Raw genomic sequence first — 57671 nt, 5'->3', positions numbered from 1 at the left:
GGGCATTGTTTAATAAAGCGCCTTTAAAAAACAAAAGCGCACAATATTCCTTGAACACATGTATCAATACGATGTTCTTTTCCTGAAAACTATAACAAGGACTGCCCCATTTCAATTCTTCGGTAAGTCCGCAATCAAGAACGATCATTCTCAGTTGTGCCAGCTCTTCCGACCAGTTTTTGGCCTCATTAAAATAAAAATCTACCTGAGGATTCATCATAAGTTTGAATCAAAAATGTTAAACCCTTAATGAACCTCGGAACGCCCTGGCGGCATAGTAAGATTGCGCACCATTGTGATACATAAAAACATGATCGTAACGACGATCTCCAAATATGGCACCACCAAGCGCTCTGATCTCTGCTGGTGTTTTTAGCCAGCTAGAGGTTTTCAAATCAAAGGCTCCAAGTTGCTGCAATTCCCGGTATTGCTCCTCTGTTAAAATCTCAATGCCCATGGCAGTGGCCATATCAATTGCATTATTCGCAGGTTTATGCTCTTTCCTGGATTCCAGGGCTTCATAATCGTAACAAGTACTCCTACGGCCTTTAGGGCTTTCGGCAGAACAATCATAGAAAATGTATTCCTCAGTCTTTTGGTCATAGCCAACTACATCAGGTTCGCCACCACTGATCTCCATCTCGTCTAGCGACCATAGTTTTTCAGGATGAGCATCCAGCTTTGCTTGTACTTTATCCCATTCCAAGCCTTTATGACGGTTCTTGTTTTTCTCAAAACGCACTTTCAATGTTTTTAGTAATTCTTCGCGTTGTTCGGTGGACAACAGCTTTTTATTGTGATCCATATTTTTATAATTTAACTGAAATGATCTTCCTGTCCGCCGGTCTGAAATACCAGGATATTACAGTCAGCAGGAGCAATAATAAGGAAGGGAATATTTTGTTCAAGGGATTACCCGACGCAAGCTGTGAAAATATTGCTCCCGACATGGCAAAGAAAAAACCGGCATAAGCCCATTCCTTTAGTAAAGTAAATTTAGGAATAAGTATGGTGACTACCCCTAAAATTTTCCAAATCCCTAGCAGCGTTAGAAAATACAGCGGATAGCCTAATTGTGTAATATTAGCGACTTCCTCTTTTACTTTTAGCAATTGTACTATTCCTGTGGAAGCCATTCCTAAGGCCAGCCATAATGTAGCAATCCAATAAATGATTTTATTTCTCTTTTCCATCTGAGATCGGTTATTTTAATTTGCTAACAATTTCCTGCAATCTATTATGAGCCATATTCAAGCCTGGAGCAAAACCGATTTTCATCATTTGGTTTCTGATTGCAACCGATTTATAAATGATATGGATGTCGAGTTTACTGGTGTCATTTGTAAGCTTTTCAAATGATAAGAATTCCAGCTGTACTTCAAACGGAGCGTTTTCCATCTCAAATGTCCGCGTGATCTTTTGGTTTGGAATACACTGATGAATCACTCCATTGGCCTGAAATACTACATTTCCTGTAGCATCGCTGGTTTCAAATTTATAGCTGCCATGATTCGTACTATCTAGTTTAACCACTTTGGTTCCCATCCATTGTGCCACAATTTCGGGATCTACATAGGCTCTGAAAAGTAAGTCCAAAGGAAGGTCAAATTCCCTGCTGATCACTAAATCCTGTTTGCCATCTTCGGCATTGATTTTCGTTTTCTGTTCCATCTTATTTGCTTTTATAAGTTTTCATAATGTTTTCTAATTTGTTGAATCGCTCTTCCCACATTTTGCGGAATGGTTCAATATAATCGGCAACCTCTTTCATTTTATCTGGATTGATATGGTAGTGAACTTCCCGGCCATTTTGCTCTTGTTTTAGCAATTCACATTCAGTGAGTATTTGCAGGTGTTTCGAAACTGTTGGCCTGGCAGTATCAAAATTGGCAGCAATGGCCCCGGCACTCATGGATTGCGAAGCCAGCAGGACGAGGATGGCTCTCCTAGTCGGGTCTGCTATGGCTTGAAACACGTCTCTTCTTAAATTCATTACGTAGTCATTTGACTACTAATTTAAGTGTAGTTATTCAACTACGCAAATATTTCTGAAACTTTTTATTTAGACCTGCTTGTGGTTATTTGCTTGTGAATCAGTTTGATGTTGTTTGTTTCTGTTTTGCTCATCACATCGTTAGCTGGATAAATGGATGCATTGTCAAAATCGAATCTTTGAGAAACTATTCCCTTAGGTGCTTGTTTTTAGGAATTAAGGTAACTGGAATAAAGGTGTTAACTCAATTCAATATTTATGCAAATTGAAGTAAAAGAACCTGGAACAGGGGTGTTGTTACACCTGGATGCTAAGCCTGAAAATTATCAGGGAAAGCATGGAATGCGGATTCGATATCCAAATGGTGCAAATTTTTTCATCATTGCCCAATCTGGTGCCTGGCGCTCAGCCGACCATCACCATGTGGCTCCAAGATTTCTTATCAACATTGGTATGGCTCTGGAGGGACGAAAACTGAGCGAGCAGGTAGTAGATCATTCTAATATTTAATAAGTCAAAGAAGAAAAGATGGGACTTAGGGAGTATAAGAAGAAGCGTTCTTTTAAAGATACACCTGAACCAACAGGGGGGAAGGGAACAGGGAAGGCTTTACATTTTGTAGTTCAGAAACACGATGCTTCCCATCTTCATTATGATTTCCGCTTAGAAATCGAAGGTGTCCTGAAAAGCTGGGCAGTACCTAAAGGCCCATCAACAGATCCCGAAATTAAGCGCCTGGCAATGATGGTGGAGGATCACCCTTACGATTACCGTAGTTTTGAAGGGATTATCCCTAAAGGACAATACGGTGGCGGCACAGTGATCGTATGGGATGAAGGCACATATGCTCCTTTTGATCTGGAATCCGAAGATTTGAAAAAACAGGAAAAGGAGCTTCTCGATCAATTACATGAGGGAAAGCTCAAGTTCATACTCCATGGAAAAAAACTAAAAGGTGCGTTTGCCCTGGTAAAAGCTTATGGCAAGGGGGATAATAGTTGGCTATTGATGAAGTTAGATGATCAATATGCGAAAACAACAGATGTCCTTTTAAAAGATAAGTCGGTGATCTCGGGGAAGAGCATTGCGCAAATGGAAAAACAGCCGGATCAGGTTTATGGAAAAACGATTCGGCCGAAGCAAAAATCAGCAGATCCCAAAGCTGAGAAAATAACCAAAGCATTGAAGGATGAAGCCTCTAGCATTGAACCTGCGGGACATCAATTGCAGAAACTGATGAAAAAGGGTGTTAAAACTCCTTTTTTTGATAAAGTTAAACCCATGCTAGCCACCTTACTGGATGAACCTTTTGACGAACCAGGCTGGCTTTATGAAGTCAAATGGGACGGTTATCGTGCCCTTGCTTTTCTCCAAAAAAGCAATGTAAAATTAAAATCTCGTAATGACCAATCTTACAAGGATAAATTTTATCCCATTTATCAGGCATTGAAGGAATGGGGGATTAAGGCGGTTGTTGATGGGGAGGTTGTGGTTTTAAATAAAAATGGTACTGCAAACTTTGGGGCTTTACAGAATTGGCGTAGCGAAGCTGATGGGGAATTGAGGTACTACGTATTTGATATCCTTTGGTATGATGGTTATGATTTAAGGGGGCTGCCTTTACTGGATCGGAAAGCAATACTTGCGGAAGTTGTCCCTTCCCAATCTCCAATTCTACTGAGTCAGGATTTTGAAACTTCAGGAATTGCTTTTCTTGATGCGGCGAAACGTGCTGGGTTGGAAGGTATCCTTGCAAAACGTATAGATAGCTTATACCAGAGCGGAAATCGAAATGCAGATTGGCTGAAAATCAAGAGCAATCAGCGGCAGGAGGTAATCATTGCTGGGTTCAGTAAAAATGAAGGAAGTCCAAAGCCATTTAGTTCCTTATTGGTAGGTGTTTTTGAGAAAGGTAAGCTACGTTATACCGGGAAGATCGGGACTGGCTTCAGTCTGAAAACCCAAAATGAACTCATGGAGCAGTTTCAGCCATTGATTGTGGAGGAATGTAGCTTCGCCACTGAACCAGATGTGAATAAGGCCAATCCATTCCGGTATCAAGCGCCTAAAGTAACTGCCACCTGGTTGAAACCTGAACTTATTTGTGAAGTCAGTTTTACAGAAATGACTACAGAAGGGTTAATGAGGCATCCTTCTTTTGAGGGAATGAGGGAGGACAAAGCCGCGGAAGAAGTGGTATTGGAAAAGGCAATAGCTAAGGACGAACGGATTTCTACAAAAAACAAGAAAGCAATGAAAGAAAAAACAGGCAGTAAAGCAGCAGGTAAGCACGCTGCTGAATTTTTACTAAATCCGGATGAGGACACGCAGCAGATAAAAATCAAAGGACATGCTTTAAAATTCACGAACCTGGATAAAATATACTGGCCAATAGAGAAGGTCACTAAACGTGATATGATCAATTATTACGACCAGATTGCTCCTTTTATATTGCCCTATCTGCTAGATCGGCCACAGTCATTAAACCGTTATCCTGATGGGATTACTGGAGGGAGTTTTTACCAGAAAGATGTCACGGGGAAAGTGCCTGAATGGGTGAAAACTTATTTATACCATACTGAAGGAGATGATAGCGATAAGCACTTCGTTGTAGGTGATGATGAGGCAACTTTGCTTTATATGGCAAATTTGGGCTGTATTGAATTACATCCATGGAGCAGTACGATTCAGAAGCCGGATTACCCAACCTGGTGTATCATAGATCTGGATCCTGATAAAAATTCTTTTGAGCAAGTCATTGAGGCTGCCCAGGTTACTAAGGCTGTTTTGGAGGAGATGGGGGTTGCATCGTATTGTAAAACCAGTGGATCTACAGGTTTGCACATTTACATCCCTATGGGAAATCAATATACCTATGAGCAGAGTAAGGAATTTGCCAGAATAATTGTCACACTCGTAAATCGGGAGCTGCCTAAGTTCACTAGTCTGGAGCGGGTAGTTGCGAAACGGAAAGGGAAAATGTATCTTGATTTCTTGCAAAACAGGTATCAGGCAACAATCGCCGCTCCTTATTCACTTCGTCCAAAACCCGGTGCTACGGTTTCCATGCCTTTACACTGGGAGGAACTGAAAAAAGGCTTGCAGATGAAGGATTTTACGATTTTCAATGCGGTTGCCAGAGCAAATGAAATGGGAGATATTTTTAAGCCGGTATTGGGAAAAGGAATTGACCTCAGGGCCATAATTAAAAACAATAAAAATGCAGGGCTGTTATTGGAATAGGATCAAAACTGAACAGCAATGGGAAAGATAGAGGAACCTTGGGAGCCATTTGATATTCAGGTGCTCATAGAAGGTCAATGGGAAAGGTTATTGGTGATTCCTGATCGGGAAGAGCCTAAGTATGAGTTGTTCGATCAGCAAACCTCAATTGGCCTGGTCTGGAGAGAGGAAATAGCAGAAGCTAAAGTCTGGTGTGCAGAAGGATTAATTGCCAAAGAATTACTGGATCAGATTGGCGAACAGATTGATCAGTATTATTTGAATAAACCCGAATAAGTATATATTTTAATCATTTGATGATGAGGTCTCTTTGGAAAGGCGCAATTGGATTTGGTTTGGTGAATATTCCTGTGAAACTATTCTCAGGAGTGCAGAGTAGTAGTCTGGATTTAGATATGCTGGATGAAAGAGACCATGCCAACATTAAATTTAAAAGAATAAACGAGAAAACACAGAAAGAAGTGCCTTTCGACCAAATCGTAAAAGGTTACTTTTTGAAAGATCGCTATATCGTATTGAATGAGCATGACTTTGAAGAGGTTAAGCCTGAGAAAACTAAGGTGATAGAGATTGAGAATTTCGTAGATCTGGGAGATATTAATCCGGTGTATTATGAAACTTCTTATTATACCCAGCCTGATGCCCAAGGCAAAAAAGCATATGCCTTGTTATTGCAATCTCTCATGAAATCTAAAAAAGCCGGCGTAGGTCGTTTTGTATTGCGTAACCATGAAAACCTCTGTGTACTCCATCCAATGGATGGAATTATTGTCGTAACGAAGATTCGTTTTCAGGAAGAAATACGCGCTACCAAAGACATTAAACTGAAAGAAGACGTCAGTATTAAGCCAAAGGAACTCGCTCTGGGGATGGCCTTGATCAAACAATATGCTGCTCCATTTAACATAGATAGCTTTAAAAATGACTATTCAAAAGAATTGTTAAAGATCATTAAAGCGAAAGCCCAGGGAAAACGGGCAACGGTTAAAAAGATCAAGCCTAAACCTGTAGGTACTGCAGATTTATATGATCAGCTACTGGAAAGCCTGAATAGGGCATGATATAGCTCAAAATTTATTCATCTATAGCTAAAAAAACACCTACTGTTTAAGTTAAACAGTATTCGGGTGCTTAACTTAATGTTAAAATTTATTTTTTTGTTTTTTAATGGATATTCATCGGAAATCCTGCTGATAAACTGTGCTTCAAATGGCCTTCTTGTTTTGCTCTTGTTTTGCTATTCTTTTGCTTTTGTTTTGCTGCTCTTTTGGCTGATCAAAAGAATAGCAACAGAATATCAGGGTAAAAGCAATTATATAATTAAATTATATATGGATCAGTAGTTAATTTTTATTAACTTCAAGTAGTTGTTAATCAAATAGATTTGTCATTATGGGAAGAGTAACAGGTGGTCCATTTGGAACCTTTATAGGAAAAGTTGGAAACGTGGTTGGTTATGTAAGGCTAGGTACGGATTGCGTTCGTAATTTGCCTATAAAATCAAATAAACCAAGAACGCAGGGACAGCGTGAAGTGAATCATAAATTTCAGATGGGTAGGGAGTTGATCTCTCAAATGCAGGAATTTATTAATGTAGGTTACCGGATTGCCGCAGAAGGAACGGGAAAAACAGCACAGAATTTGGCAACCTCCTGGATTATTAAAGAAGTCATCAGCGGTGAACACCCGAATTTCGAAATGGATTATAGTCAGCTGATGTTAAGTAAAGGAGATTTACCATTAGCAGAACAGCCAGTGGTTGAGTATGTATATCCAAATTTGAGATTTCAATGGACGGTACCTGCGGAACTGGACTTAAAATATGAAAGAGATCAGGTGATGATGCTTGCTTATCATCCCAACCTGAAACATACTTCTTTTACTTTAAGTGGAAACCGAAGAAAAGTAGGGGAAGATGAGTTGTTTGTAACGCCCATGGCAGATTATAAAGAGGTCAATCCTGAAGATGATTTTGTAGAAACGTATATCTCCTTTATTTCTGATGATAGAAGGAGGATATCCGATAGCATTTATACGGGTAGAGTTTACCTTTAAAAAACAAATTTGTCTTTCATCCCAAGGATGCCCATGAGGCCGCCGGTATGAAGGGCAATGATTTTAGCGTCTTTTTTAAAGTAATCCTTTTCGGCAAGGTCGTAGATGGCGTACATCATTTTTGCAGTGTATACCGGATCAATCAATATCCCCTGATTGCGTACAAAGGTTTTCATAAAATCAATTAGCTCAGGTTTGGTTTTCGCATATCCTCCAAAATGATAATCAGTGTGTAGAATCAATTGATCTGTATGACCCAGATAATTGAAAATCTCGGTTGCGATAAAATCACCGCCTTTTAGCGCTGGTACCACATGTAGAGTAGTTTTTAAGCCTTGTTGATGGATGCCATGTAATAATCCTGCTGCGGTAGTACCAGTGCCTGCAGCGCAAAAAATATGATCAATATCCTTTGGTAGTTCGTTAATGATCTCCGCACAGCCGGTTACAGCTTCCATGCTTGCACCTCCTTCATCGATAAAAAAGGCATCGGTATCCTGGCCAAAATATTGCTGAAATAATTCGGTTTTATGCTTGTAACTTTCCCTATCCACAAAAATCAGGGTCATCCCAAATAGTTGGCACAACATCAACATTTCATTTTTTACAGGTTCTCCCCTTACAAAAGCAGTAGCTTTTAACCCCGCCTTTGATGCAGCTGCGGCTGTGGCGAGTAGGTGATTGGAATAAGCACCACCAAAAGTTACCAGGTGCTGCTGATTTGCTGCATGGGCTTTTGAGAGTAAATACTTTAATTTACGCCATTTATTGCCTGAAATATAAGGGTCAATTAAATCATCTCTTTTGATCCAAAGTTCGGAAAGATGTGGATGTTTTAACGGCTCAACTGGGCTATAGATATCTGTAAACATGGTTACAAATATAAGGGCCTTTTTTTTAGCGATTGATTATGGCTTAAAATAGATGATCCTTAATAAGTAAGGGAAGAAGTTTAGAATGATCTTAACGTTTGCAGTAAAGTTTTTCATAATCCTGAAATTAAAGTTAAAAACCTGGGTTCGTAGCAAGTTTAACCACCGTTTTAAGCGTGTAAACACGGATATCACGTTAAAAAAATGCAGTTGGTAATTGCTAAGCCTGTTATCAAAAAGCAGACCAAATTATTTTTTTTCAATTATGTAATTGTTAAAGATTAGTTTTGCAGTAGGGAAAGTTGTCAAAGATGGCTTTACTAATCACAAACAGACATAGATTTCATGGAAAATAGCAACGAGGTGCAGGAATTAGAAGAGCAGGATTTATACGAACATTTTAATATTGTTGTTGATAAAGGACAGTCTTTATTAAGGGTAGATAAGTTTTTAATGGGGCGTATGGAAAATGCTTCCCGTAACCGTATTCAGAATGCTATAGAGGCTGGGAATGTGTTGGTTAACAAAGCTACAATTAAGGCGAGTTACAAGGTGAAACCGGAAGATGAAATCTCTATCGTGTTCCCACATCCGCCAAGAGATACGGAAGTTTATCCGGAAAATATCCCATTGGATATTGTTTATGAAGATGCTGATTTGTTAGTAGTTAATAAACCTGCGGGAATGGTAGTACATCCTGGATTTAACAATTACACCGGAACATTGGTGAATGCATTGGCTTACCATTTTGAAAATTTACCACAATTACCAGGGAATGACGGCAGACCAGGCTTGGTTCACCGCATCGATAAAGATACTTCTGGCTTGTTGTTGATCAGTAAAAACGAAATCACCATGACTAAATTGGCGAAACAGTTTTTCGACCATAGCATTACCCGTAAATACATCGCGATGGCATGGGGGGATATCGAAGAAAATGGTACCGTTTCAGGATATATTGGTCGCAGTCTGAAGAACAGAATTGTGATGGATGTATACGATGATGAAGAAAAAGGTAAGTGGTCGGTGACACATTATTCGGTTTTGGAGCGTTTAGGTTATGTAACCCTAATCAGTTGTCAGCTGGAAACGGGCCGTACACACCAAATCAGAGCGCATATGCAACACATCGGACATCCATTATTTAATGACACCAATTATGGAGGTGATAAAATCTTAAAAGGAACCACCTTTAATAAATATAAACAGTTTGTACAGAATTGCTTTAACATGATTCCTCGTCAGGCTTTACATGCACAGACTTTAGGTTTCATCCATCCTACGACTAAGGAATATATGGAATTTGAGGCACCTTTGCCAGCTGATTTTGATTCGGTATTGAACAAATGGAGAAACTATATCGTGGAGCCTTCGTAAATGCAGCAAGAATATATTTTACATAATGGCGAGTTCGTAGCGGCAAACCACCCTGTGATTGGGGTGGAAAACCGGGCGTTCAGATATGGTGATGGCTTATTTGAATCGATGCGTATGAACAATGGGAAGCTTAAATTTGCAGAGTTACATGCCGATCGCCTAAAGGCAGGGATGAAAGCTTTAAAGATGGATGGCGCTACCCTGATGGATGAATATTTCTTGAAGCAGAAAACAGCAGAACTCTGTAAAAGAAATAAACTGAAGGATAATGTACGTTTTCGATTGTCAGTTTACAGAGATGGTTCAGGTTTGTATACTCCGGATAGCAACAAGTCCGGCTATGTGCTGGAAGCTTCCGCGCTTCCTCAAAGTACCTATGAGCTAAATAAAAAAGGATTGATCGTTGATGTTTATGATGAAATCACCAAGCCGGTAAATAAGCTTTCTAATTATAAAACTACCAATTCTTTACTTTTTGTAATGGCTGGTTTGTATAAGAAACAATATAACCTGGATGAGGCTTTTATCTTAAATCAGCAGGGATTTCTATGCGAGAGCATCAGTTCCAATATTTTTGTGGTGTACGACAAGCAGATTTACACACCTGCATTGTCTGAAGGTTGTATTGCCGGCGTGATGCGTAGTGTGGTAATGGGAATGGCTAAAACTCATAATATCCCATTAACCGAAGCTCAGATTAACCCGGAAGTATTGAAGGAGGCCGAAGAGGTCTTCATCACCAATGCTACCGGAGGCATCAGATGGGTAATGGGATATGGCAGGAAACGTTATTTTAATGAAATTTCAAAATACCTGAGTGCCAGATTGAATGAAATGTAAAAGAAAAGAAGCGTAAGGGGTTACAAACGCATACCCCTTAAAAATTCTTCTACAGTCATCCGTTTTTTACCTTCATATTGAAGATCCGTCAACTTGATATAGCCGTCTTTGGCGGCGAATTTCAAATAGGTTTTTCCGTCCGACAGAAATTTACCTGTTGCAATGTCCGGCATTTCATTGTCCAGTTCTGCTTTAAATATTTTCAGGTTTTTATCACCCAGTTTAGTATAGGCAGTAGGATATGGACTCAATCCACGGATCAGATTGTAAACGGTTTTTGCTGGTTGATCCCAGTCAATCAGGCAATGTTCTTTAAATATCTTTGGCGCATGTTTTAACGAATCGCTTTGAACTTGTGCCTGTTCTTTATAATTTCCTTCTTCAATTGCTTTTACAGTCTTCACCAATAGGCCTGCGCCTACGTTCATGAGTTGATCATGTAATTCTCCAGCAGTTTCGTCTTCGCCAATGGCAACGCGCTCAGAGAAGATAATGTCGCCTGTATCGATTTCATGTTTCAGGAAAAAGGTAGTCACACCACTTTCTTTTTCTCCATTGATAATGGCATGATTGATTGGGGCAGCACCACGGTATTGTGGCAATAAAGAGGCATGAAGGTTAATGGTTCCTTTGGCAGGCATATCCCAAACCATCTCCGGCAACATACGGAAAGCAACCACCACTTGTAAATCTGCCTGTAAGTCTTTTAATTCCTGAATAAATTCTGGGTCCTTCAGCTTTAAAGGTTGCAGTACTTTTAATCCTTTGGCCACAGCGTATTGTTTTACGGCACTTTCCTGAAGCTTCTGACCTCTTCCGGCAGGCTTGTCGGCAGCAGTAACTACCCCCACTACATTAAATCCTGCTTCTACTAAAGCATTTAAAGAAGCTACGGCAAAATCGGGCGTACCCATAAAAACTAATCTCATTGTCCATTGTTTTAGAGGACAAAAATAACAAATAATCTCCCGCTTATTTTATTCAATTATATGGTAGAGACGCTAGAAGAACTGAAAACTATTGGTTTGGTGTACGTAACTGACGCTAAACCTGGGATATACAGAAAAGGGAAGCCCGGGAATTTTCATTATGAAGATAAAGCCGGGAACCGGATTACGGATTTATCGGATTTGGAAAGGATTCAGCATTTAGTGCTTCCCCCCGCCTGGACGGAGGTATGGATCTCGCCACGTAAAAATGGATATCTACAAGCCACAGGTATCGATCTGGCAGGAAGAAAACAATACCGATACCATGTAGAATGGACCTCGAGGCGTTCGGATCGCAAGTACTTCAGACTGTTGGATTTTGGAAAAGTATTGCCTACTGCCCGAAAAAAGATCGCCAGAGATCTGAAACGGAAGGATCTGGACGAGAGAAAAGTCCTTGCCATTTGTGTACAACTGATGCAAAAAACATTAATCCGAGTCGGAAATGCAGTTTACCAGCAGCTTTATGGCAGTTATGGACTCAGTACCCTTAAAAATAAACACGTAAAAATTAATGGGAATCATTTAATGTTGTGCTTTATCGGCAAAAAAGGTGTGCAGCAAGAACTGAGTTTAACAGATAAAACCCTGGCCAGAATGGTTCAAAAGTGTAAAGAAATTCCTGGCCAGGATTTGTTTCAATACTATACCGCAGGAAAAGAACGTCAGACTATCGACTCTGGAAAGCTAAACAATTATATTAAAGAGATCACTGGAGAGGATTTTACAGCTAAAGATTTTCGTACCTGGGGAGGAACGCTGGAAGCAATGCGCCAGCTGGCGGTTTGTTGTGCAGAAGATCCTGCTGCTGAAAAGCCTAAAAAGAAGGTGATTGTAGAGGTATTGGATGCTGTAGCCGCAAAATTGGGAAATACAAGGGCTGTTTGTAAAAGTGCCTATGTTTACCCGCTCCTGCTGGAAGCTTATGAAAATGATCAGCTCGGAAAATATCTGAAAAGGATAAATTTAGATCAGTTGAATACAATTGAAGGATTGAAATTACAGGAAAAGGTGCTAATGCAGTTCTTGAAAGCAATGAAAAAAAACAGGCCCTGAATTGTTCAGGGCCTGTTTTTATGTAGCTGATTTTATGATTCTTTTGGTGCTTTTTTAATCGGATGAACAGGTTGCTCACCTTCTTCTCTTTCTTTAGCCGGGTTTTTAAACTGAGCTTCTTCTTTTCGATAGTCTTGATCTTCCGGTTTCTTTACGACTTTATCACCTTCAGGGACTTTATCTTTTGGAATTTCCTCTTCATAATTGCTGCTCGGTTTATCGCTTTTCTTTTTGGCTTCGCTATTCATCATCAGGTATTTTAAGAAGGTTTAATTGTTAAGGATATAACAAGTACTTCTTGCGCATTGTTTTATAACGCGTTAAACCGGGTTCCCAGCTGGCACGGATTTCTTTTTCAGATTTCCCAGCAATGATTTGCAACCGCAGACTAGAATCACCAGCCAGTTTATCAAAATTATTCATTTGATTGCTGAGTTTGTAGTTAAAGAAGTCGGCTTTATTAGGGTAAGCCTGATACAATTCGATTAGCCAATTTAAGTTTAAGGCTTTTGCGCTGCGGATTTTCTCTGTATCATAGTTTCTCAGGTCTAGTCCATAGCAGATCTTATTCTGATGTAATGGCGTTTCTGCCATTCCTTTGATGCTTTTTGGTGTAAAGCTAAAGCTGTACTTCCCTTTTAATGCGGGAGCGCCAAGAATGATGAAAGGAAATAATGTCCCGCGACCGTGGTTTAAATAAGTGCCTTCAAATAGGCAGGTTGTTGGGTATAGCAATATAGATTGCGCTGTATTCAGATTAGGTGATGGTTTTACAGGGAGTTCATAAGGAAGGTCATGGTTGTAGTTGGCTACCTTAATGATTTTGATTTTGCATTTCAGCTTATTTTTTAACCAGCCTTCTCCATTCAGCATTTGGGCATATTCTCCAACGGTAAGTCCGTGGACAATTGGGATAGGTTGCAGGCCGATTCCTGAAACTAATTTCGGATCCAGAATAGGACCATCGATATAGAAACCGTTGGGATTTGGACGATCCAGAATCAGCACTTCTTTGTTTTGTGCGGCACATGCCTCCATTACATGTTGCAAGGTATTGATATAGGTGTAAAAACGAACGCCTACATCCTGGATGTCAAAAATCATGATGTCTACATCTGACAGTTCTTCTTTAGTCGGGGTTGAATGTTTCCCGTATAATGAAACTGCTTTGATCCCTGTTTTGGTATCTATCGCATCGTTTACATGGATGCCGGCACTGGCGTTCCCTCTGAATCCATGCTCCGGGCCAAATATTTTTACAATGTTAACTCCTAGTTTCAGCAGGCTGTCTACTGTGGTTTCTTTACCAATAATAGAGGTTGGGTTCACCACCATACCTACACGTTTGCCTTGCAGATAGGGTAGATATTTTTCCGTTTGCTCTGCTCCGGTACGGATCTCGTTTTCTTGAACTTTGGTCTTACTTAGCGGTTTTTCTTTCACCTTATTTTCTATTGCTTTCGTACTTGTTGAAGTTACAGGAGCAGTTGTTGTCCGATGGCCCGCTGCACAGGCGGCTAAGTTCAGGCTCAAACCTGCGATTAAAAGAAAGGAGGAGCGGGATGTTTTCATTGGGAAATTATTTAGTGATCGCTTTGTTATAGAAGGCTAAAGATAACAAAAATGAGGTATCTAAATTGGTTGGATGTAAAGATAGCTAGATGTTATGTAGCTAAAGGTATGTAGGTATCATGGTCATAAAGATGTATATGCATCATTATGATAAAGATTTAAATGTGTCTGGATATTTAGGTGTTTTGATATTTAGATATCTTGATATGTTGTCTGATATGTCAGCTGGTAATCAGGACTTAAGCGACCTGATATTTAAAGGCGAGAAATTCACATAAAAGTTGCAACTTTATCGCTGTAAAAATGCAGTAGGCGTATTTTTGCTAAGTCACTATTTATAGCAAAAGTTTGAACATAGAATATTTCATAGCGAGGCGTATAGCCATTAAATCTGAGCGTACTTTTTCTAAGCTGATCGTTCGCATTGCCATTGTAGGCGTAATGCTCAGTTTAGCGGTCATGATGCTTTCCATAGCCATCATTAAAGGATTTAAAACAGAGATTCAGGAAAAGGTAAGGGGCTACATCGGTGATGTAAGGATCTTCAAGTTTGACCTCAACAATTCTTTTGAGCAAACGCCTTTTGTTCCCGGACAGGAAACTATCGAGCATTTAAAGGCAAACCCTAATGTAGCATTTTTCCAACCGTATGCAACAAAGCCCGCCATCATCGCGGTGAATGATGAGGTAGAGGGAATCAATTTTAAAGGAGTAGATAAAACTTTCAATTGGGATTATATTAAAAGCCATTTGCAAAGTGGGGAGGTGATCAATTTTGCCGATAGCGCCAAGGCGATGAAAGAGATCATGATCTCTCAATTCACTGCGAACCGATTGAAGCTGAAAACCGGGGATGATTTTATCATGTACTTTGTTCAGGATCCGCCAAGAAATCGAAAATTTAAAATTGTAGGAATTTATGCGGTTGGTGTAGAAGAAATAGATAAAGGATTTGTATTGGGCGACCTAAATGTGATTCGTCGACTAAATAATTGGGAGCCTAATGAAATTGGTGGATTAGAAATCAGAATCAAGGATTTTTCCAAATTAAAGGAAGTCTCAACAGGGATCTATGATAACCTGGAGGTAAACCTCAGGTCGGAATCTGTATCTGAATTTTTTCCAGCCATCTTTACCTGGCTTTCCTTACTGGATGTCAATACCAGGGTATTACTTATTCTGATGATGATTGTAGGGGTGATCAATATGATTACTGCCTTGCTCATTATGATTCTGGAACGTACTAATATGATCGGTATGCTGAAAGCCTTTGGAATGACAGATCTTAGTGTCATCAAGATTTTTCTATACAATGCGGTATATCTGGTAGGTATTGGCCTGTTGTTAGGGAATATCCTCGGATTAGGGTTGGGCTTTATTCAAAAATACACCCACGTATTTAAATTAGATCAGGGTTCTTATTACTTGTCCTACGTGCCTGTGGAGCTTCATTTTGTGGATGTTTTGGTTCTGAACATAGGAATTGTAGTGATCTGTTTTGTGGTACTGATCATTCCTTCTTTATTGGTGAGCAAAATCTCTCCATTGAAAGCAATCAGGTTCAAGTAAGCTGTTTGAACAGATTTAGGTAACCTTCAGTACTTGTATTGAAAATATAGGATTTTGAGGTCTTTATGACCTTACAAATAGAGGAAATTGAAATATGAAAGCAACAGTAAAAGAGAAAAAATCTAGTGTTTTTAGTCTGCTGAAGCCTTATCGTGGAATGATATATTTGCTGATCTTCCTCGCATTGCTGAGTAATGGAGTCAACTTACTGTTGCCTAAATTGATTGCGAATGGGATAGATGCCTATACAGCAGGGACCTTTTTGATCAAGCCGGTGCTGATTGAGTTTTCAGGAGCGATCCTGTTGATTTTCATTTTCACGTATTTACAAAGTGTGGTGCAGACTTATGCTTCTGAAAGGGTGGCTAAAGATCTGAGAACGCAGCTTTCTGATCAGATTTCCCGCCAAAGTCATGCATATATAGAAAAAGCAAATCCTTCAAAACTACTGACCAACCTGACCACCGATGTGGATGCGATTAAGTCATTTGTGTCGCAAGCCATTGTTTCTATAGCTTCTTCAATCTTCCTGATTGTAGGTGCGAGTATCCTGTTGCTGGGTTTAAACTGGCGATTGGCTCTAGCAGTAATCGCCATTGTACCGATTATTGGAACGGCATTTTATCTGGTGTTGAATAAGGTAAAACCCTTGTTTAAAAAGAGCAGGGAGGTGATCGACTGGCTCAATAAAGTGATCAATGAAAGTATATTGGGCGCGGCATTGATTCGTGTGATCAATTCCCAGCAATTGGAATATAGCAAGTTTTTAGCTGCAAATTCACAGGCGAGAGATCTTGGTCTAGCAATTTTGAGCTTATTTGCAGGCTTAATTCCACTGATTATTTTTGTCGCCAACATGGCAGGATTAACAATTTTGGCATTAGGAGGGCATTTTGTGATCCAGGGAACAATGTCCTTAGGAGAGTTTGCTGCCTTTAACAGTTACCTGAGCTTACTGATTTTTCCGATTTTGGTGATCGGTTTCATGAGTAACGTGATTGCGCAGGCTACCACTTCTTATAAACGTATAGAAGGGGTATTGAATCTAGCCGAAAGTCCGGCAGAAGGTAAAATCAACGAGTTGTTAAAAGGAGCAATCGAAATGAAAGATGTTTCTGTGTCTTATGGACAGAAGCCCGCTTTAAAAAATATCTCTTTTGATTTAGCCGCAGGTTCTAAAACCGCGATCATTGGCCCAACAGCAGCAGGGAAATCACAATTGCTGTATATCCTTACTGGATTGATCCTTCCAGATAGTGGGGAGGTTCGTTTTGATGGACATGATATTAAGGATTATAACCCCGAAGCTTTTCATCAACAGGTCGGTTTTGTGTTCCAGGACAGCATTATCTTTAACATGAGCATTCGTGAGAATATTGCATTTAGTGATACCGTAACAGATCAGTCGCTGGAAAAAGCAATTGCAACTGCCGAATTGTATGATTTTATCAGTGCTTTACCGGATCAGCTGAATACTATTGTTTCCGAGCGGGGATCTAACCTTTCCGGTGGACAAAAACAGCGCATCATGCTCGCCAGGGCATTGGCTGTAAATCCTAAGGTTTTGCTATTGGATGATTTTACTTCCCGTGTGGATCACCATACCGAAAAGAGAATATTAGAAAATGTGCAGCAGAATTACCCAGGCATCACTTTATTGTCGGTAACGCAGAAGATTGCCGCAGTAGCACATTACGATAAGGTGATTGTGTTGATGCAGGGCGAAATCGTAGCGCAAGGGAAACATGAGGAACTGATGAAAACCAGTCCGGAGTATGTCCAAATTTTTAACTCACAACAGAGTACCAGCAATTATGAATTACAATCTTAATCAGCATACCGGCCAGGAAGAGAAGCAGTCGACTTTTCAGGCCTTAAAAAAACTGATTCAATTAATTTCTGAAGAAAAGAAAAGACTATGGATCGCTTCAGGGATTATTCTTTTGAATTCTTGCTTGCTGTTGTTAGGACCGCTAATGATTGGCCATACCATCGATGCCTATATACGAACCAAAAATTATCATGGTGTACTGGTCTTCACCGGAATCATACTGGGAATGTATTTGCTGGCTTTTATCACCGGATATTTGCAGACAAAATTGATGGGTGGTGTGGGACAACGGATGTTGTACACGCTGCGTAATGCAGTATTTAATAAACTTCAGGAACTTCCTGTTGCCTTTTTTAATGAGAATAAAGCAGGTGACCTGATCTCCAGAGTGAACAATGATACGGATAAGATCAATCAGTTTTTTTCTCAGTCGCTGATGCAGTTTATTGGTAGTATTGTGACGATGACCGGTGCCGGGATTTTTTTATTGATGATCAATTTTGAGCTTGGTGCTGCAGCCTTGGTTCCAGCATTACTGATCCTGATCTTTACCGCATTGGTATCCCCATGGGTAAAAAAAAGGAATGCTTCAAATCTGAAAAGCGTTGGCGGAATGAGTGCAGAGATTCAGGAAAGTCTGAATAATTTTAAGGTGATCATCGCCTTTAACAGAAGAGATTATTTCCGAAAAAGATTTGATGAAGCAAACCGTCAAAATTATAAGACGGCAATTGCTGCTGGTCTGGCTAATAATATTTTAATGCCGGTATATGGATTGCTGTCCAGCATGGCCCAATTGATCGTGTTGTTGTTTGGGATTTACCTGATTTCTATAGGTCAGTTTAGCATCGGACTATTGGTGAGTTATTTTTCTTATGCGACCAATTTCTACAATCCTTTAAGACAGTTGGCAGCTTTATGGGCCAATTTCCAGGTCGCTATGGCGGGTTGGGATAGGATTTCGCAGATTTTATCCATGAAAAACGATTTGCAACAGCTGCAAGGTAGTACGCAAACTTCTAATGCAATGCTCGAGTTTAGAAAAGTCCATTTCTCTTATACTGCCGGTAAGGAAATTTTACATGATATCAGCTTTAGTCTGGAGAAAGGAAAGACTTATGCACTGATTGGTCCTACCGGCGGTGGTAAAACAACTACGGCATCTTTAATTGCCCGTTTATATGATGCTACGGAAGGAACGGTTTTACTTAGCGGCAAGGACATCCGTTCGTATACTCATGAAGAACGTGCAGCTAAAATTGGTTTTATCCTGCAAGAACCATTCTTGTTTACAGGAACGGTGAGGGATAATATTCTCTATGGCAATAGTAAGTATAAAGATTATACGAATGAACAGTTGGAAGAAGTGATCAGAGCAGCTAATCTGGATGCTTTACTGGCCATTTTTGAAGATGGATTGGATACCGCTGTAACTTCGGGTTCTGATAACATTAGTTTAGGACAGAAGCAGCTAATCGCGTTCATGAGAGCAGTTTTACGCAATCCGGAGTTGTTGATTCTGGATGAGGCAACGGCTAATATTGATACGATTACAGAACAGTTACTCAGTGCCATTCTGAAAAAACTACCTAAAGAAACCACACTGGTGATCATTGCGCACCGTTTAAATACCATCGAGAATGCAGACGAGATTTTCTTTGTGAACTCGGGTGAAGTGACGCGTGCAGGAACGATGGATCATGCCATGGACTTATTACTGAAGGGTAAAAGAAAAAGCTAGACAAGGTTTCTCGTTTACAAGAAAGACGGACATTTCTGCCCGTCTTTCTTGTTGATATATAAATATTGATCCTCAAATCAATATTAGGTTATAGATTAATAGCCCTTTTCCTGTAGTTTTTTAACTAGCTCCTCACCTAACTTTTTTCCCCATTCCTGGCCAGCGGCCATCGAATCCTGTAAGATAAGAGGCGTTTTTTCTGCAAATTTCTTTCCTGTTGGTGTATGGTAGAATTTTGTGATGTCTTTTAATTCTGCCTCAGTGATGTGTTTTTGATAGACCGGAAGTAGCATATTAAACAAATCTTCCTGTGCAGATTTAATGAAAACTGTTTCTAATTCCTGCCAATAAGCTTCAGGAACATCGCTTTTCTGAGATTTTAGCATTTTTAAAGTTTGGACAATCGCTACTTTGTAGGCTTCCGAAGAACCTGCAGCATCCATCATTTCTTTTAAACTTGCCTTATAGGAATTGTTATCCTGTCCAAAGGAAAACATAGTACTGCTTAATAATAATGCAATGATCAGCAGCGGCTTTTTTATCGTTTTGAGTAGATTTTTCATCTTTCAAATTAAAGGCAATAATCTGATATTTTCACTATTATGTTTGCCGAATTATAAAAGGCTACAGACCTCAATTAAATATTACGTAAATTTGCAGAATAATAATATTAATAGAGAAACTGTGTCATTAGAGAAATTAAAACTAAGCAAGCAACTGGTAACAGCAATGACTGATGCCGGATATATATCTGCGAAAGAGATTCAGGCAAAAACAATGTCAAGAATTCTTGGCGGACAGGATATCATCGCTGTTGGTCCTGAAGGTTCAGGAAAAACGACGAACTATGTGCTTGGGGTTCTAATGCGCCTGAAATACAGCACAGATGAAGCGCCAAAAGTGCTGATCCTTGTTCCTTCAAAGGAAAAGGTATTAGAGGTGATAGAAGAATTTGAGAAGCTAAATAAAAATAAGAACCTCCGTATTATGGGATTATACGGAAACGGAGGAACAGAGCAGGATGTATTGGATCTGGTAGACGGGGTGGATATCGTGGTGGCTTTGCCAACAAGAGCAAGAGCCATTTACCTGAAACTAGGTTTAAACCTGAGCAAATTGCAAATGTTCATCGTTGATGATGCAGAAGTGATTGTGAAACAAGGAATGCAACTTCCGGTTTGTGAGTTGGCAAGGAGTGCTGGTAAATGTCAGCATTTGATCTTTACTACTGTTGTTCATGAAAAACTGAACAATATGATCGATCAGTTCCTACACTTCCCAACTACTTTAGAGGTAGAAGACCTAGGCGAAAAACAAGCTAATACCCACGATTTGATTTTATATCAAGTACCTAACCATAAAACCAAAGTGAATTTACTCAACCTATTGTTGAGAGATGATGAGGTTTTTGATAAGGTAGTAGTTTTTGTAAATACGCGTTTAACTGCGCAAAAGCTAGCTAAGAGTTTACATTCGGCTAGACCTGGTGCAATTTCTGTACTGAATCCTTTGTTCTTTGATGAAGATGGATTCGATCATATTGAAGATTTCAAGGAAATTCCTGAAGCAAGGGTGTTGATCGTTGCCAATGAGGGTAGCCACAACCTGGACCTTTCTGGTATCCCTTTTATCTTCCATTTTGAAGTGCCTGAGCAAAAGGAAACTTTCCTGAGCAGGATTGTGAAAACAGGAGAGGAAGAAGTTGTAGCCATTACTTTTTCAACTGATATGGAACTGGTTGAGGTGAAAAAGATTGAGCAATCTATCGGGAAGAAGCTAACAGTAATGGATTTACCAGAAGACCTGGTAATTGATAAAGTAGCAAAAACCGGTGGTTTTGACAAAAGCAGGATTGTTAAAGAGAAGAACATCATCCCTAACGGTGGTGGTGCTTTCCATGACAAGAAAGAAAGCAATACAAAAGATTATAACTATGGTATCGGCCAGAAGGCTAAGATGACCATGAAAAAGAAACACGGCTAGTTCAATAGCCTGTTAAATTGATAAAGCCCTTAGCTCAAATAAGATTTGAACTAAGGGCTTTTTTATGCCTTAAACTTTCTTGGCTTCATTCCAATAGACATCCATTTCTGCAAGGGTCATATCCTGTAAGGCTTTGCCATTTTCTTTGGCTTTACTTTCCAGGTACTGGAACCGCTTGATGAACTTCTTATTGGTTTTTTCCAGTGCATTTTCTGGATTGATATTGATGAAACGGGCGTAATTGATCAAAGAAAACAGGAGGTCACCAAATTCTTCCTCTGCTTTTTCTACGTCAATGGCCTCATTGTCTTTCGTATTATATTCGGCTTTAAACTCCTGAAGTTCTTCTTCTACTTTTTCCCAGACCTGAGTTTTATCATCCCAGTCAAAACCTACACCTCGAGCTTTCTCCTGAATGCGGCTGGCCTTAACCAGGGAAGGTAAGCCCGCAGGAACACCTGCTAACACAGATTTGTTGCCTTCTTTTAGCTTAATCTGTTCCCAGTTGCGCTTTACATCATGCTCATCTTTTACTTCTACATCACCATAAATGTGCGGGTGACGGTTGATGAGCTTATCGCAAACGCTGTTTAGTACATCAACAATGGTGAAGTCGTTGGTCTCAGAAGCGATTCTGGCATAAAATACCAGGTGCATCATCACATCTCCTAATTCTTTTTTTACTTCATCCAGATCACCTTCAAGGATGGCATCAGACAATTCGTAGGTTTCCTCAATTGTTAGGTGACGAAGGGTTTCCATGGTCTGTTTTTTATCCCATGGACAGTCGGTACGAAGGGTATCTAATACGGTAAGCAACCTTTGGAATGCGGTTGCCGGATCGGCAGCAGTGATTGGGGCGATATGATTGGGCATTGTATTGTGATTTATTTAATGACGTTAAAGGTAATCATCATTGTGGTTAAAAAAAGAACAACCAAGCCGGATAAGAAGATAATATCTGCGCTTTTTTCCAATCGCTCATTTTCTCCTTTTACTTTTCCCATAGAGATAAATGAAAGGATACAACTGGTCATAAATAGCAAAATAGCCAGGGCTGTGGTCTCGTCAATCAAGGTGACATCCTCCATTTTTGATACCTTTATAGAGGTCAAAACAATAAAGCAAAGCCCTAAAAGATTGGCAGAAGTATTTAGAATATGTCCTGAACGGTTTTCTTTCATGAGCTATGATCCTGAGGTAAATGTTATTCTTTTTCTTCTAATTTGATGTTCTTGCTAAGACGGTAAACTTTTCTTTTCTTATGTGGTTTATCTTCTCCACCAAGCAGGATTCCCCATGGTTTTAGCGTATCTATACGGTCGAAAATGATCTTCAGCATGGCGAGATAGGGGATGCATAAAAACATTCCGGAGATGCCCCAGACCATTTCACCCACCACAATTCCTATAAAAGCAAACAGGGCATTGATTTTTACTTTAGAGCCAACTACCAATGGCATTAAGATATTCCCATCCACCGCATGAACAGCGATGAAAGCAATAATCACCAATAATACTTTAGCGGCACCTGCAGTTGCGAAGGTGATCAGTACACTGATGACTAATGCACTAAATATTCCAATATAAGGGATGATGTTAAAAATCCCGGTGATTAAGCCTAGTAAAACAGCATATTTAACGCCTAAAATCCAAAGCACCAACATCATTAAGCTGGTTACAATGACCATTTGCAGGAATAAGCCGGTGATGTATTTCTTGATGATGTATTGAATCTGCCTTACGATATCACTTACCTTTTCAGTATGTTGTTCTTCAAATACGGAAGTTAAAAAGCTGAACAATACCCTTCTGTAGTTCAATAGAAAGAAGGTAAATAGCAATAGGAAAAAGAGAAACAACAGAGAGGTAGAGAGGGTAAGTAGGGTAGCACCAACAAACACAGCGCTGGTGGACAATGCCTTTGAAGCCCCTTCTTTAACATATTCAATTTGTTTTTGTGCATTTACGCCAAAGTTTGCTGAGATCCAATGTTGTAGCTCATGGAAAGAGGTTTCCCCTTGTTGCTTTAGTAAAGGCCAGTCTTGCCAAAGGTCTGTCAGTTGATTGATCAGGAAAAACAGGATGCTGCTGATCACGGCAATCATAAGGATAACAGATATGATGGAGGCCATACTTCTTTTAAGCTTGCATTTCTGTTCAAGAAAATTGGCCAATGGTAAGAGCAGAATGGCCAGTAAAAATGACGTGAGTAATGGAGCGAGGATCGTTTGCCCAAGTATGGCAAGGTATCCTAAAGAAATAATGGAGAACAGCACTATCGCTAGTTTTGTGTTAAATGGTTGAGTGAGGCTGTTCTTCATATAGGGATTTTGATCTTTATCGATTCGTAATTTAGTAATTTACACATAAAGACAAATGCCCTGCCAAGTTTTATTTGGCAAGGCATTTACAGTGATGTCTTATTATTTTTACAGGTAGGGGGAGTTATTTCCAATTACTTGCCTGGTCTAAAATCGCTATATCTTCAATATTGAGTTTCAACATGGCTGCTTTTTTAAGGTCTTCCAGTTGAGAAAGTGTGGTTACACTAGCAATTGGAGCAGTTATAGAGGGGCGGGCAATTAGCCAGGCCAGCGATACGCTTGCCGGTGTGGCATTATATTGCTCGGATACTTCATCTAATGCTTTCAATATTTTAAAGCCACGATCGTCCATATATTTCTGAACACCCGCACCACGCTGACTTTTATTTAAGTCGGCATCTGAGCGGTATTTTCCGGTTAAGAAACCGCTGGCTAAAGCATAGTAATTGATGACAGCCAGTTGGTGGTCTACGGCTACTTGCTCCAGGTCTTTTTCATATCCTTCGCGGGAGTATAAATTATATTCCGGTTGGAAAGTCTGATATTTTGGAAGACTTAATTTTTGAGCCGTTTCCAATGCCTCTTTTAATCGTGCTGCAGAATAGTTTGAAGCACCAACCCAACGGATCTTTCCTGCTCTGATCAACTCATCATAAGCTTCCAATGTTTCAGCAATCGGGGTATTTGGATCGTCATAATGACTCTGATAAAGGTCGATGTAATCGGTCTTTAATCTTTTTAGGGAAGCATCTACTCCTTCCAGAATGGTCTTTTTAGAAAGCGATTTCCCATTCCCCATATCTGCACCTACCTTAGTGGCAATGATGACCTCGTTGCGGTTTTTTCGCTGTTGCATCCAGTTACCGATGATGGTTTCAGATTCTCCACCAGTATTGCCGGGATTCCATCGGGAATACACATCCGCAGTATCGATGAAGTTGAAGCCGGCTTCGGTAAAGCCATCTAATATTTCAAAGGATTTGGCTTCGTCTATGGTCCAGCCAAAAACATTCCCACCAAAAGTGATCGGGTATACAAATAAATCGGAGTTGCCTAGTTTTCTTTTTTCCATTGCCAGCTATCTTGTTGTTCTAATTGTTCGTCTTTAATGATTTTAAGGGCGCATCTATTTAACAACAAAAAAGAATGAATTGTTGTACACTCGATTATTCAGTAAGGGAAAATGACATTAATTATAACTTTGTTCCCCTCAGCATTTCTCTTTTACCGGGTGCACCAGGTAGCTTTTCTATGGTAAATCCATTGCTTTTCAATGCGCGTTTTAATTTTCCGGTGATGGCATAAGTAACGAATGTTCCACCAAGTTTCAGGAAGCTACAGGTATGTGCAATAATTTCATCAGACCACATTTCCGGTTGGTGTTGTACCGAAAAGGCATCGTAATAAACCAGGTCAAATGTAGCAGGACTTTGAAATTGATCCAGTGTGATGTGCGGGATAGACAATTCCTGATTTGGTAAAATGTTTACCGGTGCTTTTAAAGCATTCAAATAATTGTTTTCTAAACTATTCCAGATGTTTTCAGGAACATATTGTTGGTATCCGGTAGATTTTAAGGCTTCTAATTCTAATGGAAAAGCTTCCAGTCCGGTATATTTAAGTTTAAGGTTTTGTGCTACTGTGTATTCCAGGGTCATCAGGAAATTGAGTCCGGTACCAAATCCGATTTCCAGAATGGAGATCTCTTCTTGATTTGCAGTTACATGCTTTAATCCAGCGTCAATAAATACATGTTTACTTTCTTGTAAAGCACCGTGTTTAGAATGGTAATGTTCGCCAATAGTTTCGTTAAATAGCGTATTGGAACCGTCGGCAGTTAGAGTTATGATATTCATTTTTACAGATGAGCCCTAAGTTTAATAGATGAGGCGCAAGATAATGTTTTTTAAACGGTGCTGTTGAAGCTTTTGCGATTCTTAAAAAGGTTTGTAGCTTTAAGGAGGAATTTATCATCATGAATATAGAAACGTTTAGAGCTTATAACCTTAGTTTAAAAGGGACCACAGAAGGTATGAAATGGGACCACCTTTGTTTTATGATTGCAGAAAAACTGTTTGTGATCATTGATCTGGAGTTGGGAAGTTTCTCCTTGAAATGCGATCCGGAGGATTTTGATGCATTGGTAGGAAGACCTGGGATTGAACAGGCACCGCATATGGCAAAAAGACAATGGATTAAAGTAAGTGGATTAGAAGTGATGCCGGATGAAGAGTTGAAAACCCGGATTACAACGTCCAGGGCATTGATCATGGCAAAGCTAAGTAAGAAGTTGCAGGCATTGTATGTCTAAAAAAAACGCGGCCTTCCATAAAGGAGGCCGCGCTGTATAGATACAGGAATTCAGATTACCACATTCTGATTCTGTCTTCTGGTTTTTTGTATAATTTATCACCTGGTTTCACATCAAAAGCTTTATACCAGGCATCCATATTTACCGGTGCACCAATCGTTCTGAAAGGACCAGGAGAGTGTGGATCTGTTTTGATCAGCTGTGCTGCGGTTTCATCCAAAACATTTCCTCTCCATACCTGTGCCCAGGATAAGAAGAAACGTTGATCAGGTGTAAAGCCATCAATTTTATCTTCCGACTGTCCTTGTTTGGTTAATTTAAAGGCTGTATAAGCGGCATTTAAACCACCAAGGTCGCCGATGTTTTCCCCCATAGTCAGTTTACCGATCACATGAACGGTATCCAGTACGGTATACGCATCAAACTGCTCTCCAAGGGCTTTAGTTTTTGCTTCAAATTTCACTTTATCTTCTGGTGTCCACCAGTTGCGTAAGTTTCCGTCTTTGTCATATTGACTTCCGGAATCATCAAATCCATGAGACATTTCATGACCGATAACGGCACCGATACCCCCATAATTTACGGCATCATCTGCATTAGGATCGAAGAAAGGGAATTGTAGAATCCCTGCCGGGAATACAATTTCATTCATCGTAGGACTGTAATACGCGTTCACTGTAGGAGGAGTCATCCCGAAACGGGTACGGTCTACTGGTTTGCCCAATTGCGTAACCATTTCATTATAGCCCCATGCACCGGCATTACGCAAGTTTTGCAGGTAGGTAGTACGGGTAATGGTTAAACCTTCATAATCTTTCCATTTATCAGGATAACCGATTTTAGGTACAAAAGCATTTAGTTTTTCCAGTGCTTTTCCTTTAGTCTCATCGCTCATCCAGTCCAGGTTATTGATTCTGATCTCAAATGCTTTTCTAAGGTTCGCAATTAATTCCGTCATGCGGACTTTTGCATCTGGTTTGAAGTATTGCGCCACATATAACTGTCCCAGTAATTCACCAACGGTGCCATCGGTTAGCTGCGACATCCTTTGCCATCTTGGTGTTTGTACTTTCTGACCGCTCATTGCTTGTGTAAAGGCAAAAGAAGCGTTCACAAATGGGCTACTCAGGTTAGATGCTGATGATTTTAATATATTCCATTCCAGGTATGTTTTCCAATCTGCCACAGGCACGGTTTTTAACAATCCATCCAGACTCACAAAGAATTTTGGAGCAGAAACCAGAATCGTATCTTGTCCTGTTACCTTAAATTTAGGAAGAATAGTTGCCCAGTTTAACTGTGGCGTTGTTTTACTGAAATCTGCTACAGTAAATTTATTATATGTTTTATGTGGATCACGCATTTCCACTCTTGCCATTTGTGCTTCTGCCAATTGTTTCTCAATTGCCATCACAGTTGCTGCTTTTTTCTTTGCTTCAGCAGGGCTATTACCGGTTAAGGTAAATAAGGTGGTCATATATTTATCGTATGCTTCTCTGATTTTTACACTTCGAGGGTCATCTTTCAGGTAATAATCACGGTCAGGTAAGGAAGTTCCTCCCTGTCCAAGTTGAGCCATATACTTGTTTACATTTTTTCTGTCCTGCCCTACGAAAAAGCTGAACATAGGCGAGGCCAGACCTGTGGTTCTCAGGTAAGCGCTATGATCAAGAATACCTTGAAGGTCTTTGATTTGCTTGATCTTTTCCAGATCTGCCTTGATAGGCGTGTAACCTAGTTTTTCAATGGTCACACTGTCCATTGCTGCGGCATAAAAATCACCAACACGTCTTTTTACAGAACCTGCAGGAGCTGATTTATCGGCAGCTGCATCTTCTACCAATCCTTTTACGGCATTGATGTTGAAGTCGCGAAGTGCGTTGAAGCTTCCCCAGCGCGTTTCTTTAGCAGGAACAGGATTGTTTTTAATCCAGGTGCCACTCGCATATTGATAAAAATCATCACCCGGTTTAATAGTCAGATCCATATTTGCAGGATCAATAAATTTCATTGGTGATTGGGCATTTGCAGTATAACTTGCAGCCAGAATCCCCAATGCAGCAAAATAGCTTTTCAGTTTAGTAGTCATAAGTATTTAGTTAGTAGTAGATAGATACGGCCGTAATTATCCCATAACAATTATTGGCTCTTCTATCGAAGGATCAATGTAGGAAATCGCTGGAAACAAACCATATATCTATTGAAAATATTACTTGTTAAACCAGTAATATAGCTTGGTTAAGCCTAGTTTTCTAATGATGACCCCTGTAAATAGAACTATTTTGATCGCTTTCATAACTTGGGTTTTTATATCTATTTAACATATTTTAACAAATTTTATTGTGTACAGTTAAAAAAATAGGATATAAAGTTCCAGAATAAAGCGTTGTTTAGCTCGCTTTTTTAATGCGTTGACGTTGACCGATGTATAAGCCTAAAACCACCAGGATAGTGCCGCAAACGGTATACCAGGTAATGGGTTCGTTCATCAGCCACCAGGCATAAAAGAATCCAAACAATGGGCATAAAAATAGCCATAAAGAGGCCTTTACAGTATCCAGTTTCAGGAGGAAAAACCAGCAGATGAGCCCGACGACTGAAACGGCAAGACTCAGCCATAATACCGAATACCAAAAGATAGGATCAGGTTGGAAAGATTGAAAGTCGCCAAATGCACCGGTTATAGGGAGTAGGAAAAGACCTCCGAGGGTGACCTGCCATCCATTGATCAGCAAGTTCGGTAAAGTCCAGGTTACCCTAGCGTAATAAACACTGGCAAAAGAAACGACCACCATACTCAGCATGAGTAGTCCAATGCCCATGAGGCTGGTACTTTGGTTGCCCAATAAAGGGTAAGTGGCGAAAGCAATTCCGGTCATCCCAAGTACAATACTCAGAATTTCTGCTCCCGAAGGCCTTCTGCCAATTAGCCAGGAGGAAAAAAGGACAATTAGCAGTGGATTAGTGGAAACGGCCAGACTGCCAATGCCTGCCGCAGTAAATTTCATGGCATAGACATACAATCCCAGGTATACAGCGGTATTCAGGAAGCCAAAAATGGCCAGTTGTCTCCATTCTATGGAGGTAGGTAGGCGGTAGATTTTATCTTTGCTGATCCCATAGCAATAACCCAGTAAGACCAGCCCTGCAAGGAAAAAACGAACATTGGCGAGAATCAATGGTGGTGCAGAACGAACCCCGAATTTAGTAGCTACTGAGGCAGATGCCCAAAGCATTGAAAATAATACCCCGATTCCGATCGTCTTTATTGTCCCTTTTGTCATTTCGTCTTAAACCTAAGAAATTTGCCGATTTTTTGGAAGCTTTAAATGCTAAGAAAGCGATAAAAAAAAGCCCGGAGTAGTTGAAATGAGTTTTACCTGTGCAAGAACTTAATAAAAACTTAACGGTGATGGTGCAAGCGGTCTTTTTCTATTCCTTTAAATTTGCAATTTAATTTATATATTGGATCACCAAATATAACCACACCTAAGACCCTTGTTTATTGAAACAGCTAACAGACCTGGCCTTGCTGGACTTATTGAGAGAAGACAATGATGACGCGTTTAATGAGATTTATTCACGCTATTGGGAGGTAGTCTATGCAATTGCCTGCAAGAAATTGAACAATAGGGAAGAAGCAAAAGATGTAGTTCATGATTTGTTTATGGTGATCTGGGTAAAGCGCCATTCTTTAAAAATTACTACCACCTTTATTGGTTTTATTTATACCATCTTAAAAAACAAGTTGACGGATCTTAACCGTCGGCAAACCTTACGCATCAAACACGATGTAGAATACTTAAATATCACAGAAGAAACCGACAATTCACTTTTCGAACAGTACAGTACCAAAGAGCTTGCTAATCATTTGACATTGGAAATCCAGAGCATGCCTGTGGGGATGCGTAAAGTTTTTCAAATGAGCAGAGAAGAAGACCTTTCTGTGAATGAAATTGCCGGCCGACTTTCCATTTCCTCTCAAACGGTAAAGAATCAAATTACCAGCGCACTTAAAAGACTTCGCGTTAAATGCCAATTGTATTAAAATTGGATAAAAAAGTATTTATTTTCATTACTCCTTTTGTTTAAGTTAGTTATGTACTAAGTATACGACAAGACAACAAATAAAGCGCTTTTAAGGAGAGCTGTTTTCGGGCGGTTCCCAATTGATGTCAAATTAATTATTTAATTAATTGCAGGTCAATAATGACTTGTAAAACCTGAACTCAAATTAAATGAATTATGAGGTGCAACAACCTACAATTGACTTTTCTGGCCATGCTAACGCTCGTCCTGGCCGGAGGCTGTAAAAAGAAACCGATTGATGATCTGGTTTCGGAATCACAAAAACTAAAAGCGAATACGTTAGCTGCCACTACAGCTGCAGGCGCTGCAGAAGTCACTATCAATTGGGAACAAACTTATCAGCGTATCGATGGGTTTGGTGCCTTTGGAGGGCGTATCGTGCCTTTCTTTGAATCTCCGAAAAGAGATAGTATCATGTCTTATCTATGGGGGAATTCCGGTTTGAAGTTGAATATGGTCCGCGGAAAAGTACTCCATACCTATCCTTTTAATAAGCAAACTGGCGTGGTAACCATCAAACCTGCAGGTGTGGATATTGATGTAGACGTAAATAGTACTGCTTATACCTCCTTAACGGCGGTTCAAAAGGAGCATCTGGGACAACTATGGATCCTGAAAAAGATCAAAGAACGCTACCAGGTGCCGATTACTTTTGCAAGTACCTGGACTCCTCCCTTGTCCATGAAAACGAATACCAATCAGGAAAGCGCAAAGTGGTTTAATGGATTGAATTACAACACCAGCTCCAGCGATTTTGCGAGGTATCTGGCTGGATTCGCAAAATCTTATCAGACAGAAGGAGTGAACTTCTATGCGATATCGCCTTCTAATGAGCCTGAGAATGTGTTTTCAGATTGGGATGCTTCTTATTGGACTTCAGCACATCTGGGACAATTTGTAACCAATAATTTAAGACCGGCTTTAAACCAGCAAGGCTTAAATACGATGAAAATTCTTTCCTCAGAGAATGCAGCATGGGGTACTGCGAATACTTTTCTAGGAGGGATGGATAGAAGTAATGTTGATATTCTTGCCGGTCACGGTTATGTAGAGATAGGAGAGTTAATTGGAGGAAAAAGGGGATTAAACCAGAATCCAGTCACCTGGAATTATGCTACAGCCAACAAACCAGTATGGATGACAGAGACCTCTGATGATAGTGGATCTTATGACAATACCATTGTTGGCGGATTAAAACTGGCCACCAGTATGCACAAATTTCTTGCAGAATGCAATGTCAATGGTTTTGTTTACTGGCTGGGGATGTTAGCAATCCGTAATAACGAGTCCCTGATCTGTACCAATAGCGATGGCTCTTTGGATTTTCCAAAAACCTATGATATAATGGGCCAATTTTCCCGATACATCCAGGCCGGTTATTATAGGTTTGGGGCCAGTGTGCAGAACAACGCTGTCCTAAAGGTTTCAGCGTATAAAGATCCGAATACCGGGAAATTTAGTTTGGTCGCGATTAATCCGGGTACGGATGTCATTACCTGTACACTTCGTTTGCAAGGGTTTTCTGCCGGATCATTACTGAGTTTCCAGACTTCTGGAAGTAACAGCGCGCATTGGCCACAGGGCAGTACTTTAACTTCAGCTACAGATGGTAGTTTCACGGTTACTGTGCCTGCTCAGAGTGTCACCACTTTTACTGGTGTTAAAAACTAATCGGGTCGCTTAGGCCTGGATTTGAATATCTTTTTTAATGCAACTCATCACGTTGTGATAAGTTAGTGTGATTTTAACCTCCTGAAACATAGTTGTTCAGGAGGTTTTTTGCAAAATAGGTTTTTTCTCATAGTACCAGCTCGCTTCTCATTCGTTATGTATTTAGTATATGAACGAGAAAGAAAAGAACGGCCTTTATAAAGCATTCGGAATTAATGACCCTTCCGGTTTTTTTGAAGACGACAAAGATAAAGAACAATTAGGTCAGGAAATCCTGGAGCGTATCCAGGCGACCAAGGAAATTCAGGAGCAACAGGAGCTAAGCATTAAGCTGAAAAGAAGAAAAACAATGCTGAGTATGGCTGCGGCCATTGGTTTCATTTTACTTTCAACAGGATTGCTGTTTTACCATTCCCTGGATAGTAATTACATTACCATTTCGGTTCCAAAAGGAGAAACAAAGCAATTGGTCTTGCCAGATGGTTCTACAGTATGGTTAAATTCTGCCAGTACCTTCAAATACCCTAAAAAATTCGGAAAGAAAAGAACAGTGTACCTATTGGATGGGGAAGGTTTCTTTGACATCGTTCACGATAAAAAAGTTCCTTTTGTAGTAGAGGCTTCCGGTATTAAGACCAACGTATTAGGAACTTCCTTTGTCGTAAAATCTTACCAGGCATTGTCTACTATGAGTGTCGCGGTATTGTCTGGAAAAGTAGCGGTAAGTGACGATCAGCACCAGACCAGTGTATTGCTTAAAAATGAACAAGTTGTGTACAACAAAGATCACCGTAAACCAAAGGTGTTAAATGTACAAGCAATGGAGCATAAGGCATGGAATGATGGCAACATTGTCCTGAATGCAGCTTATTTTGAAGACCTGGTACTGGCAGTAGAAAATGCCTATCAGGTAAAAATCAAATACGATCCCGAAAAATTCAGAAACTGTCAGAACAGTATTCGTTTTAACACTAGCCAAAGCTTAACAGAGGTATTAGACCTCATCAAGGAAATACAAGGAATTACTTACCAAATTAACAAAGAAAAGGAGGTGCTTATAACAGGTAGCGGATGTAATTAAATCGGTCAATAGTATTAAAAAAAGAAGATCAGTACCTGTTAGAGCAGATACTGATCAGAATGTACAGCGTTTGGGTAACTCTTCGAAAAATTCTCCAGATGGCCGTGCTATGTTTCATTGAAATTATAAAACGAATAAAAATATGAAAAAAAACATTACTACACTAATTCTTAAGATAATGAGAGTAGGATTAATAGTGTTTGCCACATTGCTGACTTCCGCCGGAACCTTATTAGCGGAAACGGTTTTTAGTCAGCGACTTAATAAGGTGAAAGTAAACTTACACCTAAAAGGCGAATCCTTAGAAAAAGCAATAGAGAAAATCAGCAAGAGCAGTAAGTTAGATTTTTCTTATAACAATAATGAATTGAGAAAGATAAAAGGGATTGAAATGGAGGTTTCTGGAAAACCTTTAAATGAAGTTCTTTTTCAATTGTTGAACGGAACCCCTTTTTCTTATCGGGAATCTGATAATAACGTGGTGATTTTTAGACGACGTGATCAGGACGCATTGCCGGTTTTATCCTGGATCAATGAAGCCATTTTAATTAAAGGAATGGTAACTGATGAGAAAGGATTGCCTATTCCAGGAGTTTCTGTACGCATCATGGGAACGCCAAAAGCTGCTACTACCGATGGAAATGGTAATTATCAGATTGAAGCTGGCTCGCCGGCAGATGTATTGGTGTTTTCCTATGTCGGCCTGACCGAGCAAAAGATTGTGATCGGTACACGCAAGCAAATTAATGTAGTGCTAAAAGATGATGATAAGTTCCTAAATGAAGTGGTGGTAGTAGGCTATGGCACACAGAAAAAGGTAAATCTGAGTGGTGCAGTAGATGGTGTTTCTGGAAAAGAAATAGAAAACAGACCGATTGCCAGTGTTGGTGCAGGTTTACAGGGAATGATCCCTAACTTAAATATCACCATTTCCAGCGGACAGGTGAACAAAGCACCAAAATTCAATATCCGTGGATTTACTTCTTTAAATGGTGGTTCTCCTTATATCCTGGTAGATAACGTGCCTTTTACCAGTGAAGAATTACTGGCTTTAAACACTGCAGATATTGAAAATGTAACCGTATTGAAAGATGCGGCATCGGCAGCAATTTATGGTGCCAGAGGTGCTTTCGGTGTGATTTTAATCACTACAAAATCAGCAAAAAGTGAAGATTTAAAAATAAATGCCAATACGTATTATGCCATCAGACAATTGGGAAGAGTACCGGACATTGTGACTGATCCAATTACTGTAATGGAGTATAAACATGATGCCGCTTATCCTTTATACGATTTGTATCCGGAGAATATTAGGGATTATGCCAGAAAACGTTCTGCTGATCCTAGCTTAGCATCCGTAATTGTATCCCCAACCGATCCAAATGCCTGGATGTACTACGGTACTACGAACTGGATGGATGAAGTTTACAAATCAAATGCACCAACTTATAATGCCAACCTGAGTCTTTCTAAAAAAGATGATAAACTAAGCTATTATTTGTCTTCGGAGTATTTTAGAAATGAAGGAATGTTTAGGTACGGTAATGATAAATATGATCGTTATAACCTTCGTGCTAAAGCGGATTTTAATTTGTCAAAATGGTTAAACGTAGGAACCAATACGATGTTTATGACCAGTACTTATGATGAGCCTTCTTATAATGGTGAAGGGTTCTTTCATAATGTAAATAGACAAAGTTCTTTGGATGTGCCAACTAATCCTGATGGCAGCTGGACTTCTACCGGAGCCGCATTATTAGGAAAGATGCAAAGTGGCGGACGTAGAATGACCAGAGCAAATAACTTCCAGACTACTTTTACTGCAAAAGCTTCCCTGATTAAAGATATCTGGGATTTAAAAGCTGATGCAACAGTACGTAAGATTGATACTGCCGGTAGATCTTTTGACCTTGCAATTCCTTATAAAACAGGGCCAAATTCTGCAATTAATTACAGTGGTAATGTTGCGGGTTCTGCTACAAATACAGAAAGACACCTGAGAAACAATATCTATAATATCTATACGGATTTTCATAAAACCTTTAATGAAAAGCATTATCTGCAAGTATTGGCTGGTTTTAATCAGGAAACCAGAAACTGGAGTTATGGCTTTGTAAGCCGGACGAATTTAATTAGCCCTACCTTACCTTCTCTAAATCTTGCTACCGGTCCAATTACCGCCGGAGAGCGCATGGAGGATTGGGCAGTAAGAGGTTGGTTCTATCGCATGAATTATATTTTTGACAACAAATATATTCTGGAGTTGAATGGCCGTTATGATGGGACTTCTCGTTTTCCTTCAAATGACAGATGGGGCTTTTTCCCTTCTGCTTCAGTTGCCTGGGTGATCAGTAATGAAAAAATCTTTAAGCCAGTTGCAGAAAAATTGAAAATCGACCTGTTAAAATTCCGTGCTTCATATGGGGCTTTGGGTAATCAGGATGTGAGTGCTTATTATTATATCCCAACAATGAATCCTGGACAAATCGGACAGATTCTGGATGGCAATAAGCCTACAGCGGTTTACCCTCCAGGTGCAGTAGCCCAAAGCTTAACCTGGGAAAGGATTTCTACGCTGAATTTTGGTGGAGACATTAGCATGTTCAAAAACAGATTAGACCTGAACTTTGATGCCTATACTAGATATACCAAAGGTATGCTCACCAAAGGTAAGACACTTCCAGGTGCCTTCGGGGTTTCTGAACCAAGAGTGAATGCAGCGGATTTGAAAACCAAAGGATGGGAATTGAGAATTGGCTGGAAAGATGGTTTTATGGTAAACAATAGTCAATTGTACTATAACATCGGCTTCAATATGGGCGATAGCCGTAGCTACATTACTAAGTTTGATAATCCTAATGGTTTGTTAAGTGATCATTATGTAGGTAAAGAAATGGGCGAAATCTGGGGACTGGAAACAGAAGGTTTCTTCCAGTCGAAAGAAGAATTAGCCAGTCATGCCGACCAAACAGCTGTAGGTGCCGACGACACCGGCTACAAATTTGATGTAGGTGATTTAAAGTTCAGAGATTTGAATGGTGATGGTAAAATCAACAAAGGGAAAAATACCTTGGCCGACCATGGAGATCAGAAAGTCATTGGAAATACGACTGCCAGATACCAGTATGGAATCGACCTTGGCGCAGGATGGAAAGGTTTCGATGTCCGTGTATTCTTCCAAGGTGTAGGAAAAAGAGATTGGTACCCTAACCCTAGTAACCATTATTTCTGGGGTGTTTATGCTCAACCATGGACCAACGTTCAGGCGCATAACCTGGATCGCTGGACCCCTGAAACTCCGAACGCTTACTTCCCTCGTGTGAAGGCGTATATTGCTGAGGATGCTACGGAATTAGGAAATCCACAAACGAAATATCTTCAGGATGCTTCTTATCTAAGGCTGAAAAATCTTACTCTGGGCTATACTTTACCGAAATCTTTAACCAACAAGATGAAGATGGATAAACTTAGGGTATACTTCAGCGCGGAGAACATTTTAGATGTTTCCCACATCAAGGCCAGATTGGACCCAGAAGGATTAGATGGAGCCATCTATCCTTTTCAAAAGACTTACTCTGTTGGTTTAAACCTTAATTTTTAACGCAAGAAGCATCATGAAATTAAAAACAACTTATATCCTTGCATTAGGATTGATGACGATAGGGATGACCGCCTGCAAGAAAGATTTCCTGCAGAGGAATCCAAAAACTGAAATTACTGAAGGTGTATTTTTTCAATCGCCAACAGATCTTGAAACTTATACCAATGGCTTTTACAGTCAGATTTCTCCTTCTTATTCTGATATAAATTCAGATAATATCTCCAACTATAATGGAGATGGAGAAGTGGACATCATATTGAGAGGTGGATTATCTTCTGCCAATGTAGGTGGATGGAATAAAGCGGATTGGGAAGCGCTAAGAAGTGTGAACTTCATGTTAGATCATATCGGACAGGTGAAAGGTGATCCTGGTCTGATCAAGCATTATGTAGGAATCGCAAAGTTTTTCCGTGCAAAGTTCTATTTCGAGAAAATTAAAAAGTACCATAATGTACCCTGGTATGGGCGTGTGTTATCGGATGATGATCCTGATTTATACAAAGGACAAGATCCAAGAGCATTGGTGGTTGACTCTGTATTGAGTGATTTGAATTATGCAGTAGCAAACATCAAAAATGACGTAAAAACAAATGCAGGAAAAACCAGAGTTACCAAAATGGCAGCCTTGGCTTTATTATCGAGATTTGCTTTACATGAGGGAACTTTCAGAAAGTATCATGATGAAATTGGATTGACTGCTGATTACCAACGATTCCTGGATATTGCAATTAGCTCCTCAGATAAAATTATGAAAGAGGGTGGTTTCGGCCTGGTAAGTACCGGAAATGGTGCTTTGGATTATAGATCCTTGTTTTCAAGCCCAAGTTTGGCGAATAGCAAGGAAATGATCATGTGGGCAGATTATACTAAAGAATTAAGCATAGGAAATAATACCCATACGGTGCTTGATTATACCTGGTCGTTGAGTAGAAGTCTTGCGGATACTTATTTGAAAAAAGATGGTACTCCTTTTACTGCTACTCCTGGTTATAATACGAAAGTTTATACTGAAGTATTTACAGACCGTGATCCAAGAATGGCAGAGACCATTATTAATCCAAATTTTAGAGGTGCAAGTACAATAGATGAGCCTTATAGAATCAAACCTACTTTGGGAGGTTACAATCAGATCAAATTTTATCCTCGTGATCCTGTACTGAGACAAGGTTGGGAAATGAATTACACGGGTTTGCCAATATTCAGGTATGCAGAGATCTTATTGAACTATGCAGAAGCTAGAGCTGAATCTGGAACTATCAATCAGGCAGATCTTGATCAGACCATTAATTTGTTGCGTAGCAGAGTACAAATGCCTTCATTGTCGATGGGCGTAGCTTTAGATCCTGTTTTGGCAGCAGCTTATCCAAATGCCAATGGTGCAGTATTGCTGGAAATTCGTCGCGAGAGAAGGGTAGAAACCGCTTGTGAAGGTTTCCGTTTTAATGATCTGATGCGTTGGAAATCTGGTAATTTATTCCAGGATAGTCAGCAGGGAATGTATGTTCCTGCATTAGGTGCTATGGACGTAACCGGCGATGGTAAACCTGATATTGCAATTCTACCTAATCCTAATGATGAATCTTCAATTGCGAATATCCCAGTTTTGGAAAGAGATAAGTTGTCTAAGTTTTACCTGAAAGATAAAACAGGAAAAGATCAGAATTTCTACCTGAGTAATGGTACTTCAGGCTTTATTGCCTTTACCAGAGATAGAGATCAGCCAAGAAATTTCATCAGTCCTAAATATTATTACAGACCGATTCCAATAGGAGAAACAGTAGTTAATCCTCAATTGAAACAGGTTTTTGGCTGGTAAATTATAAGGATAAGCTAGTTTAGTTCCATATTTTAATGCCCTCATTCAGCAGCAGGTTTCAATACCTGCTGCTTTTTTAATGTGTTAGACATAGAATAATAAATGATACCATAATGAACCACACACCATCACTATAAACCACTAAATGAAACCCTAATGAGATTAATTTTTACAGTAGTTTTTGCTTTCCTTGCCTCAGCTGCGGGAGCGCAATACAAAGGGAAAGTTTTCCTGGATGAGAATAAAAACAAGACCTGGGATGCACAAGAAAAGGGAATGAAAGGCATTTCCGTATCCGACGGACAAAATGTATTAAAAACAGATGCAAACGGTAATTTTTCATTACCCGGGCATTCTAAAAACAGGTTTATATTTGTGACCGTTCCTGCCGGCTATAAGCTGGCCGCGAAACATTACCTGAAAATAGAGGATAAAGTAGCCGCTTATAACTTCGGACTGCTTCCTGACCCTACCACTGCGGGACCTTCGGTAAAGATGTTGCAGATTACGGATACTGAAACCGATAAATACAATGATTGGATTGCCAATCTAAAGAATTTCTCTAAAAAACAAGACGTTGGCTTTATTGTGCATACCGGTGATATCTGTTATGAAAAAGGCCTTAATTTCCATGCAAATCAGGTTACTCCGGAAGCTTTAGGAAAACAGGTGTTTTACTGTATTGGAAATCATGACCTGGTAAAAGGTGCGTATGGTGAGGAGCTTTTTGAAAACCTTTTTGGCCCGGTATATTATTCTTTTGATGCTGGACCTGCGCATTTTATTGTAACGCCAATGCGTTCTGGTGATGTGCAGCCTTCTTATACCGTTGATGAGGTGATCAGCTGGATGAAAAACGACCTTGCTGCCACCGACAAAAATAAACCGGTTATTATTTTTAACCATGACCTGCTGACTTATAGCGATCAGTTTGTCTTGAAAGGTAAAAATGATTCCATCAATCTAAATGAAAATAATTTGAAAGCCTGGGTATACGGACACTGGCACAATAACTTTGTCAGGAAAAGTGATAAAACGGGAATTCAATACGTTTCTTCTGCGGCCCTAAGCATGGGAGGGATCGACAATTCTGCCGGACAGTTTTTATCTATAGAAATTGATAAGGATGGTGTAAAAGAAATCAAGCCTCATTACACTTATTTACATGATCATTTGGTGGTAAACACGCCTAACGGTAGTAATATGGTCCTGGTGAAAGAGGGTAATCTGATGATTTCTGCGAATATCTACGATACTGAAAATATGGTCAAATCTGCGAAAAGCATCATCTATGATGAAAAAGGAAACCAGATCGCTACAAGTCCATTAGCAGCAAATACAGATTGGAGTTGGTACGGGAAAGTACCTGTCGCTAAAATGACTAAAGGAAAATCATTTACGATTCAGACAGAAGTGACTTATCAGGATGGCAGAGTGCATATTCAAAAACAAGGCTTTACTTTACCTTCAAATTCCAACTGGGGACTAAGTCCTTCATCTGCTACATCCGGCACATCGAAGGTAGCTGCGGATGATAAAAGCGGTTCTTTAATTTTGAAATGGGTAAATAATATCAAAGGCAGCATCTGGAAAGGTAGTCCAACCCTGGCAGAAGGCAAGTTGTTTACCGCTAGTATCGACGATGCGAATAACCTCCTTTGTGGGATCACTGCTTTAGACCCTGCAACGGGTAAAATCTTATGGCATTATAAAACGCGCAACTCCATAAAACATGCACTTGCCTATGATAAGGGCTTAATTCTGGGAACGGATATGGAAGGCTTTACCTATGCTTTGAAGGCTAGTGACGGTACTTTGATCTGGAAAAAAGACCTTGGAATGAAAAGTCTTCCGGGCTATATTTCTGGCGGTATTGTAGATAAAGGAGTTTATTATACTGGTTATGGTTCTTATTTGCAGGCATTGGATGCCGCAACAGGCAAGACGATCTGGATCAACAAGGACTGGAATGGCGGAGAAGGAACACCTGAGAAAATGACTATGGCAGGAGAGGTGTTGATCACCGGAAGTAACTGGCAAAGTTTATTTGGTCATGACCGTAAAACTGGGAAATTATTATGGAAAAGAAGTGATGAAGGCCTTCGTTTTAGAAGTAGCACCGGAATCTATGAAGCTGGGAAATTGTACATCACAGGCCTCAATGCCATATTTATCCTGGATCCCTTAACCGGAAAAAACATCAATAAAATTGAGGGAACTTACGACTTTAAAGTAATGGCTGCTCCATTGATCACTGATAAATACCTCATCATGCCAACTTCAACAGATGGTGTTGTCGCTTATGATTTGAAAACATTAAAAGAAGTGTGGAACAGGCCTACTGGTAATGCTTTAGTTTATTCTGCACCTTATACCGGTCCAGGAGCGGCCACAGTAGAAAGTACAGTCGTGAAATATGGCAACCAGTTATTATTTGCAGCTTCCGATGGTCATTTATACCGCATCCATGAAGATTCGGGAAAAGTAATGCAAAAGCTAAACATCGGTGCCCCAGTATTTGCTGATGCTGCACTCAATGGAAAACGACTCTTCCTGGCAGATTTTGCCGGTAATGTATACGGGTTTGAGCTAAACTAGCTTATGTTGCAATGTTGTGGCAGTTTACCAGGGATACCTGGTTAATTGTTACATTTGGGCCATCAATTATAAAACAATGAAGAAATTTATCTTATTATGTCAGTTGGTGGCCCTCTCATTTTATGGGATTGCCCAGAATAAAATGCTGACCATGCAGGATGCAATGAGTAATGCACGTACTACTCTTGCCCCTGAAAACTTGTCGCAACTCCAGTTCATATACGGAACAGAAAACTATGTTTATGCTAAACGTCAGGCCACTGGCCCGGTATGGATGTCGGGAAGTTTTAAAGCGAAAGAAGAACAAGCTTTTCTTTCTCTGGGACAGCTAAACCAAAAGTTAAGAGCCGTTCAACAGGATACATTAAAGTCGATGCCAATGATTCAGTTCAACCAGGGCGCAGATTGGATCATGTACCTGAAAGGTGCAAAAGTTGCTTTTAACCCAATTAAAAATACTTTTAAGACGGTATTAAGTGCTGAGCTTGTCTCAAAAACAAATGTGGAAGAAAGTAAAGCAGGTTACGTTGCGTACCTGGATAAATTCAATCTTTTTGTTTCCAATGGAACGACCGCTGAGCAGGTAACAACCGATGGATCTGCAGATATCGTATACGCTTCTTCTGTTCACAGAGAAGAGTTTGGAATTTCTAAAGGGATTTTCTGGAGTAACAGCGGCAAATTGCTGGCTTTCTACAGAATGGACCAAAGCATGGTTACTGATTATCCAATCTCAGACTGGACTACTCGCCCTGCAAAGAATGTCAATATTAAATACCCAATGGCCGGTGATAAGAGTCACCATGTAACTGTAGGCTTATATAACCCTGCTACAAAAGCGATAGTATATCTTAAAACAGGGGAGCCAGTAGAACAATACCTGACTAACATCGCCTGGAGTCCAGATGATAAATCTGTATTTATTGCGGTAGTAAATCGTGAGCAGAACCACATGAAGCTAAATCAATATGATGCAGTAACAGGTGATTTCATTAAAACGATCTTCGAAGAAAAGGATGAAAAGTATGTTGAGCCATTGGTGCCAATGTTGTTCCTTAAAAATGATCCTTCTAAATTTATCTGGCAAAGTAACCGTGATGGATGGAATCATTTATACTTATATGACCTAAAAGGAAAAGTTCTGAAACAATTGACGAAAGGAAATTGGGAAGTAACAGAAGTAAAAGGCTTCAGTCCTAAGGGCGATCAGTTGTTTTATGTGTCTACAGCAGAATCTCCGATTACGAGAAACCTGTATTTATTGGATCTAAAATCAGCTAAATCTAAACGTATTACCCAAGGTTTTGCTATGCACAATACGCAAATTAGTAGTACCGGAAATACAGTGATTGATAACTACAGCAGTCCGGAATTGCCTAAAGTGATTCAGTTGATAGAACTGGCTACGGAAAAAACCAAGGTTTTGTTGAAAGCAGCAAATCCACTTGCAAATTATGCAACGGTAAACTCATCCATCTTTACCATTAAAAGCGATACCGGTGATGACCTTTATTGCAGCCTTTATAAGCCTGTAAACTTCGACAGCACTAAAAAATACCCAGTTGTTGTTTACTGGTATGGTGGTCCGCATGCGCAGTTGATTACCAACAGCTGGAATGCTGGTGCTGGTGATTACTGGTTCAGATATATGGCACAACAAGGTTTTGTAGTCCTGACTATGGATACCCGTGGAAGTGACAACAGAGGAAAAGCTTTTGAGCAATCGATGTTCAGACATGCTGGTGCTGTTCAACTGGAAGATATGAAGAAAGCGGTAGGTTATCTGAAATCCCAGCCTTATGTGGATTCGGATAATATGGGCTTATTTGGCTGGAGCTTTGGCGGTTTTAGTACCGTTAATGTGATGTTAAAAGAACCAGGTATGTTCAAAGCTGCGGTTGCAGGTGGTCCGGTGATCAACTGGAATTTCTATGAGGTGATGTATACAGAACGTTATATGGATACGCCCAAAGAGAACGCTGAAGGTTATGCGGAAACAAACTTATCTGAGCATGTTGGCAGTCTGAAAGGTAAATTATTATTGATCCATGGGGTACAGGATCCGGTAGTTTTACAACAACATACGGTTGATTTTATAAAACATGCAGTAGATAAGAATATTCAGCTGGATTATATGATTTACCCAGGACATGAGCACAATGTGACTGGTAAGGATCGCGCGCATCTTTATCAGAAGGTTACAGATTACTTTATGCAGAATTTGAAAAAATAAGAGTTATTGTTTGAAAATTAATTCTGCTAAAAAAAGCGGGTGTACTTTTCGGTCTCAAAATCTTTTGAAAGAAAGATTTTACAGGTCCTCAAAGCACAACCCGCTTTTTTTTGTAATTAAGGTTCCCGGTGTTGGGGGCTAAATAGCAGGATGCTAATTGCTTTAATTTCCCTTTAAACGCTATGAGAGGCTGCCTAACTAAAAATGAGGGGCCGCTTAACTAAAAATGAGGGAATGCTATGAGCCGGCCTATAAAGATTTTGCCCTTCCGCAAAAGATTTGAGACGGCGAGTAGTAACCCGAATTTTTCTCATTCTGAATTAAAAAGCTATTTTTGCATCTCAACAGATACTTTTTCGTAATAATGAGCATTTCCACAAAATACGACCCGGCAGCAACCGAAGATAAATGGTACAGCTACTGGATGTCAAAGAACTTTTTCCATTCTGAACCGGATGAACGCGAGCCATATACAATTGTAATCCCTCCACCAAACGTCACAGGTGTATTGCACATGGGACATATGTTGAACAATACGATTCAGGATGTCTTGATTCGTAGGGCAAGGATGCAAGGTAAAAATGCATGTTGGGTACCTGGTACAGACCATGCTTCTATTGCTACCGAAGCTAAGGTTGTGGCGATGTTAAAAGAGCGTGGTATTGACAAGAAGGACCTGACAAGGGAAGAATTCTTAAAATATGCCTGGGAGTGGAAAGAAAAATACGGTGGTATTATTCTGGAGCAGTTGAAGAAATTGGGTGCCAGTTGCGACTGGGAGCGTACTCGTTTCACGATGGAAGATGATATGTCTGAAGCGGTGATCGACAGTTTCATCCATTTATATAAAAAGGGAAGAATTTACCGTGGGGTAAGAATGGTGAACTGGGATCCGGCAGGAAAGACTTCTGTTTCGGATGAAGAAGTGATCCGTAAAGAAGTAAATCAAAAACTATATTATATCAAGTATACGGTTGCTGGAAGCAATGATCAGGAGTTCCTGACGATTGCAACTACGCGTCCGGAAACCATCATGGCTGATGCAGCAATCTGCGTTAATCCTAATGATGAGCGTTATGCGCACCTGAAAGGGAAAAAAGTATTTGTACCATTAATCAACCGTGAGATTCCTGTAATTGAGGATGATTATGTGACGATGGATTTTGGAACAGGTTGTTTAAAAGTTACTCCGGCTCATGATTTGAACGATTATGAGTTAGGATTGAGACATAAATTGCCGGTAATTGATATCTTAAATGAGGATGGTACTTTAAATGAGTTGGCACAAATTCTTGTTGGTGAAGATCGTTTTATCGCTAGAAAAAAGATTGCTAAATTATTGGATGAAGCCGGACATTTGGATAAGGTTGAAGACTACAAATCACAAGTAGGTTTCTCTGAGCGTACGGATGCGGCGATTGAGCCAAAACTATCTATGCAATGGTTCTGTAAAATGGACGAAATGGCGAAGCCAGCATTGGAAGATGTGTTGAATGGTGATGTGAAGCTGATTCCGGAGAAATTCCAGAATACTTACCGCCATTGGATGGAAAATATCCGTGACTGGAATATCAGTCGCCAGTTATGGTGGGGACAACAAATCCCGGCCTGGTATGATAACCAAGGTAACTGGGTAGTTGCAAAAACTAAAGAAGAAGCTTTAACGGAATTTTTAAAGTTAAAAGATGCCGATGGAGAGTTTACTGAGGAAGAAGCGAACGGCTTCAAACATCAGTTGGCACCATTTGTACAACAGGATCCTGATGTAATGGATACCTGGTTCTCTTCATGGTTATGGCCTATTTCTGTGTTCGACGGATTTAAAAATCCTGACAATAAAGACATCAACTATTATTATCCAACCAATGATTTGGTAACTGCTCCTGAGATTTTATTCTTCTGGGTAGCAAGAATGATTATGGCCGGACATGAGTTCCGTGGTCAGAAACCATTTACCAATGTTTACCTAACAGGTATTGTTAGAGACAAACAAGGACGTAAGATGTCTAAATCATTAGGAAATTCTCCTGATCCAATCGGCCTGATTGAAAAATACGGTGCTGATGGTGTTCGTGTAGGGATGCTATTGTGTTCTCCTGCTGGAAATGACCTGATGTTTGATGAAAGTTACTGCGAACAAGGAAGGAATTTTGCCAATAAGATCTGGAATGCGTTCCGTTTGGTAAAAGGATGGGAAGTAGATTATTCTTTACCAAATCCTAACCTGCAAGCGATTTCATGGTTTGAGAACCGCTTCAACGAAGCTTTGGTAGAGATTGAAGATAACTTTAAACAGTACCGCTTATCGGAAGCACTAATGGCTTCTTATAAATTGGTATGGGATGATTTCTGTGCATGGTACCTGGAAATGGTGAAACCTGCTTATCAGCATCCAATTGATGCGGAAACTTTAAAGTTTACCATCGGTTTCTTTGAGAAGATTTTGACACTTTTACACCCATATATGCCTTTCTTAACAGAAGAGCTATGGCATGATGAATTGTTCGGTACAAAAGAAGAAATGGACTGCTGTATTGTAGCTTCATACCCTGTTGTAGGTTCAATTGATACTTCATTATTGAAAGATGTAGAGAGCGTAAAAGGCCTGATTGCTGAGATCAGAAATGTACGTAATACCAAGCAGATTTCTCCGAAAGATGCTTTGCCATTGAGTATTAAGGTAAACACTGGCATCGATTATGAAAAATGGTTAAACGTGATTTCTAAGGTTGTAAATATCTCTGAAGTAACGTTTGTAACGGATAAGATTGCCGGAGCAGTTAGCTTCATGGTAGGAAAAGATGAGTTCTTTATCCAACTAAATGAAACCATCGATGTAGAAGCTGAGAAAGTACGCTTAAATGCAGAATTGGTTTATTTACAGGGCTTCTTGAAGTCGGTAGATGCGAAGTTGAGCAATGAACGTTTTGTTCAAAATGCGAAACCGGAGATCATTCAGAATGAGCGCAGTAAAAAAGCAGATGCGGAATCTAAAATCAGTACGATTGTAGGACAAATCGAATCATTAGGGTAATTGTTGTTGACGATTACAGCCTTTGATAAAATATGATCAAATGAAAAAGACAACCTGATGAGGGTTGTCTTTTTCATTTTCAACGATATGGTTGTGTTTGATTTTGCTGCTTAATTTCAGGGTCTTTATTCTTCTTCTGAGCTTTCTTGTTCCTGTTCTACCATTTCTTTGATTTTCATCAATCGGTCGTAGAAACATTCGTATGGCCTTACATTGCCATATATTTTTAACACATTGATGTGCGTATCTACACAATGAGCGACGTCATTCAATATTGTTCCTGGATAGAGTTCCAGGGTTTGCGGTAAATTGATACCAGAAAAGTAGTCTTCTAAGTCGGAAACGGTCATGTTGCAAAGGTAATACTAATATGATTTAAACCCGGTTTTTTAAGGATAAAGAGGGCTTTAAATTTTAATGGACTTTAAGATGGGATTCTTGTTATAGTTGCTGATACTCGGGCAGCTCTTCTATAAACTGAAATCTTTCTGCCAGGTGATCGATCATTGCATAGCAGTGATTTAATCCGTTAGTGACTACCAGCCATTTGGCTTTATGAATGGAGTTGTATCGGGAGGCCTGATCAAAAACGGCCTGATTGATCTTTATCTCAGGAGCTTTACATTCAATCACCATGATGCGTTCTCCGGAAGTGTTGAAAATAACAATGTCACTTCTTTTTCTAAGCTGGTTCAGGGTTAATCCTCCTTCGATCTGGATCAGGGTCCTGGGGAATTTTTTGATCAGAATAAGATACTGAATGAAATGTTGTCTCACCCATTCTTCAGGAGTCAGAACCAGGTGTTTCTTACGGACTTCGTCGAAAATAAAGTGCTTGTTATCCTTCAATGTAATTTTAAAAGGATAGGCAGGAAGGTTCAGCGCTGTAGGGTTAAATGCCATTTGTGCAAAAATAACCTTTAATAATTAGTTTTTAGCCGTTACATTTGGATAAATATATGAGTGTTGCCAATATAATCAAAGACATTAAAGCCAGAAAGTTTAAGCCTGTTTACCTGTTACATGGGGAAGAGCCTTATTATATCGATCAGATTATCCATTATATGGAGGAAAATGTGCTGAGTGATATGGAAAAAGGATTCAACCAGACGGTATTGTATGGGAAGGACACAGACATGGCTACGATCATGAATGCGGCCAAGCGCTATCCAATGATGTCAGACTATCAATTGATAGTTGTGAAGGAAGCACAGGACCTTAAATGGGCAAAGGAAGCGGAAGGAAGCAGTAAGGAAGCAGAGTTTGTGCAAAGCTATTTTGAAAAGCCTTTGCCAAGTACAATTCTGGTTCTGGGATATAAATACGCCAATTTTGATAAGCGAAAGAAAATCTATAAGTCAATAGACAAAAATGGAGTCATCTTTCAATCGGATCCGGTTCGTGATTATAAGCTGGCTGCATGGATTGATGATTTTGTAAAAGAAAAAGGATATAAGATTGCGCCACAGGCATCCGCCCTGATGGCTGAATATTTAGGTGCTGATCTTTCTAAAATTGCCAATGAAGTAGAAAAATTAATGCTGAATATTGGTAAGGAAGTGACGATAGACACGGATCTGATTCAACGGAATATTGGGATTAGTAAAGAGTATAATGTGTTTGAATTGCAAAAAGCCTTAGCCGTTAGAAATGTGCTAAAATGTAACCAGATCATCAATTACTTTGCAGATAACCCTAAAGCAAATCCGATGGTGATGGTGATGGCCAACCTGAATGCTTATTTTTCTAAAATACTCAAGTATCATTACTTACCGAATAAAGCGGAAGCGGCAAAAGAACTGGGGGTAAATCCTTACTTTATCAAGGATTACGAAACAGCTGCGCGCAGTTATAACCTGAATAAGACCTTTGATATTATCAGTTTACTAAGAGAATACGACCTGAAAAGTAAAGGGGTAGACAGCACCGGGAATATTACTGATGGCGAATTACTTAAAGAATTGCTGTTTAAAATGTTGCATTAAGCTTGAAAATAAATAACATTTTAAAAGAAAAGGATGGCTACTCAGCCATCCTTTTCTTTTAATTATCTTTTTCGCGATTAAGCGTTTCCTAATCTTTTAAGGATTAGTGAGAAGAAACTGCTTTTAATCCGATGATAGAACAAATCAAGGTGGTGATGAATACAATGCGCCAAAAGGTAGCAGGCTCATTGAATACAAAAATCCCTACTAAAACAGTTCCGACAGCTCCAATACCGGTCCATACCGCATATGCGGTTCCAATAGGAAGTGTCTGGGTTGCCTTTAGCAATAGTCCCATGCTGATGGTAAGGCAAACTAAAAAGCCTATGCCCCACATGATCGTTGCATTTCCTGTAGTCTCTTTCATTTTTCCAAGGCAGGAAGCAAAGGCGATTTCAAAAAGACCGCCAAGAATTAATAATATCCAGTTCATTTTATTGTTATTTAATTGCCGGCTACTGTGATTTCAGGCTTCGGTAAATGTGACTGCAAATTTCCGCATTTGAGTAGTAAAACCGACTAAACAAATGATAAAAAATCAATTTTGAAGAGAGACTACTTGATTTCTGCTCTGATTCTACTTAAAGAAACCGGGGTAATCCCTAGATAGGAGGCTATGTAACTCAATTGTACCCGTTGAAGAAGTTCCGGGTATTGGTCCATCAGGTTCTTATAACGCGCAGTTGCATTTAGCAGTAGCCTGGAAATCAGTCGCTCTTCTACAAGGATAATCTCTTTTTCTATCAGTTTCCTTCCCCAGTTTGCAATGGCAATATCTGTAGCATACAGATTTTCCAGTTGATGGTAGTCTATGCGATAAAGTATGGCATCCTCCAATAAAGCAATGCTTTCATAGCCTGGAGTATGATTGATATAGCTGTTGTAGGAAAAAACAGAGTTTCCTTCCTTCCCAAACCAAAAAGTGACATCAGATTCTTCTGTACGGTAATAGGCCCTGGCGATGCCCGATTTTATAAAATAAACGGTGCGGTCTACCTCATGCTGACGGAATAATAAATGCCCTTTAGGGTAATGAATTTCTTCAAAAAGGCTGGAAAGCTTCTCTAAAGCCGGTTCAACAATAGGCGTAATATTGGTGATGATCTGTTTGATGGTTTCCATTTTTGGTGGATGTAATTTTACCGCGGGTTATTTTAACAATCGTTTGTACAAATATAGAATTTGAAATGGTCGGGCTTTTCTTTTTTTTAGTGCTTATTGTAAAGGATTATCGCTAAATTGGTGAGTACAAAGCTTTTTTATATCCTGATTTGATTTAAACAACCTTTAAAAAACCAATACTTACAAGATAACAGATGAAATAAATGGAGCAAGGCATTATTTTTTCAGAGAAACAAAGATTTAGGCAGTGGTGGTTGTGGTTGATTTTTTTAGGGATAAATGGGTTGTTTCTTGCAGGTGCATTTAAGCAGATTATTGGAGGCGAGCAATTTGGCGATAAGCCAATGAGTAACTCTGGATTGCTGATCTCGGTTACTGTGTCTTTGTTGATTACAGTTTTGTTTTTTATTCTCCGATTGGAAACAAGGATTAATGAGAAAGGCATTTATGTGAGGTTTTATCCTTTTCATATGTCCTTCAGATATTATCCCTGGGAAAGTATTAATAAAGCCAATGTCAGGAAGTATAGCGCGATAATGGAGTATGGTGGATGGGGAATTCGCTTCGGACTAATGGGAAATGGACGGGCTTTAAATGTCTCTGGAAATCAAGGTTTACAGCTGGTGTTTAATAATGATGAAAAACTATTGATAGGAACCCATAAGCCAGAAGAGCTAAAACAGGTATTAAATGCCTTAGGTAAGCATATGGAATACTAAATGAAATTCAGGTACTGTCTCCATTGGGATTTCAACAGTACCTTTTATTTTTTAAAACCGTGTTCTTAATTCAGACTGTCCAACTGAGTTTTCAATTGATTTTCCAAACTTTTAAGATCACCGGTTACGGATTGCATACTGTCTTGTACAGACTTTAAATCGATCACCACTTTTGATACCGTATCATTTACCATAATGATCATTTTGTTATCTGTAGGATAAACCCACCATTCTGCAATGAACATGGGCATTTTATGCTCAGGTTCGCCAACAAGTTCAGCAACTTTAGCTGTGGTCATTCCTGATTTAACAGATTCAAAGGGCTTTTTTTTGGAGCAAGCAGCTAAGCCTAGTACTGCGATACAAATTAAGAGCATTTTTTTCATAACGTAAATATATTAAAGTTTATGAAAAATGATTAATATTCAGTGGGTTGAAATGGTTTAAAAGCTGGGTGTTTAAGAGGCGATGTTTCCTAATTCATTCCTAATTGTTAGTTTTGGCATCAGAATCGGATAAAAGGGCAAGAAATAGCTCATTATCCAGAATAGCATAGTAGATCACTGCTTTAAAAAGCATTAAAATAAAATATACCATGAATCATTGGCTAGTAAAAAGTGAACCGTTTAAATACAGTTGGGATCAGTTTAACAAGGATGGACGTACCTTTTGGGATGGCGTAAGAAACTACCAGGCACGTAACAACCTGAAAGCCATGAAGGAAGGCGATTTAGTGTTGTTTTACCATAGCAATGAAGGTAAAAATGTAGTGGGTATTGCTAAAGTTGTCAAAGAATTTTATCAGGATCCTACTACGGACGACATCAAATGGGTGGTGGTAGATTTAGCACCTGTAGAGGCTTTAAAAACACCTGTATCTTTAGAGCAGATCAAGGCAGAAGAAAGTTTACAAGACATTTCTTTAGTCAGACAAGGACGTTTATCAGTGATGCCACTGAAAGCAGAAGAGTTTGATAAAATTCTGGAAATGGGTTCGGTTTAGTGAGCTGATTCTTCGGGAAGATGGATTACTTTCTTTGCTGATAGTAATCCAATACTCATAATCAGGCTGGATCCAAGTACCACAAGGAAGAGGAAAGCCGTGCCTACCTCTGGTATTTTTAATGCCGGAGGCAGGTTAAAATACAGTAAGATACTGATCAATCCTCTCGGTGCGATGAAACTTTCGGAACCAGCGTTTTCTTTTCTGAAAATTTTCAGGTAAGCGAAACGAATGATAAAGATCGTAACCAGAATGATCAATCCATTGGCAATCACCGGGCCATCGTTTAGGGCGTAGATATTCATCGTAAAGCCAAAAATCACAAAGAAAAACGTACGGATGATAAACGCGCTTTCGGCAGAAAGCTGGTGCAGTTGCGTCAAATCATTTGATAAGTTCTTATAGATAAAAACGCTTCTGAAATAAGCATGTTTAATCGTATCCGCATTGTTTAGGAATAAGCCAAAAGCCAGAATCAGGACTAAAGAAGACAAATGGTACGATTGTCCGATGGCATACACCAGAATCAGGATAGAAATGATCAGAAAGAACTTGATATGGTGCGAAATCCTCCCCATCAGATACAGCAGTGTAATACAGGAAATCGCTGATAAGATAATAATCAATAGGGTATTCAATCCCAATCCTGCAAAAGAAGACATGGAAATATGCGGATTTGTAATGGCAAAATTGAAAAGAACAATACAAAGGATATCCGAAAAAGAAGACTCATAAATGATGAATTCTTTACTTTTCTTACTCAATGCTGCGGCAGAAGGGATGGCTATGGCCGAACTGATCACACTGAAAGGGATCGCATTCGTGAAACACACGTACAGCTCTTTTCCGGTGATCTGGTAAATGATAAAGGTGATGACCGATACTGTGGCGAGTAACACAAAAAAAGCGGACATAAACGCTCCTTTGATCACCTTATTCTTTCCCTTTTCATATTTAAGCTCCAGGGAGCCTTCAAAAACGATCAGAATCAGACCTACCGTACCTAAAGTAGGTAAAACAGTCAGGAAATTGAAGGTTTGTAAATGAAGATTGTCGACCAGTATCCGTAAGCCGATGCCGAGTAATAACAGCAGCAGGACGGAGGGAAGTTTGGTCTTACTGGCAACAAGGTCGAATAGATAAGAAAATATGACGAGTCCGCTTAAAATGATTAATGTGGTGTATGTCGTCATATTTTCTTTTTAGTATCTATCTAATATCTTGGTATCTGGTTTTACTCTTCGAAGAATAAAGCCCTAAGCTCTTTGGCATCATTGGCTTTCATCTTACCGCTAAGGATTAAGCGAAGTTGTCTTCTTCTTAATGCTCCGGCAAATAATTCGATTTCATCTTCTGTTTCCGGTAAAATTTCAGGAACAGGAATCGTTCTGCCACTTTGATCAATGGCTACAAACGTATAATAAGCTTCATTTGATTTAACGCGGGCTCCTGAAGGAATATTTTCTGCCCATACATCCAGTCTAACTTCTACCGAAGTATTGAATGCGCGGGTCACTTTTGCTTCAATGGTAATTACATCACCCAATTTGATGGGTTGTTTGAAAGATACATTGTCTACCGATGCGGTAACAACAATCCTATTGCAGTGTTTTTGCGCAGAAATAGCAGCAGCGATGTCCATCCAGTGGAGCAATCGGCCTCCCATTAAATTGTTCAATGTATTGGTATCATTCGGCAATACCAACTCATTCATAATGGTAAATGACTCTTTCGGGCTTTTTATCTTTGTACTCATAATCTCTGCAAAAGTAAGTAAAAATGAACATACATGGCGAGGAATCAGAATGATTTGGCTGTTTTAGCGCTGAAAACCACCTAAATTGATACAGGAAATCCAGTCTCAAAACCTGGATTTAAACCAGAAGAATAGGGAACAATCCAATGTATTTGATTGCTTCTTAAAATGGGATCCATTGGAAGCCTTAATTTTAGCATAATCGATCGAGATTTAGTAGGCCTTTGCTAAAGGATGTATAGGCCTTTTAGCCTTGATCAAGGCCTGTAGGAGCTTCTTAGATCCCTAGCAAAGCCCTATAGGTATACCGCTGATTTAGAGATCTACTGGCCATCTACAAGCATTGCAAATAAGAGTGGGTATGGTTTATGTTAAACAAATGAACATTACTGATGTTATCCTAAAATATGGACAATCAAACGCTGTTGCAGTTCTTCCACTGGTATTATAATGAAGCCGATAAATTATGGATTAAAGCCGCGAAGGAGGCTGAAAACCTTGCTGAAATGGGGATTACAGGGATTTGGTTGCCACCAGCCTATAAGGCGAATTCCGGGGCATCTTCTGTAGGTTATGACCCATATGATCTCTATGACCTTGGTGAATTTGATCAGAAGGATACCCTTGCTACCAAATATGGAACAAAGGAGGAGTATCAGAATGCCATCAAAATTCTTCAGGAAAATGGACTGATTGTCATTGCAGATATTGTTTTTAACCATAAAGCAGGAGGGGATGAGCTTGAAAAGGTGATGGTAAGGTCTGTCAACCCAGAAGATAGAGAAGAATTTACTTCTGAGCCCTTTGAGATTGAGGCCTGGACTAAATTCAATTTTAAAGGTAGAGCGGGTCAATATTCTCAGTTTATCTGGGATAAAGACTGTTTTAGCGGAATAGACTGGGCAGAAGATTTAAAGGAGACTGGGATTTATTCCATCCAAAATATATACGGTGAAGGCTGGGAAGAGGTGCCTTCCAAGGAGCTGGGCAATTACGATTACCTGATGTATAATGACATTGAATTTAGGAATCCTGCGGTGCGGGAAGAATTGAAACGATGGGGCGAATGGTATGTGAACAATTGCGGGATGAAAGGATTCCGCCTGGATGCGGTAAAACACATTGCTACAGATTTCCTGATCGAATGGCTGGATCATATGAATGAGACTTTCCAGACACAGTTTTTTGTCGTAGCAGAAAACTGGAATATTGACAATGTATTTGAACTGGAGCAATACCTGGAAATCACAAAAGGGAGGATGCAGTTGTTCGACTCTTTACTTCATCATAATCTTTTCATAGCAGGAGCAGAAAAAGAGCAGTACGACCTGTCTAAGATTTTTGAGGGGACTTTAGTGCAGCTACAACCCTTGTATACGGTTACTTTCGTGGATAATCATGATTCTCAACCTTTACAAGCGCTGGAGTCTTATGTGGAATTCTGGTTTCGACCATTGGCCTATGCCTTGATTCTATTAAGGGAAGACGGAATACCATGTATATTTTATCCTGATTTATATGGCGCAACGTATAAAGATGAAGACAAAGAAGAGGAAATGGTGGAGGTAAGTTTGGTCCCATTAGCCAAATTGCCAGAAATGATCCATATCCGAAAAGAGTTGTCCTATGGCTTGCAACGCGATTATCTTGATTTTCCAAATTGTATCGGCTGGACCAGAGCTGGCATTGCTGAGAAAGTAAATTCTGGTATTGCCGTGATCATGAGTAACGGGGAGGAAGGATTCAAGGCAATGGAAATGGGACTTGAAAATGTCGGTAAAACAATGATTGATGCAATGGGCAATAGAAATGAAAAGATCACTATTGATGAAAAAGGATGGGCTGAGTTTTTCTGTAATGCAGAAAGTGTGTCGGTCTGGACTATCGTTTAGTCGTGTTTACATTTACAAAACCAATCAGTTCTTCCCAGCGGGAACCTGGTTTTCGGTAGTAAACATATACCTGATAGGTGTTTTCCGTTTCAAAGAAAGAACCTTCAAAAACAGTCAGATCTGTTTTGCCAGTTTGTTTATCCAGCCAAACATATTTATAGTCATACAGTCCTTGTTTCAGTGGAATGCTGGTGTAAAATCGTTTACGGGCAGCATCATAACTTAGTTTACTAGCCTCATTAAGGATGTAATTGTTGAAACGACCAACAACATAAGCATCGCCTGCAGTAGTAGGAGCTGCCGCATTTAAGCTAAAATAAACACGTGCATAATCACTGTCGGTGTTTGCATCACGGCCATCCTGATTTCTAATGAAAAAGTTGCCGTTTTCATCAAAGCGGTCCGTGAATTTGGCTGCATTACCATTCAGGTCGGTAAATAGGATCACTTTGTTGATCGTATCTCTGATAATTTCCTGTACGTTTTCCGATTTATAACGGAAACTACGCATATCAAATTTTCTAAACTCGTTTCCCCCCGGAAAATCATTGTTATTTACATCATTATAAACCAAAGAACCTGGTCTTACAAACGTAGGATTCTTATTCCAGGAAGCGGTTTGTGGAATGCCATTCTGCATCACCACGGCTTTTAAATCTAAGGAAGGGTTTTGAATGGGGTTGCTATGAGAAATGGTGAAATCCACCTTCTGGTGAGTTCTACGTAAATCTACCTGCGGACTTACCGTAATATTTACGCCGATAGCTACCTGTTTATCTACCACATAAAAGCGCTGAGAAACTACAGGTTTCTGAAGATTTCCATCTTCATATACTTTTAGTAAGTAATTTCCGGAAATCTTAGGCTTAATCTGGTAATTCGGTAAAGTAAGAGAGTAATTGGTGTATTGTTGCAGGGTTCCAAAAGAATATTTGTATTCAGTAATGCGGTCTTCGGATAGTCCTTGCAAGTAATCTAATGGAGAGAGACGGGAAGGTTTCCAATCGGAATTGCAATGTTCTACGGTATAAGTGTAGATTTTAGTCCCTCCGTTTAAGTTGTCAAAAGAGAAGTATAAAAGCTCATTTGAATTCAGGGTGATGACTGGTAGCGATTGTTCTTTTTGTGTGTTATAACATTGTACGGTCCGGATTTCCGGTAAATATACTTTGTTATCGTATACAAATTGCTGGTCCTGAGCCACAGCAATTTGCATACTAAACAACATCACGAAAAACAATCCGCTTAGTTTTATCATTATCCTTCTAATTCCATAATATCGGAAGCCAGTTCTTCCCATTTATTCTGGGCATTGTCCAGCTGATGTTTGGCATCAGTATAGCTCTTATTGGCTTCAGCCAGTTTTCCTATATTTGAATATACGGCTTCATCAGCGATTTGTGCTTCAATAGCTTTCACACTTTTTTCAAATTCAGCAATCTCTGATTCAATCTTTTTCAGTTGCTCATTCAGTTTTTTTAATTGCTGTTGTGCATTTGGAGCAGATTTTTCTACCACTGCTGCTTTAGGTTTTACCTCTTTATCTGGTCTAACTGGAATGTTTGATGGGGCAGAAGGAACTCTTTTTGAATTCCATTCTTCGTATTCTGCATATGTTCCTGGATATTCTTTGATGTCCTGATCTTCGATGAACCAGATTTTATTGGCTACGTTATCTAAGAAATACCTATCATGGGATACTGCAATAAAAGTACCTTCATATTGTGTTAAAGCTTGAATCAGGATATTCACAGATTGAATGTCCAGGTGATTCGTAGGCTCATCCAGAATCAGGAAGTTAGAGTCAGTAGTTAAAGATTTGGCCAATGCTACCCTTGATTTCTCACCTCCGGATAATACACGGATTTTCTTGAATACATCATCACCTGTGAAAAGGAAACATCCTAAAATTCCACGTAATTCCGTATCGGTATGCTTAGGGGCGAATGCCTGCAATTCTTCAAGGATCGTGTTTTCCAGGTGTAAAGATTCCAGCTGATGCTGTGCAAAGAAAGTAGTCGTTACATTGTGACCAATTTCACATTTACCTTCGAACTCTTCTGCACCTGCGATGATACGTAATAAGGTCGATTTACCTTTACCGTTGGCACCGATTAAAGCGATTTTATCACCTTTCTCAATTAAACCATCTGCATTGTGTAAGATATCTATGTTTGGATAGCTTTTGTAAGCTTCTTCCACGCGGATCACGTGACGTCCTGAAGGTTTAGAGAACTTGAACTGGAAGTTTACTGTTGGATTGTCATCATCAACATCTTCCACACGCTCCATTTTATCCAGGGCTTTCATCCTTGATTGCGCCATTTTCGCTTTAGAAGCTTTGGCACGGAAACGCTCGATCAAACGCTCTTCCTGCTTGATTTTTGCCTGTTGGTTTTTAAACTCTCCCTTTTGGATCTCTCCACGAAGGGATTTTTCTTCCAGATAGAAGGTATAGTTACCTGCATAAGGAGTTAATTTTCCTTTGCGGGATTCTACGATACGGTTTACTACTTTATCTAAGAAATACCTATCGTGAGAAACGATCACAATGGCACCTTCAAAACTCAATAAATAAGTCTCTAACCATTTGATGGAAGGTAAATCCATGTGGTTGGTAGGCTCATCCAGCAATAGAATGTCTGGAGTTTGCAAAAGAATCTTAGCCAGCATTACCCTCATTCTCCAACCTCCGGAGAAGGTGTTTAATGGTCTGTGCTGATCTTCAGTGCTGAAACCAAGACCTGCAAGGATTTCATTTGCTCTGTATTCTATGCTATATCCGTCTAAAGCTTCAAACTCCTGTTGCTTATCGCTCAGTTTGTTCAATACTTCTTCCGAGTAATCTGTTTCTATCTTTTTTAGGAGTTCTTCTATCTCATCATGTAATTGATTTTGGCGCTCAAAGGCCTCCATCGCTACGTGTAAAATGGTATGGTGTGAATCGTAAGAAAGTAAATCCTGGTTCAGGTAACCTATTTTCAGGTCTTTCGACATGGAAATACTGCCTGAAGAAGGGCCATACTCGCCAACTATTATTTTTAGAAGTGTAGATTTACCGGTTCCGTTGGCTCCGATTAATCCAATTCTTTCGCCTGGTTTAATGTGCCAGTTTGCCTCGTCGTATAAAGCTCTGGAGCCTATCAGGAATGTTAAGTCGTTTATTGAAATCATTTGCCTGCAAAAATACGATTTTGTTTGCTTTCCAATTGCATATAATTTGATCGAATTGTATTTTATTTTCGGAAGATAGCAAGGTGTAAATGCGTGTTCTGAGGGGATTTACGCGTTTTTCCGGATGCCAATAGAAAAT

51 protein-coding genes (1 of these 51 cut by a window edge) are annotated in these 57671 nt (G+C 39.7%); 25 read left to right on the top strand and 26 right to left on the bottom strand.

What is annotated here, in order from left to right; all coding sequences use genetic code 11:
- The 5 genes in view from R2S10_RS21075 to R2S10_RS21055 are tightly spaced (at most 18 nt apart) and all read right to left on the bottom strand, a layout consistent with a single transcriptional unit that may run on beyond the window.
- Positions 1–220 carry the 5' portion of a YdeI/OmpD-associated family protein gene (locus tag R2S10_RS21075; protein ID WP_316842395.1) on the bottom strand. 365 nt of this gene lie to the left of the window's left edge, so the window shows 220 of its 585 coding nt (coding positions 1–220); its start codon is at positions 218–220; the stop codon falls past the left edge of the window.
- Between the two features lie 18 nt (positions 221–238).
- The gene (locus R2S10_RS21070) at positions 239–805 is read right to left on the bottom strand and encodes a DUF4256 domain-containing protein (protein ID WP_316842394.1); all 567 of its coding nucleotides are present in this window, start codon (positions 803–805) and stop codon (positions 239–241) included.
- A 4-nt stretch (positions 806–809) separates the two neighbouring features.
- Entirely contained in the window at positions 810–1193 is a 384-nt protein-coding gene (locus R2S10_RS21065; protein ID WP_316842393.1) for a DoxX family protein, read from the bottom strand.
- A 10-nt stretch (positions 1194–1203) separates the two neighbouring features.
- The gene (locus R2S10_RS21060) at positions 1204–1671 is read right to left on the bottom strand and encodes an SRPBCC domain-containing protein (protein ID WP_316842392.1); all 468 of its coding nucleotides are present in this window, start codon (positions 1669–1671) and stop codon (positions 1204–1206) included.
- Position 1672: 1 nt separating this feature from the next.
- Positions 1673–1993: a metalloregulator ArsR/SmtB family transcription factor gene (locus R2S10_RS21055; RefSeq protein WP_316842391.1), complete on the bottom strand. Its 321-nt coding sequence runs from the start codon at positions 1991–1993 to the stop codon at positions 1673–1675.
- A gap of 258 nt (positions 1994–2251) precedes the next feature.
- Between R2S10_RS21055 and R2S10_RS21050 the strand changes: the two genes are divergently transcribed.
- From R2S10_RS21050 to R2S10_RS21030, 5 genes are all read left to right on the top strand, one after another.
- Positions 2252–2503 (top strand): hypothetical protein, encoded by a 252-nt coding sequence (locus tag R2S10_RS21050; RefSeq protein ID WP_316842390.1) that lies wholly within the window; start codon positions 2252–2254, stop codon positions 2501–2503.
- An 18-nt stretch (positions 2504–2521) separates the two neighbouring features.
- On the top strand, positions 2522–5236 hold the full coding sequence (gene ligD / locus R2S10_RS21045; RefSeq protein WP_316842389.1) for a DNA ligase D: 2715 nt from the start codon (positions 2522–2524) through the stop codon (positions 5234–5236).
- An 18-nt stretch (positions 5237–5254) separates the two neighbouring features.
- Positions 5255–5512, top strand: coding sequence for a hypothetical protein (locus R2S10_RS21040; protein WP_316842388.1), 258 nt, complete (start codon positions 5255–5257; stop codon positions 5510–5512).
- A gap of 23 nt (positions 5513–5535) precedes the next feature.
- Positions 5536–6297 (top strand): Ku protein, encoded by a 762-nt coding sequence (locus tag R2S10_RS21035; protein ID WP_316842451.1) that lies wholly within the window; start codon positions 5536–5538, stop codon positions 6295–6297.
- A gap of 331 nt (positions 6298–6628) precedes the next feature.
- Positions 6629–7291 carry a DUF6266 family protein gene (locus tag R2S10_RS21030; RefSeq protein ID WP_316842387.1) on the top strand — a complete coding sequence of 221 codons (663 nt, stop codon included), beginning with the start codon at positions 6629–6631 and terminating at the stop codon, positions 7289–7291.
- Here the strand turns inward: R2S10_RS21030 and R2S10_RS21025 are convergent.
- A complete protein-coding gene (locus R2S10_RS21025) occupies positions 7288–8163 on the bottom strand; it encodes a 1-aminocyclopropane-1-carboxylate deaminase/D-cysteine desulfhydrase (RefSeq protein ID WP_316842386.1) in 876 nt (291 codons plus the stop codon). The genes R2S10_RS21030 and R2S10_RS21025 overlap by 4 nt on opposite strands.
- Positions 8164–8508: 345 nt before the next feature.
- Between R2S10_RS21025 and R2S10_RS21020 the strand changes: the two genes are divergently transcribed.
- Together R2S10_RS21020 and R2S10_RS21015 are read left to right on the top strand one after the other, a co-directional pair.
- A complete protein-coding gene (locus tag R2S10_RS21020; protein WP_316842385.1) occupies positions 8509–9540 on the top strand; it encodes an RluA family pseudouridine synthase in 1032 nt (343 codons plus the stop codon).
- Positions 9541–10380, top strand: coding sequence for an aminotransferase class IV (locus R2S10_RS21015; RefSeq protein WP_316842384.1), 840 nt, complete (start codon positions 9541–9543; stop codon positions 10378–10380).
- Positions 10381–10400: 20 nt separating this feature from the next.
- Here R2S10_RS21015 and fmt read toward each other — a convergent pair whose 3' ends face one another.
- Positions 10401–11309, bottom strand: coding sequence for a methionyl-tRNA formyltransferase (fmt, locus tag R2S10_RS21010; protein ID WP_316842383.1), 909 nt, complete (start codon positions 11307–11309; stop codon positions 10401–10403).
- 60 nt (positions 11310–11369) lie between these two features.
- On the opposite strand from fmt, the gene R2S10_RS21005 reads away from it, so the two are divergent.
- Positions 11370–12425, top strand: a complete 1056-nt coding sequence (locus R2S10_RS21005; RefSeq protein ID WP_316842382.1) for a DNA topoisomerase IB — start codon at positions 11370–11372, stop codon at positions 12423–12425.
- Between the two features lie 32 nt (positions 12426–12457).
- Here R2S10_RS21005 and R2S10_RS21000 read toward each other — a convergent pair whose 3' ends face one another.
- Both R2S10_RS21000 and R2S10_RS20995 read right to left on the bottom strand, forming a co-directional pair.
- Positions 12458–12676: a hypothetical protein gene (locus tag R2S10_RS21000; protein ID WP_316842381.1), complete on the bottom strand. Its 219-nt coding sequence runs from the start codon at positions 12674–12676 to the stop codon at positions 12458–12460.
- Between the two features lie 25 nt (positions 12677–12701).
- Positions 12702–13997 carry a DUF1343 domain-containing protein gene (locus tag R2S10_RS20995; RefSeq protein WP_316842380.1) on the bottom strand — a complete coding sequence of 432 codons (1296 nt, stop codon included), beginning with the start codon at positions 13995–13997 and terminating at the stop codon, positions 12702–12704.
- Between the two features lie 348 nt (positions 13998–14345).
- Between R2S10_RS20995 and R2S10_RS20990 the strand changes: the two genes are divergently transcribed.
- The 3 genes from R2S10_RS20990 to R2S10_RS20980 all read left to right on the top strand — a co-directional run bounded on the left by R2S10_RS20990 (position 14346) and on the right by R2S10_RS20980 (position 19138).
- On the top strand, positions 14346–15566 hold the full coding sequence (locus R2S10_RS20990) for an ABC transporter permease (protein ID WP_316842379.1): 1221 nt from the start codon (positions 14346–14348) through the stop codon (positions 15564–15566).
- A 94-nt stretch (positions 15567–15660) separates the two neighbouring features.
- Positions 15661–17397: an ABC transporter ATP-binding protein gene (locus R2S10_RS20985; RefSeq protein ID WP_316842378.1), complete on the top strand. Its 1737-nt coding sequence runs from the start codon at positions 15661–15663 to the stop codon at positions 17395–17397.
- Positions 17342–19138, top strand: coding sequence for an ABC transporter ATP-binding protein (locus tag R2S10_RS20980; RefSeq protein WP_316842377.1), 1797 nt, complete (start codon positions 17342–17344; stop codon positions 19136–19138). Before R2S10_RS20985 ends, R2S10_RS20980 begins: the two co-directional genes overlap by 56 nt.
- 95 nt (positions 19139–19233) lie before the next feature.
- On the opposite strand, the gene R2S10_RS20975 is transcribed toward R2S10_RS20980, so the two are convergent.
- Positions 19234–19701, bottom strand: coding sequence for a DUF2059 domain-containing protein (locus R2S10_RS20975; protein WP_316842376.1), 468 nt, complete (start codon positions 19699–19701; stop codon positions 19234–19236).
- A gap of 121 nt (positions 19702–19822) precedes the next feature.
- Between R2S10_RS20975 and R2S10_RS20970 the strand changes: the two genes are divergently transcribed.
- Positions 19823–21121, top strand: a complete 1299-nt coding sequence (locus R2S10_RS20970) for a DEAD/DEAH box helicase (RefSeq protein ID WP_316842375.1) — start codon at positions 19823–19825, stop codon at positions 21119–21121.
- A 69-nt stretch (positions 21122–21190) separates the two neighbouring features.
- Here R2S10_RS20970 and mazG read toward each other — a convergent pair whose 3' ends face one another.
- The 5 genes from mazG to mnmD form a co-directional block, all read right to left on the bottom strand.
- Complete coding sequence (mazG, locus tag R2S10_RS20965) at positions 21191–21997, bottom strand: nucleoside triphosphate pyrophosphohydrolase (protein ID WP_316842374.1); 807 nt, start codon at positions 21995–21997, stop codon at positions 21191–21193.
- Positions 21998–22008: 11 nt separating this feature from the next.
- On the bottom strand, positions 22009–22305 hold the full coding sequence (locus tag R2S10_RS20960) for a hypothetical protein (RefSeq protein ID WP_316842373.1): 297 nt from the start codon (positions 22303–22305) through the stop codon (positions 22009–22011).
- A gap of 23 nt (positions 22306–22328) precedes the next feature.
- Positions 22329–23444, bottom strand: a complete 1116-nt coding sequence (locus tag R2S10_RS20955; RefSeq protein ID WP_316842372.1) for an AI-2E family transporter — start codon at positions 23442–23444, stop codon at positions 22329–22331.
- A 124-nt stretch (positions 23445–23568) separates the two neighbouring features.
- Positions 23569–24519 (bottom strand): aldo/keto reductase, encoded by a 951-nt coding sequence (locus R2S10_RS20950; RefSeq protein ID WP_316842371.1) that lies wholly within the window; start codon positions 24517–24519, stop codon positions 23569–23571.
- Positions 24520–24640: 121 nt separating this feature from the next.
- On the bottom strand, positions 24641–25303 hold the full coding sequence (gene mnmD / locus R2S10_RS20945; RefSeq protein WP_316842370.1) for a tRNA (5-methylaminomethyl-2-thiouridine)(34)-methyltransferase MnmD: 663 nt from the start codon (positions 25301–25303) through the stop codon (positions 24641–24643).
- A gap of 119 nt (positions 25304–25422) precedes the next feature.
- On the opposite strand from mnmD, the gene R2S10_RS20940 reads away from it, so the two are divergent.
- Positions 25423–25758: an MmcQ/YjbR family DNA-binding protein gene (locus R2S10_RS20940; RefSeq protein ID WP_316842369.1), complete on the top strand. Its 336-nt coding sequence runs from the start codon at positions 25423–25425 to the stop codon at positions 25756–25758.
- A 55-nt stretch (positions 25759–25813) separates the two neighbouring features.
- Here the strand turns inward: R2S10_RS20940 and R2S10_RS20935 are convergent, their stop codons facing one another.
- Complete coding sequence (locus R2S10_RS20935) at positions 25814–27847, bottom strand: M13 family metallopeptidase (protein ID WP_316842368.1); 2034 nt, start codon at positions 27845–27847, stop codon at positions 25814–25816.
- A 301-nt stretch (positions 27848–28148) separates the two neighbouring features.
- Positions 28149–29042, bottom strand: coding sequence for a DMT family transporter (locus tag R2S10_RS20930; RefSeq protein WP_316842367.1), 894 nt, complete (start codon positions 29040–29042; stop codon positions 28149–28151).
- 221 nt (positions 29043–29263) lie between these two features.
- On the opposite strand from R2S10_RS20930, the gene R2S10_RS20925 reads away from it, so the two are divergent.
- The 8 genes from R2S10_RS20925 to R2S10_RS20890 all read left to right on the top strand — a co-directional run bounded on the left by R2S10_RS20925 (position 29264) and on the right by R2S10_RS20890 (position 45881).
- Positions 29264–29806 (top strand): RNA polymerase sigma-70 factor, encoded by a 543-nt coding sequence (locus R2S10_RS20925; RefSeq protein WP_316842366.1) that lies wholly within the window; start codon positions 29264–29266, stop codon positions 29804–29806.
- A 197-nt stretch (positions 29807–30003) separates the two neighbouring features.
- Complete coding sequence (locus tag R2S10_RS20920) at positions 30004–31518, top strand: glycoside hydrolase (protein ID WP_316842365.1); 1515 nt, start codon at positions 30004–30006, stop codon at positions 31516–31518.
- 169 nt (positions 31519–31687) lie between these two features.
- Complete coding sequence (locus R2S10_RS20915; protein ID WP_316842364.1) at positions 31688–32599, top strand: FecR family protein; 912 nt, start codon at positions 31688–31690, stop codon at positions 32597–32599.
- 142 nt (positions 32600–32741) lie between these two features.
- Complete coding sequence (locus R2S10_RS20910) at positions 32742–36200, top strand: TonB-dependent receptor (protein ID WP_316842363.1); 3459 nt, start codon at positions 32742–32744, stop codon at positions 36198–36200.
- 13 nt (positions 36201–36213) lie between these two features.
- Positions 36214–38016, top strand: coding sequence for a RagB/SusD family nutrient uptake outer membrane protein (locus tag R2S10_RS20905; RefSeq protein WP_316842362.1), 1803 nt, complete (start codon positions 36214–36216; stop codon positions 38014–38016).
- Between the two features lie 156 nt (positions 38017–38172).
- Positions 38173–40614, top strand: coding sequence for a PQQ-binding-like beta-propeller repeat protein (locus tag R2S10_RS20900; protein ID WP_316842361.1), 2442 nt, complete (start codon positions 38173–38175; stop codon positions 40612–40614).
- Positions 40615–40690: 76 nt separating this feature from the next.
- Entirely contained in the window at positions 40691–42847 is a 2157-nt protein-coding gene (locus R2S10_RS20895; RefSeq protein WP_316842360.1) for a S9 family peptidase, read from the top strand.
- 364 nt (positions 42848–43211) lie between these two features.
- Complete coding sequence (locus R2S10_RS20890; RefSeq protein WP_316842358.1) at positions 43212–45881, top strand: valine--tRNA ligase; 2670 nt, start codon at positions 43212–43214, stop codon at positions 45879–45881.
- Between the two features lie 125 nt (positions 45882–46006).
- On the opposite strand, the gene R2S10_RS20885 is transcribed toward R2S10_RS20890, so the two are convergent.
- Positions 46007–46231 (bottom strand): DUF6965 family protein, encoded by a 225-nt coding sequence (locus R2S10_RS20885; protein ID WP_316842357.1) that lies wholly within the window; start codon positions 46229–46231, stop codon positions 46007–46009.
- A 91-nt stretch (positions 46232–46322) separates the two neighbouring features.
- A complete protein-coding gene (locus R2S10_RS20880; RefSeq protein WP_316842356.1) occupies positions 46323–46784 on the bottom strand; it encodes a type I restriction enzyme HsdR N-terminal domain-containing protein in 462 nt (153 codons plus the stop codon).
- 56 nt (positions 46785–46840) lie between these two features.
- On the opposite strand from R2S10_RS20880, the gene holA reads away from it, so the two are divergent.
- The gene (holA, locus tag R2S10_RS20875; protein WP_316842355.1) at positions 46841–47866 is read left to right on the top strand and encodes a DNA polymerase III subunit delta; all 1026 of its coding nucleotides are present in this window, start codon (positions 46841–46843) and stop codon (positions 47864–47866) included.
- Between the two features lie 103 nt (positions 47867–47969).
- On the opposite strand, the gene R2S10_RS20870 is transcribed toward holA, so the two are convergent.
- Both R2S10_RS20870 and R2S10_RS20865 read right to left on the bottom strand, forming a co-directional pair.
- Positions 47970–48299 carry a multidrug efflux SMR transporter gene (locus R2S10_RS20870; RefSeq protein ID WP_316842354.1) on the bottom strand — a complete coding sequence of 110 codons (330 nt, stop codon included), beginning with the start codon at positions 48297–48299 and terminating at the stop codon, positions 47970–47972.
- 122 nt (positions 48300–48421) lie between these two features.
- Entirely contained in the window at positions 48422–48988 is a 567-nt protein-coding gene (locus R2S10_RS20865; protein ID WP_316842353.1) for a Crp/Fnr family transcriptional regulator, read from the bottom strand.
- A 203-nt stretch (positions 48989–49191) separates the two neighbouring features.
- Between R2S10_RS20865 and R2S10_RS20860 the strand changes: the two genes are divergently transcribed.
- Positions 49192–49707: a hypothetical protein gene (locus R2S10_RS20860; RefSeq protein ID WP_316842352.1), complete on the top strand. Its 516-nt coding sequence runs from the start codon at positions 49192–49194 to the stop codon at positions 49705–49707.
- A gap of 65 nt (positions 49708–49772) precedes the next feature.
- Here R2S10_RS20860 and R2S10_RS20855 read toward each other — a convergent pair whose 3' ends face one another.
- Positions 49773–50093 (bottom strand): hypothetical protein, encoded by a 321-nt coding sequence (locus R2S10_RS20855; protein ID WP_316842351.1) that lies wholly within the window; start codon positions 50091–50093, stop codon positions 49773–49775.
- Positions 50094–50302: 209 nt separating this feature from the next.
- Between R2S10_RS20855 and R2S10_RS20850 the strand changes: the two genes are divergently transcribed.
- Positions 50303–50710 carry an EVE domain-containing protein gene (locus tag R2S10_RS20850; protein ID WP_316842350.1) on the top strand — a complete coding sequence of 136 codons (408 nt, stop codon included), beginning with the start codon at positions 50303–50305 and terminating at the stop codon, positions 50708–50710.
- On the opposite strand, the gene R2S10_RS20845 is transcribed toward R2S10_RS20850, so the two are convergent.
- Positions 50707–51903 carry a cation:proton antiporter gene (locus R2S10_RS20845; RefSeq protein ID WP_316842349.1) on the bottom strand — a complete coding sequence of 399 codons (1197 nt, stop codon included), beginning with the start codon at positions 51901–51903 and terminating at the stop codon, positions 50707–50709. The two genes, R2S10_RS20850 and R2S10_RS20845, sit on opposite strands and share 4 nt — an antisense overlap.
- Before the next feature lie 41 nt (positions 51904–51944).
- Positions 51945–52466, bottom strand: coding sequence for an acyl-CoA thioesterase (locus R2S10_RS20840; protein ID WP_062550058.1), 522 nt, complete (start codon positions 52464–52466; stop codon positions 51945–51947).
- Positions 52467–52873: 407 nt separating this feature from the next.
- On the opposite strand from R2S10_RS20840, the gene R2S10_RS20835 reads away from it, so the two are divergent.
- Positions 52874–54358 carry an alpha-amylase gene (locus tag R2S10_RS20835; RefSeq protein WP_316842348.1) on the top strand — a complete coding sequence of 495 codons (1485 nt, stop codon included), beginning with the start codon at positions 52874–52876 and terminating at the stop codon, positions 54356–54358.
- Here the strand turns inward: R2S10_RS20835 and R2S10_RS20830 are convergent.
- Together R2S10_RS20830 and R2S10_RS20825 are read right to left on the bottom strand one after the other, a co-directional pair.
- The gene (locus tag R2S10_RS20830; RefSeq protein ID WP_316842347.1) at positions 54348–55616 is read right to left on the bottom strand and encodes a DUF5103 domain-containing protein; all 1269 of its coding nucleotides are present in this window, start codon (positions 55614–55616) and stop codon (positions 54348–54350) included. The two genes, R2S10_RS20835 and R2S10_RS20830, sit on opposite strands and share 11 nt — an antisense overlap.
- Positions 55616–57532 (bottom strand): ABC-F family ATP-binding cassette domain-containing protein, encoded by a 1917-nt coding sequence (locus R2S10_RS20825; RefSeq protein ID WP_316842346.1) that lies wholly within the window; start codon positions 57530–57532, stop codon positions 55616–55618. Before R2S10_RS20825 ends, R2S10_RS20830 begins: the two co-directional genes overlap by 1 nt.
- Positions 57533–57671 lie beyond the last annotated feature (139 nt).

Origin of the sequence: Pedobacter gandavensis, assembly GCF_032678745.1 — a bacterium.
GTDB classification, from domain to species: Bacteria; Bacteroidota; Bacteroidia; order Sphingobacteriales; family Sphingobacteriaceae; genus Pedobacter; species Pedobacter gandavensis_C.
Note: the sequence above shows the minus strand (reverse complement) of the source record. Positions and strands in the feature narration are given on the sequence as shown.

Excerpts from the sequence above, each read along its gene's own strand:
- R2S10_RS20985 (WP_316842378.1), top strand. The coding sequence starts at position 15,661 with ATGAAAGCAACAGTAAAAGAGAAAAAATCTAGTGTTTTTAGTCTGCTG.
- R2S10_RS20835 (WP_316842348.1), top strand. The coding sequence starts at position 52,874 with ATGGACAATCAAACGCTGTTGCAGTTCTTCCACTGGTATTATAATGAA.
- R2S10_RS21015 (WP_316842384.1), top strand. The coding sequence starts at position 9,541 with ATGCAGCAAGAATATATTTTACATAATGGCGAGTTCGTAGCGGCAAAC.
- R2S10_RS21065 (WP_316842393.1), bottom strand. The coding sequence starts at position 1,193 with ATGGAAAAGAGAAATAAAATCATTTATTGGATTGCTACATTATGGCTG.
- R2S10_RS20890 (WP_316842358.1), top strand. The coding sequence starts at position 43,212 with ATGAGCATTTCCACAAAATACGACCCGGCAGCAACCGAAGATAAATGG.
- fmt (WP_316842383.1), bottom strand. The coding sequence starts at position 11,309 with ATGAGATTAGTTTTTATGGGTACGCCCGATTTTGCCGTAGCTTCTTTA.
- R2S10_RS20930 (WP_316842367.1), bottom strand. The coding sequence starts at position 29,042 with ATGACAAAAGGGACAATAAAGACGATCGGAATCGGGGTATTATTTTCA.
- R2S10_RS20845 (WP_316842349.1), bottom strand. The coding sequence starts at position 51,903 with ATGACGACATACACCACATTAATCATTTTAAGCGGACTCGTCATATTT.
- R2S10_RS20860 (WP_316842352.1), top strand. The coding sequence starts at position 49,192 with ATGGAGCAAGGCATTATTTTTTCAGAGAAACAAAGATTTAGGCAGTGG.
- R2S10_RS20855 (WP_316842351.1), bottom strand. The coding sequence starts at position 50,093 with ATGAAAAAAATGCTCTTAATTTGTATCGCAGTACTAGGCTTAGCTGCT.
- R2S10_RS20960 (WP_316842373.1), bottom strand. The coding sequence starts at position 22,305 with ATGAAAGAAAACCGTTCAGGACATATTCTAAATACTTCTGCCAATCTT.
- R2S10_RS20905 (WP_316842362.1), top strand. The coding sequence starts at position 36,214 with ATGAAATTAAAAACAACTTATATCCTTGCATTAGGATTGATGACGATA.
- R2S10_RS20975 (WP_316842376.1), bottom strand. The coding sequence starts at position 19,701 with ATGAAAAATCTACTCAAAACGATAAAAAAGCCGCTGCTGATCATTGCA.
- holA (WP_316842355.1), top strand. The coding sequence starts at position 46,841 with ATGAGTGTTGCCAATATAATCAAAGACATTAAAGCCAGAAAGTTTAAG.
- R2S10_RS20870 (WP_316842354.1), bottom strand. The coding sequence starts at position 48,299 with ATGAACTGGATATTATTAATTCTTGGCGGTCTTTTTGAAATCGCCTTT.
- R2S10_RS20850 (WP_316842350.1), top strand. The coding sequence starts at position 50,303 with ATGAATCATTGGCTAGTAAAAAGTGAACCGTTTAAATACAGTTGGGAT.
- R2S10_RS20840 (WP_062550058.1), bottom strand. The coding sequence starts at position 52,466 with ATGAGTACAAAGATAAAAAGCCCGAAAGAGTCATTTACCATTATGAAT.
- R2S10_RS20955 (WP_316842372.1), bottom strand. The coding sequence starts at position 23,444 with ATGAAGAACAGCCTCACTCAACCATTTAACACAAAACTAGCGATAGTG.
- R2S10_RS21025 (WP_316842386.1), bottom strand. The coding sequence starts at position 8,163 with ATGTTTACAGATATCTATAGCCCAGTTGAGCCGTTAAAACATCCACAT.
- R2S10_RS20935 (WP_316842368.1), bottom strand. The coding sequence starts at position 27,847 with ATGACTACTAAACTGAAAAGCTATTTTGCTGCATTGGGGATTCTGGCT.
- R2S10_RS20885 (WP_316842357.1), bottom strand. The coding sequence starts at position 46,231 with ATGACCGTTTCCGACTTAGAAGACTACTTTTCTGGTATCAATTTACCG.
- R2S10_RS20940 (WP_316842369.1), top strand. The coding sequence starts at position 25,423 with ATGAATATAGAAACGTTTAGAGCTTATAACCTTAGTTTAAAAGGGACC.
- R2S10_RS21000 (WP_316842381.1), bottom strand. The coding sequence starts at position 12,676 with ATGATGAATAGCGAAGCCAAAAAGAAAAGCGATAAACCGAGCAGCAAT.
- R2S10_RS21070 (WP_316842394.1), bottom strand. The coding sequence starts at position 805 with ATGGATCACAATAAAAAGCTGTTGTCCACCGAACAACGCGAAGAATTA.
- ligD (WP_316842389.1), top strand. The coding sequence starts at position 2,522 with ATGGGACTTAGGGAGTATAAGAAGAAGCGTTCTTTTAAAGATACACCT.
- R2S10_RS21030 (WP_316842387.1), top strand. The coding sequence starts at position 6,629 with ATGGGAAGAGTAACAGGTGGTCCATTTGGAACCTTTATAGGAAAAGTT.
- R2S10_RS21060 (WP_316842392.1), bottom strand. The coding sequence starts at position 1,671 with ATGGAACAGAAAACGAAAATCAATGCCGAAGATGGCAAACAGGATTTA.
- R2S10_RS20825 (WP_316842346.1), bottom strand. The coding sequence starts at position 57,532 with ATGATTTCAATAAACGACTTAACATTCCTGATAGGCTCCAGAGCTTTA.
- R2S10_RS20900 (WP_316842361.1), top strand. The coding sequence starts at position 38,173 with ATGAGATTAATTTTTACAGTAGTTTTTGCTTTCCTTGCCTCAGCTGCG.
- R2S10_RS21035 (WP_316842451.1), top strand. The coding sequence starts at position 5,536 with ATGAGGTCTCTTTGGAAAGGCGCAATTGGATTTGGTTTGGTGAATATT.
- R2S10_RS20865 (WP_316842353.1), bottom strand. The coding sequence starts at position 48,988 with ATGGAAACCATCAAACAGATCATCACCAATATTACGCCTATTGTTGAA.
- R2S10_RS20880 (WP_316842356.1), bottom strand. The coding sequence starts at position 46,784 with ATGGCATTTAACCCTACAGCGCTGAACCTTCCTGCCTATCCTTTTAAA.
- R2S10_RS20830 (WP_316842347.1), bottom strand. The coding sequence starts at position 55,616 with ATGATAAAACTAAGCGGATTGTTTTTCGTGATGTTGTTTAGTATGCAA.
- R2S10_RS20980 (WP_316842377.1), top strand. The coding sequence starts at position 17,342 with ATGTCCAAATTTTTAACTCACAACAGAGTACCAGCAATTATGAATTAC.
- R2S10_RS21055 (WP_316842391.1), bottom strand. The coding sequence starts at position 1,993 with ATGAATTTAAGAAGAGACGTGTTTCAAGCCATAGCAGACCCGACTAGG.
- R2S10_RS21020 (WP_316842385.1), top strand. The coding sequence starts at position 8,509 with ATGGAAAATAGCAACGAGGTGCAGGAATTAGAAGAGCAGGATTTATAC.
- mnmD (WP_316842370.1), bottom strand. The coding sequence starts at position 25,303 with ATGAATATCATAACTCTAACTGCCGACGGTTCCAATACGCTATTTAAC.
- mazG (WP_316842374.1), bottom strand. The coding sequence starts at position 21,997 with ATGCCCAATCATATCGCCCCAATCACTGCTGCCGATCCGGCAACCGCA.
- R2S10_RS20895 (WP_316842360.1), top strand. The coding sequence starts at position 40,691 with ATGAAGAAATTTATCTTATTATGTCAGTTGGTGGCCCTCTCATTTTAT.
- R2S10_RS20910 (WP_316842363.1), top strand. The coding sequence starts at position 32,742 with ATGAAAAAAAACATTACTACACTAATTCTTAAGATAATGAGAGTAGGA.
- R2S10_RS21005 (WP_316842382.1), top strand. The coding sequence starts at position 11,370 with ATGGTAGAGACGCTAGAAGAACTGAAAACTATTGGTTTGGTGTACGTA.
- R2S10_RS21040 (WP_316842388.1), top strand. The coding sequence starts at position 5,255 with ATGGGAAAGATAGAGGAACCTTGGGAGCCATTTGATATTCAGGTGCTC.
- R2S10_RS20920 (WP_316842365.1), top strand. The coding sequence starts at position 30,004 with ATGAGGTGCAACAACCTACAATTGACTTTTCTGGCCATGCTAACGCTC.
- R2S10_RS20915 (WP_316842364.1), top strand. The coding sequence starts at position 31,688 with ATGAACGAGAAAGAAAAGAACGGCCTTTATAAAGCATTCGGAATTAAT.
- R2S10_RS21050 (WP_316842390.1), top strand. The coding sequence starts at position 2,252 with ATGCAAATTGAAGTAAAAGAACCTGGAACAGGGGTGTTGTTACACCTG.
- R2S10_RS20950 (WP_316842371.1), bottom strand. The coding sequence starts at position 24,519 with ATGGAAAAAAGAAAACTAGGCAACTCCGATTTATTTGTATACCCGATC.
- R2S10_RS20995 (WP_316842380.1), bottom strand. The coding sequence starts at position 13,997 with ATGAAAACATCCCGCTCCTCCTTTCTTTTAATCGCAGGTTTGAGCCTG.